Here is a 56,659-nt window from a genome sequence, read left to right as displayed (position 1 = left end):
ACGACGGTGCTCGTCAACGGCGCCGCGGGCGGCGTGGGGCACCTCGCACTGCAGCTGGCGAAGGGGAAGGGCGCGCGGGTCATCGCGGTGGCATCGGGCGCGCACGAGGCGTTCCTGCGCGACCTCGGCGCCGACGAGTTCATCGACTACACCAAGAGCCGTCCCGAGGACCTCGTACACGACATCGACCTCGTCCTCGACACCGTCGGCGGCCCCCACAGCAGCCGTTTCCTACGCACGCTCAAGCGCGGCGGCGCCCAGTTCCCCGTGCTTCCGGGGGACTTCGACGCGGAGGAGGTCGCGAAGCTGGGCGTGACGGTCTCCAGCGCCCAAGTCCGGTCGAGCGGCGCACAACTCGCCGAACTGGCGGGCCTGCTCGACGCGGGCACGATCCGCGTCGCGATCGACAGCACCTTCGCCCTCGCCGACGCCCGGGCCGCGCACGAGCGCGCCGCCCGGGGCCATATCCGGGGCAAGATCGTCCTCACGGTCGCCTGAAAGCCCGGGGGACGGGGGCGAGGCGGTGGCGGCCGGCGGGTCTCACGGCGGGGTGCGGCGGGCCGGCGCGGGGTGGTCGGCACGGCGGTGGAACAGCGCGCGGTACTCCCGCGGCCGGCGGTCCGTGTGCCGGGCGAAGATGTCGCTGAACGCGCCCGCGTCGCGGTACCCGACGTCGGCGGCGATGCTCGCGACGGTCCTGTCGGTCGTCTCCAGCAGGTGCCTGGCCCGCCGCACCCGGGCGGACTGCAGGTAGGCCAGCGGGCTCTCACCGGCTTCGTCGCCGAAGCGCCGCAGCAGGGTCCGCGTGCTGACGTGGAACTCCTGGGCGAGCGCGGGCAGGTCGTAGCGGGCACCGAGGTGCTGGTCGAGCCACCGCTTGACGCCGAGTGAGAAGGCCCGGCCCACCGTGGGGATCAGCGCGGAGTCGACGTAGGGGGCCTGCGTGGAGCGGGCGTCGTCCACCAGCGCGATGCGGGCGGTGCTGCGGGCGATGCGGGGGCCGTGGTGCTCGCGGACGAACCGCAGCGCGAAGTCGTACATGGCGCTGAAGGCCGCCGTGGTGGTCACCCCCCGGTCGGTCACGACCAGCCGCTCCGCGCGCAGGCGCACATCGGGGTACCGGCGGGCGAACCGGTCGGCGAACAGCCAGGACGTCGTCGCCTCCCGCCCGTCGAGCAGCCCGGCCTCGGCGAGGAGGAAGGCGCCCACGCAGATCGAGACGACCGCGGTCCCCGAGGCCGCCTGCGATCGGATCGACGCCACTTCCGGCCCCAGGGCCGCCAGGGTCGCGTCGAGATCGAGTGCCGGCGAGAGCTCGAAGCCCGGCACGATCAGGACGTCCACCGGGCGGACCGCCGAGACGTCGAGGACCGAGCCGCCGGACGCGCGCACCCGCCGCCGGGGCGAGAGGACCGTCGTCGCGTAGGCCGGCTGCGGCGACCCGTGGCCGGCGGCGACGTGCGCGGCCATGGTCAGCAGGTCGGGCACCCCGAAGACCTCCGAAGCGAAGCAGCCGGGATAGGCCAGGACGCCGATGGTCAGCGGACTCATACGACCCCTCCGGTGCCTGCGAGCGGATGGCGATATTACCGGGATACCTGGCGATGCCGCCGCTTCTGCGGTGGGCCGCCGCTCCTCATCATGGCGGTCATGACCATCACACGAGGGCAGCACGACCCCCTGGACGACTTCGCGCGGAGGACCGTCCGCGTCGATGACGTGGACAAGACCGTGTACGTGACCGGGTCGGGGCCGGCCGTCGTCCTGATGCCCGAGATGCCGGGCATCAGCCCCGACGTCGCACGGTTCGCGCGCTGGGTGCGCGACGCCGGCTTCTCCGTCTACCTGCCCTCGCTGTTCGGTATCGACGGGGCCTACCCACTCGCCGAGGCGCGCGAGACCGTCGTCCGACGCGCGTGCGTCAGCGCCGAGTTCCGGGCGTTCGCCGGCGGCGGCACCAGCCCCGTCGTCGGCTGGCTGCGCGGCCTGGCGCGCCTGGCGCACGCCGAGCGGGGCGGGCCGGGAGTCGGCGCCGTCGGCCTGTGCTTCACCGGCAACTTCGCCCTGACCATGGCGCTCGAACCCGCCGTCATCGCCCCGGTGGTCAACCATCCGTCGCTGCCGCTCGACGACCCCGGCGGCCTGGAGATCAGCGACGAGGACGCGGCCGCCGTGGCCGAACGGGTGGCGCGCGACGGCCTGAAGGTGCTCGCCTACCGCTTCGACAAGGACACCTGGTGCACCGGACAGCGGTTCGCGGCCTACCGGGCGCTGCTCGGGGACGCGTTCGACGGGCGCGTACTCGCGGCCGGCACGGCCAACACCGACCCCCCGCCGTTCTTCCGCGAGGTCGTCGGCTGCGCCCACAGCGTCGTCACGGCGCACCTCGTCGACCAGGAGGGCCACCCCACCGTGCGGGCCCGCGACGAGATCATCGCCTTTCTGGCCGAGCGGTTGGGGGTGCGACCGTCGGTCCGCCCGGCGGCCCGCCCATCGAGAGGGCCAGGCCCTCGGTGAGCCACTGGTGCGCCACCGTCATGTTCAGCACGCGTCCGCCGGTGACGGTGCCGACCAGGGACCAGTAGCGTTCCAGGCGGGGGTCGAAGCCGGACGACCGCGACACCAGGGCGTGCAGCTGGGTGCGGAACGCGGGGGAGTCGGACTCCCGGCGAGCGCGTGCGTGGGCGGCCACGAAGGCGTTCACCGCGGCCCCGGGCTGGGGCGGCAGCCCGCGCGCCACGGCGGCGGCCGTCAGGGCGGCGGCCTCGTCGATCGCCCCGTAGAAGGCCGGGGCGTCCCGCATCTCCTGGCCGTGGTCCTGCGTCCAGCGGTTGAAACTCGGGGTGGAGACGAGCAGGTGCAACTGGGCGTAGGCCAGCGCCGTGGTGGCATCGGGATCCCGCGGCGGGTCGGGGGACAGCATGGCGATCATGATGTCGAGCCGGTGCCGCGGCATGGAGGCGGACAGCTCGCGGTACCAGTGGTCGGTGAGGGCGCGCCGCGCCTGCGGCAGCCGCGGCACGCGCGCGAGGATCTCCAGACGCCGGAGCCGTTCCTCGCCCGGACAGTCGTCGAGGGACTGCAGGGTGGCCTGGCGCCACCGCAGTTCGGTCAGCCGTTCCTGCACCGCGTCGAGCTCGGTCGCCACCAGCTCGCCCAGCGAGCACTCACCGGTGACCACCCGCGTGATGGTCGCGATCGGGGTGTCCAGCGCGCGCAACCGCCGGATGAGACGGATCCGCTCCCACGCGTCGGGACCGTAGCGCCGGTGACCACCGGTGCTCCGGGCGGCCACGGGCAGCAGGCCGCTGTCGGAGTAGTAGCGGAGCGTCTTCACCGGGACCCCGGTCCCGGCGGCGAGCTCCCCGATGCTCCACGTGTCCTGCGTCACAGTGCCTTGAACCTCCAGTGCGGGGGAGCTCCTAGCGTAGGGACCACAGACCGACACCCCCTCCGACCACGAACGGTGGGTACGCATGTCCCCGACCCCGGCAGCCCCACGCCCCGGCCACAGAGCCGGACTCCGTGCGGTGCTCCTTCCCCTCCTGAGCGCGGCGGCCCTGCTGGCGGCCACCGCCGTACCGGCGACCGGCGCAGCCGCCTCCCCGCACTCCGCGCGGCAGGGCGACCCCGTCGTGCGGACCGACCGCGGCCTGATTCGCGGCGTGGACCACGGCTCGTACAGCACCTTCGACGGCGTTCCCTACGCCGCGCCGCCGACCGGCCCGCTGCGCTGGCGCGCCCCGCGGCCCGCCACCGCGTGGCGGGGAGTGCGGGACGCGACGACGGCGGCGCAGCGGTGCGTGCAGATGCCGGCACCCGGCGCCGGGGCCGTGGTCGGGTCGGAGGACTGCCTCTATCTCAACGTCACCCGGCCGGCGGCCGAGCCGGCCGGGCACCGGCGGCCCGTGCTGGTGTGGATGCACGGCGGCGCCTTCCTGGGCGGCGCCGGCAGCGACTACCGCCCCGAACAGCTGGCGGTCCGCGGCGACACGGTCGTCGTCACGGTCAACTACCGGCTGGGGATCTTCGGCTACTTCGGCCACCCCGGGCTGGGCGCCGCCCCGCCGTTCGGCCTGGCGGACCAGCAGGCCGCCCTGCGCTGGGTGCGGGCGAACGCGGAGCGCTTCGGCGGTGATCCGGGCAGCGTCACGCTGTTCGGCGAGTCCGCGGGCGCCCTCAGCATCTGCGCGCACCTCACCTCGCCGCCGGCCGCCGGACTCTTCCAGCGGGCGGTGCTCCAGAGCGGCTCGTGCCGCATGTCCTTCCCCCGCGGCGCCCTGGGACCCGGCACCCCGGCGTACCAGCCGTTCGCCTCGCAGCGCGAGGTCCAGGCCGTCGGCACGGAGGCCGCCCGGCAGCTGGGCTGCGCGGCGGGCGGCGCGGACGCGGTGCCGGCGTGCCTGCGCGGGCTGAGCACGGACCGCCTGGCCACCGCGCAGCTGATGCAGTCCTTCAACCGGCCCGCCTACGGCAACGCGCTGCTGCCCATGGCGCCGGACCGGGCGCTGGCGTCGGGACGCTTCCACCGCGTGCCGCTCGTGCAGGGCACCAACCACGACGAGATGCGGATGTTCGTCGGCCTGTCCCTCGCCGCGTTCCCGATCCGCACCGAGGACGACTACCGCGCCCGGCTGGCCGACGCCTTCGGCTCCGCGGCCCCGGCCGTCGAGGCGCGGTACCCGGCGGCGGCGTACCCCACGCCCGCTCTGGCCTGGGCCGCGGTGCTCACCGACCGGTCGCTGGCGTGCACCACGCCGGCCGCCGGCCGGACCATCGCCGCCCACGCCCCGGGCCTTGCCCTCTACGGATACGAGTTCGGCGACCCGGACGCCCCGGTCCTCGCCGGCCTGCCGGCCGACCCGGACTTCCCCTACGGCGCGGCGCACGGCTTCGAGATGCCGTACCTGTTCTCCTCGTTCCCCACCGAGCGGCCGCTGACCGACGCCCAGCGCGCGCTGTCCGACCGGATGGTCGACTACTGGGCGGCCTTCGCGCACACCGGCGACCCGAACACCCCCGGTGCCCCGTTCTGGCCCGCCCTGGGCTCCCCGTCACCCCTCGCCCGGCCGGTCCAGTCGCTGGCTCCCGGACCCGGCGGCATCCACCCCGTCGACGCGGGGTCCGTGCACCACTGCGCGTTCTGGGACGCGATGGGTGGGTGAGGCGGCGGCCGGGAACGCAGGTGCGCCCCTTGCCGGACCCGCCGTGTGCGGGTCCGGCCGGGGGCGCGGGGCGCGGGGCCCTGCGCGGGGCTCGGGTCCGTTAGCCCTCGCCGATGACGTTGCTCTGCGAGGCGGGGAAGCAGGTGGGCTCGCCCTTGGCCAGCAGGACCTCCATGGAGCCCATGAGGTTCGGGTGCTGGGTGCCCTTGAGGTCGGCCTGCACCAGGAGCAGGCTGTCGCCGTGCGGGATGGCGCTGGGCCGGATCACCATCAGGCGTCCGTTCTGCGGGTCCTGGGTGGAGACCGTTTCGAGGTGGGCGTTGTCGGTGCGGACCTTGGCGGGGCAGGTGTCCGAGACCCGCAGCACCACGGCCGGCACGCCCAGGCTGCGCAGCGCCGCCTGCAGTCCGGACACCTCCGCGCCCGTCACCTGGATGGTGACGGTTCCGTCCTTGCGCGGAGTCACCGTGTAGGAGGCGTTGCTCAGAACCGCCGTTCCGCCGCCGTGCACCTGGGCGCCGGGGTCGGCGCCCGCCTGCGGGGCGGCGGTGGGGGCGTCGTGCGGGATGAGCAGCACGGCGGTGGCCGCCGCCGCCAGTCCCAGCGCGGTGACCGCGATGCGCCGGGTGTGGCGTGCCCGCACCGGCACCGCGGGCGCGGGCGGCAGGGACTGGGCGTGGGCGGTGAGCTCCTCGGCGAGCCGGTCCTTGAAGTGCACGGGGGTGGTCATGAGTGGGCCTCCGAGATCGCGTGCAGGGATGTCGTGCTCTGCTGGTCGGCGCGCTGCAGGGCCATGCGGGCACGGTGCAGGCGCACCCGGGCCGTCGCCGAGCTGATGTCCAGGGCCTGTGCGGCCTCGCGGGTGGTCAGGGCGTCGACGACCACCAGGTCCAGCACCGCGCGCAGCGGCTCGGACAGGGCGGCGTGCCGCTCGGCCAGCTGCCGGGCGTCGCGGGCCGCGTCGATGCGGGCCTCGATCGCGCTGACGTCCTGCTCGTCCAGCAGCCGCCGCCCGGCGAGCTGGGCGGTGGCCCGCTGCTCGCGGGCGCTGCCCCGGAAGTGCGCGGCCAGGACGTTGCGGGAGATGCCGTAGAGCCAGGCGACCGGTGCGCCGCGCTTCGCGTCGTAGGTGTGGGCCTGCTCCAGCGCGGCCAGGAAGATGTCGGCGGTCAGATCCGCCGCCAGGTGCGGGCTGTCGGTGCGCCGGGTCACGAAGCCGAGCACCGTGTCGAACTGCTGCTGGTAGAACACGGCGAACCCGACCGGATCACGTACGGGTGGCGCTGGTGAATGCTCCGCTTGCACGGACGACTCCTTGAACGGACGAGCACTGCCTTACATCTCTACTTGGCTCGGGCCGTGGAAAGCGTTACACGCCACCTCCGCCGCCAGGCGCCCGACCACCGCGCCCGGAGCGGCACCCCCGTGCGGCGCCCGGTGGCGGGCGGCCCGGTGTGAGCGAGATCTCGGCCGCGCGCATGCCACGTCCGCGTCCCCGGGCCGGCCGTGCGCCACTCGAAAGAGGGCCGATCGGGTCGAACCCCGCGCCGCGGGGGCCGCGGTGTGCAAGGCTCCGCGTGCGCCGCACCGGGGGCGGCATTGCAGGGCGGGGGAGCGCGGCAGGCCCAGGCGCCGGCGGTGCCCGTACGCGTGCGCGTCAGGGGAATCGCGGACCGGAGGGGTGTTTCATCATGCTCGCTGACCTCAGGCAGCTGGAACGGATCGTGGGACGGCGGGCGGCGCTCAAGTACGCGGGGATCGGGCTGGTGACGGCCGCCGTGGCCGCCTGCGGCGGGAAGAAGGACGACGGCCGCCCGGGCGACAAGCTCTCCGTCGGGGCGGTCGCCCTGGACGCGTTCGCGCGCGGCACCTGGAAGCTGACGATGACCCCGGCGGGCACGACCCACGACACGTACGCGACCATCACCATCGCGGCCGGGGCCTGGCACATGGATGACGCCGCACGGTCGGGGACGTACAGCTTCTCGGCGGGGACGCTGTCCGTCGTCGACCCGGGGAACGACAACGGCAGTGAGGCGACCGGGTGGACCGGGACCGGGGTGCCGGCCCAGGTCGCGGGGCGGGAGTCCGTCACTCTCGGCTGGTCGCCGGCCCTTTCGACCGACCCGGCGAAGGAGCTTCCCGTCACCTGGGACGGCACCACACTCACGCTCCGGCTGATGCCCGGTGCCCGGAGCCGGTCGGCTCCCGTGGTCATCACGGCCGTCCGGGCGTGACGACCACGGGCCCTGGGCCTGCCGCGGACGTCAGCCGGTGGCCAGGGAGCGGTCCAGGAGGGGCAGCAGGCGGTCCCAGTGGTGCCGCAGGGCGGTGGGGTCGAAGGCGTCGGTGTCGGACATCGTGAAGCCGTGGACGGTGCCGGGATAGATCTCGGAGGTGTAGTCGACACCCGCGGCGTCCAGCGCCCGGTTGAGCTCGCCGAGCTCCTCGGGCGTCAGGTCCGTCTCGGCGTGGCCGAAGTGGACCGCCGCGGTGAGGCGGCGCAGGCTGTCGGGCCCGTCGGCGTGCACCGGGCCGTGGAACGCGGCGACGGCGGCCACCCGGTCGGGGTGGGCGGCGGCGGTGCGGACCGCCAGCAGGCCGCCGATGCAGTAGCCGGTCACCGCGACCGGCCCTGCGGCGACTTCGGGCCGGGCGGCGAGGAAGCCGAGGTAGGCGTCGGCGTCGCGCCCGACCCGTTCGGGGGTGTGTGTCTCGATCAGGGGCATCACCTGCGCGATGAGCGCGGACCGGGCCTCACCGCCGATATGCGCGGGCAGCGCGGTGACCGGTGCCGGGCCGTGGCGGTAGAAGACGTTGGGGACGAGGACGTAGTAGCCGTGACGGGCCAGATCACAGGCCATCGTCCGGAGCGCGGGCCGGATGCCGAAGGCGTCCGCGTACATCAGCACCGCCGGGTGCCGCCCGCCGCCGTCGGGGAAGGCGGCGAAGGCGTCGGCCCGGCCGTCGGCGGTGGGAATGTGCAGCGTTGTGGTGCGCATGGGGTCTCCTGTTGTGGTCGACGTGTTGAACTGCGGTCGGCACGACAGGAGGCGGGGCGCGGGCGGCCGCGCCGGATCCCCGACGCGGCAGCGGGCCGGAACCGGCCCGTACGGCGCTCAGCGGAGCGCCGGGTAACCGAATCGTGAGTGGCGCGAGGCCGTCCCGGTAGTCATCGCCGCACAACGTAGCCCATTGGGCGCGATCGGTGCCGGCCTTCCCCTTCCCGGCCCGGGGGCGGAACGGCGCTGGTCCGAGGGATCCTTGTGCGACGTCCCCGCGGAACGCAGACTGCTGTTGGCCACATGGCGAGGCGTAAGGGGCGCTCGGTGAAACGCATCCACTTCACGGCGGAGGACCTGGCACGGACCCGGGTGGGCGCGACGATCGGCGTGGCGGCGGAGACGCTGGACAGCATCAAGCTGCTGCGGGACCGCGACGCGGGCCTGGCCTTCCGCCGCTGGCAGACGTCGGTCCGCGGACGGCTGGGCGAACAGGTCGGCCCCCTCGCCGCGCTGCTGCCCGCACACGGGCCGCCGGTCGACATGGCGAGCCTGACGGGGCACACCCCGTGCATCGACGAAGCGGTGGAGCACTTCCTGGGGGCTTCCCGTACCCTGCTGCGCCTGGAGTTGCAGGACATCGAGTTCCGGCCCGCGCACCGCTCCTGGGCCCGGAACCTGGCGGACGGCGACCGGGAGGCCCGCCTGCAGGTGGCCGCCGCACTCAAGGCCTGCCACAGCACGGCCCTCGCCCCCTACTGGAGCGGGGTGCGCTCGCATCTGAGTCAGGTTCGGGCCGGGTACGCGGGCGCGATGGCCGACGGCGGGGTCGAGCAGCTCCTCACCGAACTGGGCGGCCCGCTGGTCCGCTGGCAGCCGCCCGTGCTCCACGTGGCCCACCCCCGCGACGGGGACGTCCACCTGGACGGGCGAGGGCTCGTCATCGTGCCCACGATGTTCTCCACCCGGTACGTCGAAGTGCTGCACGCCCCGCTGGATCCGGGCCGCGCGCCGATCCTGGCGGTGCCCAGCGTCCATGGCGCCGAACTCGGCAGCGCGCTGTGGGAGAGCGTCGACGAGCCCGCCACCCCGCCCCTCGACGACCTGCTGGGACGTACCCGGGCCGCCGTGCTGGGGGCGGCCGTCGGCGGATGCGGCACCACGGAGCTGGCCCGCCGCCTGAACATCTCGCCCGCGGCCGCGAGTTACCACGCGACGGTGCTGCGCAACGCCCACCTGATCAGCACCGTGCGCGAGGGCAAGGCCGTTCTGCACACGGTCACGTCCCTGGGCCTGGCCGTGCTGGAGCAGCAGCGCCCCCTCGCCTGACGGCGGTCCGCCGGGCACGGCCGCGCGGGGGAGCGCGGCCGTGCCCGGCGGACCGGGAGCGGGACGGATCAGCCCTTGGGCAGGGTGTAGGTCCGCACGGCGGGCACCTCGTGGGCCGGTTCGACGGTCACCAGGCCGCCCGGGGCCTGCTTGGACGGCTTCTGGATGAAGGACCGGTAGGTGGACGGCTTGGCGCGGTCGGAGAAGTCGAGGGACACGCCGAGGATGCTGAGGCCGGTCTGCTTGCGGTGCGCTTCGACGATCCCTTCCCGGGTGAGGTTCTTGGCCTTGCACGCCGCCTTGAGGTCCTCACCGAGGACGCTGATGGTGTCCCAGCCGCTGATGACACCCGTGTCCAGCGTGTCCTTGGGGTACTTGGCCTTGTAGTCGTCGGCGAGCTTCTTGATGCCGGGCTCGTCGGATCCGAAGGCCGGAGCGGGGCTGACCAGGAAGAGCTGCTTCTCCAGGGCGGGCCCGACCGGCGTGGCCAGCAACTGCGGTGCGAATCCTGGCGCGTTGCTGATGACCGGGACGGCGAAGCCCTGCGCGGCGGCGGTGCCGACCAGCGCGGCGGTCTGCTTGGGCCCCGCGCTCAGCAGGATGGCCTTGACGCCGGCCTGCTTCAGGGCGGTGACCTGCGCCGTCAGGTCCTGGTCGGTCGGCTTGATCTTCTGCCCGACGATGCTGAGCTTGTGCTGCTGCGCGGCGTAGGTGGCTCCGGCCAGGGCGTTCTCACCGTACTCGCCCTCGAAGTAGACATGGCCGATCTTGTCGCCGGGCTGCAGCTTCGCGGTCCGGGCGATGAAGTCGACGCCGTTGATCATGTCGATGTCGTAGGTGGAGCCGACGACCTGGACGTACTCGTTGCCCAGCAGGCTGGAGGCCCACGCCAGCGGGAGCGTCAGCAGGTGCTTGGCTTCGATGTCCTGCCGCAGCGAGGCCACGATGGGGGAGCCGATCACCTGGGACAGGGCGGCCACGTTCGGCTCGGTCTCGGTGAACGCGGACACCGCCTTCTGCACGTCGTAGCCGTGGTCCTTGACGGTGATCCGCACCTGGCGGCCGCACACCCCGCCGGCGGCGTTGATCTGGTCGACGTAGAGCTGCTGGGCGTTGACGATGCTCTTGCCGAGCGAGGCGTAGGGGCCGGTGAGGTCGGTCAGGGCGCCCAGGGTGATGGTCGTGTCCGTCACGCCCGGCCCGGTCTTCAGGCCGTCGCTGCCCGGTGCGTCGGTTGCGGTGTCGCCCTTGGTGCTGCAGGCGGAGGCGCCGAGGACGAGGACGACCAGGGCGGCTGCGGCGGGGACGAGGCGAGGGTGTCTCACGGTGTGTGCTCCTTCGAGGAAAGTGCTTCGGCGCCCTGGGGCTCGGAAGTGGTGCGGTGCAGGAGAGGAAGGCGCCCGTTGCGGCGCGCGGTGTCGTTGCGGGAGCGGGGGCGCCGGTGGGCCAGTGCGGCCAGGCCGCCCGGTGCGAAGACCAGGATCAGGACGATCGCGGCGCCGTAGAGGTAGCGCGCCGCGTCGCCCGGGGTCAGGCCGGATCCGGCCGTCCCGGGGGCGGTGAGCAGCGGCAGGTGGTCGGCGTACTTGGTGAGGAGCTGCGGCATCAGGGAGACGAAGACCGCGCCGGCGACGGCGCCGCCGACCGAACCGAGGCCGCCGATGACGATCATCGCCAGGTAGTCGATGGACAGCAGCAGCCCGAAGTGGTCGGGGACGACGCGCTTGAACACCAGGGCCAGCAGGGCGCCGGCGGTGCCGGCGTACATGGAGGAGACGATGAAGGCGCCGGAGCGGTAGCGGGCGATCGGGACCCCCATGACCGCCGCGGCGATCTCGCTGTCGCGGATGGCGGCCAGGGCCCGGCCGGGGCGTCCGCGCAGCAGGTTGCGCGCGGTGAGGTAGGCCACGGCCACCAGGGCCAGGCCGAGGTACCACAGGCGCTCCAGTCCGCCGAAGGGGACGCCGAGGACGGCGAGCCCCGCGGGCGAGGTGTCGGTGAAGGAGAACCCGAACAGCTCCATCGCCGGTACGGAGCGGCCGTTGAACCCGCCGGTGATCTCCCGGGCGTTGAGCATCACGTGGTGCCCGAGGAAGACCAGGGCGAGCGTGGCGATGCCCAGGTACATCCCGCGCAGCCGGCCGGCGATGGGACTGAACAGGCCGCCCGCGGCGCCGGTGAGGGCGACGGCGAGCACCAGGGCGACCAGGGGCGGCAGGCCGAGCCCGGACAGGTGGGAGGTGCCGGTGCCGGACGGATCCCCGGCCAGCCACACGTAGCCGTAGGCGCCGACGGCGAGGAAGAAGGCGTGGCCCAGGGAGAGTTGGCCGGTGGTCCCGGAGAGCAGGTTCAGGCCGATGGCGCCGATGACGGCGGCCATGGCGAACAGCCCGGTCTGCAGCCAGAACGAGGAGACGTAGAAGGGCAGGGCGAGCAGCAGCAGGACGGCGGTGGCGATGGCCACGCGGGGCGCGCGGCCGGTGCGGCGGGCGCCGCCCGGCCCGGCGGGCGCGGCCGGCGCGGGGGCCGGGGAGAGGTCGGGTGACAGGGTTTCAGACACGGGTCAGCTCCTTGGATCCCAGGAGACCGGTCGGCCGGACCAGGAGCACGAGGACCATCACGAGGTAGGGCGCCACATCGGAGATGCCGCTGCCCAGGGCGCTCAGCTCGCTCTGGTAGCCGGCGGCCAGCGCCGAGGTGAGGCCGACGATGAAGCTTCCGACGAGGGCGCCGGCGGCCGAGTCCATCCCGCCGAGGATCGCGGCGGGGAAGGCGCTCAGTGCCACCTGGCTGGTCGTGCGGTCCAGGCCCGGGGCGGGGAAGGCGGCGAGGAACACCGCGGCGACCGCCGCCAGGGCGCCGGCGACACCCCAGGCGATGAGCCGTACGCGGTCCAGCCGGATGCCCATCAGGCACGCGGCTTCCGGATCGGCCGCCGCCGCCCGCATCGACAGGCCCCAGCGGGACCAGCGGAAGACCGCGAAGAAGACGCTGATGAGGACGACGGCCACCACGATGGCGGCGATCCGGGCCTCGGCGACGGTGACGCCGCCCAGCTGTACGACCTCCGAGCCCCAGGGATCGCCCATGCTGAGGAAGTCCGCGCCGACCCGGCGGTTGAGTTCGGTGCCGATCAGGACGTCCACGCCGATCGTCAGGATGGTCAGGGTGTGGATCTCCGCCCCGCGCAGCCCCCGCGCGGCCAGCACCTGCACCAGCCCTGCCAGCGCCGCCGCCAGCGCGGCCCCGATGACGACGGCCGCGAGGAAGCCGACCGTGTCGTGCAGGCGCGCCACGACGTAGCCGCCGAACAGCAGCAGCGAGCCGTGGGCGAAGTTCATGACGCCCGACGCCTTGAAGATCACGACGAAGCCCAGGGCTATCAGGGCGTAGATGGCGCCCAGCGCCAGCCCGTTCAGCATGATTTCGGCCAGCTTGGTCACAGGTGGGTCCCTTCGTCGTGCGCGCCGCCGTCCGGGGCGGCGGCGGTCGCGGCCGGCGGGCCCTCGCCCGTCCTGGCCGGCTCCGTCCCGGCCGGGTCCGGCGGGTCCTCGTCCGTCCGGCCGAGGTAGGCGTTGATGACGGCCGGGTCGCGCTGGATGCTCTCGGGCGGGCCGTCGGCGATGAGCCGGCCGAAGTCCAGCACGGTCACCGCGTCGGCGATCCGCATGATCAGCCCCATGTCGTGCTCGACGATGAGGATCGAGATGCCCAGGGCGTCGCGGACCGAGGCGATGGTCTCGGCCATGGCCGCCCGCTCGGTGGGGTGCATGCCGGCCACCGGCTCGTCCAGCAGCAGCAGTTGCGGTTCCATGCACAGCGCGCGCGCCATCTCCACGCGCTTGCGGTCGCCGTAGGCCAGCGAGCCGACCGGCTGGTCGAAGACGGGCCCCAGGCCGAGGAAGTCCGCGATCTCGGCCGCGCGCTCCCGGTGGCGGCGCTGCTCGCGCACCGCCGCGGGCAGGCGCAGCGCGGTGGTCGCGAAGCCCGCCCGGGTCAGGCTGTGCCGGCCGAGCATGAGGTTCTCGGCCACGCTTCCGTTGGTGAGCACGATGTTCTGGAAGGTGCGGGCCACGCCCAGCCGGGCGATGCGGTGCGGTGACAGGCGGGTGAGGTCCTGGTCCGCGTACCGGACCGAGCCGGCCGTGGCGCGGTACACCCCGGACACGACGTTGAAGCAGGTCGACTTGCCCGCGCCGTTGGGTCCGATCAGGGCGTGGATCGCACCGGGCGCCACCGTGAACGAGACGTTGTCCAGGGCGACGAGGCCGGAGAAGCGGACGGTCAGCGCGTCGACCGTCAGGACGGGCACCGGCTGGGGCAGGCCCTGCGGGTCCGGCTCCGGGGCGCTCGCGCGCGCCGTGCCGACGGCGTCGCGGCTCATCCGTTCCACCGGCCCAGCTCGGTGAGCTTGGGTCCGGTCGCGGACAGCGCGGGGGCGGAGCCGGCGGCGGGCACGACCTGCTCCTTCTCTGTGTCGGGGTCGCTGACCTCGCCCAGGTACAGCCGGCGTACCTCATCGGTGCCGGCCAGCTCGGCCGACGGTCCCTCCAGCCGCACCTGGCCCACGTCCAGCACCGAGGCGCGGTCGGACAGCTCCAGTGCCATGGCGGCGTTCTGCTCCACGAGCAGCACCGACGTGCCCTGGGCATTGATCTCGCGGATGATCCCGGCGATGCGCTGGACCATCAGCGGTGCCAGTCCCAGGGAGGGCTCGTCGAGCAGCAGGAGCCGCGGGCCGGCCATCAGCGCGCGGCCCATCGCGAGCATCTGCTGCTCGCCGCCGGACATCAGCCCCGCGGCCTGCCGCCGCCGTTCTGCCAGCACGGGGAAGAGGGCGAAGACGCGTTCGCGGGCCGCCCGCCGCTCGGCGGCGCCGCGGCGGCGGGCCCCGAGGAAGCCGGCCCGCAGGTTCTCCTCCACCGACAGGGCGCCGAAGACCCGGCGGCCCTCGGGCACCTGCACCACACCGGCGGCCACGGACTGCGCGGAGTCGCCCGTCAGGCGGGTGTCGCCGAAGTGCACCGTGCCGCGGTCCACCGTGCCCCGGTGGAGTGCGAGCGTGCCGGAGACGGCCCGCAGGAGCGTGGTCTTGCCCGCGCCGTTGGACCCCAGGACAGCGACGATGCGCCCGTGCGGGACGGTCAACGACACCCCGTGCAGGGCGCGCACGGACCGTCCGTACGTGACGTGGAGATCACTGACTGACAGGGATCCGGCCTGACCCGGTGGAAGGCTCATCAAGGTCTCCTCGTGGACCAGTGGCGCACGAGCGGGGTCGGCGCCAACTGGCCGTTACGAGAGCACGGGCGGCCGGAGCAGGTCCATGGCCGTCCGCAGAGCCGCTGTCCGCTCCCATCCGGAGGCCTTCCGGCTTGTGACCGGACACAACCGTCCGCCCGTGGTGCGGCTTCATCACGGTTTGGTTGAGCCCTCGCCCTCGGGTAAGCAACTGCTTAGCATGTGGTCCGCGGTGTCTCACACGCCCTGTCCATCTGGAGGGTCCATGCAGCACACCAGTTCCATCCCCCGCACCGCCCGCACCCCTGCGGGCATCCGCCCCGTCGTCGGCCCGACCGGTGACGTCACCATCCAGGGGGTGACCTTGGCCGCGCCGGCTGTCGAGCTGCTCGAGCACGTCTGCCGGCACCTGTTGCGGCAGGGCACGGCCCTCGCCGACACCGTGGCGGCGCGGATCCGCGCCGAGGTGCCGTACTACACCGACCCCGTCCTCGCCCCGCCGGACATGCGGCGGACCGTGGGCATCGGCGTACGGTACGCACTCGAGGCCACGCTGGACCCGGACGCGATCGTCGACGTCGAGCGGTACACCAGGGAACTCGGCACCCGGCGCGCGGAGCAGGGCCGTCCGCTCGACGAGGTGCTGCACGCCTACCGCGTCGCCGGATCCAGCGTGTGGAACGGGATCGTCCACGCGGTGGAGCGGAACCAGCTCGGCGACGCCCACCAGCTGGTCCACGTCGCCGAGCTGGTGTGGAGGAACAACGACCGCGACGCCGTCCTGGTCGCCGACGCCTACCGGCAGGCAGCCAAGGGCGTCGCCAGCCGGCACGGCGAACGCGTCCGCCTGATCCTCGCCGCGCTCCTGGAGAGCCGCAACGATCCGGAGTTCACCCGGGACGCGGCGGCCATCCTCGATCTGCCCGTCGACGGGCGCTACGCGGTCGCGGTGGCCACCGCCACCCCGCCGCACGGTCGCACGCCCTCCACACTCCCGGAGGTCGCCGGCATCCGGATCCTGCGCCACGCCTACGGCGCCCGGGACGTCTTCGTCGCCCACCTGGGCGCCCACAGCCTGGACGAGCTCGTCGCCGGCCTGTCCGCCGGGCCCGGGGTCCGCATCGGGATCAGCCCCGTCATCCAGGGGCTGCAGCACCTGGCCCGCGCCCGTGACCTGGCCGAACTCGCCCTGCGCACCTGCCGGAGCGACGGCGAGGTCGCCCGGCTCGACGCCCGACTGCCCGACGGGCTGATCATCTCGCGGCCCGACCTGTCCGCCGAGATCGCCCACCGCGTGCTGCGGCCCCTGTACGACCTGGAGCCCGCCGACCGCGAGACGCTCTTCGACACCCTCACGATCTGGATCGAGAACGGCGGCTCCGCCGTCCAGGCGGCCCGGCACATGTTCTGCCACCGCAACACCGTGCTCAACCGGCTGCGCCGTTTCGAGCAGCTCACCGGACTGGCGCTGTCCCGCCCCCGCGACCTGGTGCACCTCACCCTCGCCCTGGACGCCCACCGCCTGCTGGGGCCGGCCGCCGTGCTGGGCACCGCCGGCTACGAATCGGAGGCCGTGCTCCGGCTGCCTGGCTGAATGTGCATCAGCACACTGGCGCACGGGGGGTTTGGGACGCGGCAACGGTCTGCGCACCGCGCATGGACCCGGTCGGCGGCGCGTGTTCGGGTGATCCCCGCACACCGAGTGCCCCACCCGCACCCACGCCCGCCAGGAGAACCGCCATGTCCGAGCAGTACGCGCCCCGGCTCCACCACCGACCACGACCACACCGTCCGGGCCTGGTGTTCGCCCTGGTCAACGGGGGCGTGTTCGGTGTCCACCTGCTGTTCGCGAGCTTTGGCGCCGACCTGATGGCCACCCGGGTCTGGGGGCAGACCACGGTGGGAGTGCTGGCGCTGCTCGCGCAGGGCGCCCTGCTGCTGTGGACGGCGGCGCGCTACGACGTGCGTGCCGGCGCCCAGGGCGACGTCCGGAAGGGGCGCGGCGATGAGAACTGAGGTGCTGCTCGCCACGCCCGGCGTCCTGGACCGGGACACCCGCTCCATGGTCCTCATGGCCTTCCTGGCGTTCATCGTCGCCATGCTCTTCGTCTGCGTCCTCGTCGGCCCCGAGACCGACCGGGTCGGCGACTTCTACACAGCGGGCCGCACGATGCCGCCGCTGCGCGGGGCCCTCGTCCTGTCGGGCGTCTACCTGTCCGCGGCCACGGTGCTCGGCACGCCGGGAAGCGTCGCCGTCTACGGCTACGACGGGCTGTTCATCGCCCTGTGCACCGTGCTGTCCCTGGGCGTGCTGCTGCTCCTGGCGGCCCCTCTGCGCCGCACCGGCAACTACACCCTGGGCGACACCTTCGCGCTGCGCGCTCCCGGGCCCGCGGTACGGATCGCGGTCGCCGTGGTGACCTTGAGCGCGTGCGTGCCCTATCTGGTCGTCCAGCTCTCCGGCGCGGGAGTCACCACCACCGTGCTGCTGGGGCTGTCCGGGCCGGGCGCCGTGCAGGTGGCCATCATCATGATCGGCGTCCTGGTCGTGTCCGCGACCGTGTTCGGCGGGATGCGCGGCACGGCCGTCCTCCAGGTGATCAAGACGATCCTGCTGCTCTGCACGGCCCTGGTCATCACCGTGGTGCTCTTCCACCGCTTCGGCTGGAGCACCGACTCCCTGATCGACGCCGGGCGCACCGGCAGCGGCCGCCCCGCCGCCTATCTGCGGCCCGGACTGCGCTTCGCCGACTCCAGCGCTCCCGGCAGCACCGTGGACTTCATCGGCCTGATGGTCACCATCGTGCTGGGGGTGGCCTGCATGCCCCATGTCGCCATGCAGCTCAACACGGCCCCCGACGCGGCCACCGCCCGCCGCACCGTGCGCCACACCATCGCCATCGTCGGCGGATTCTGCCTCGCGACCGCCGTCATGGGCTTCGGGGCGGCGGCGCTGATCGGCGCTCCGGTGATCCTGGCGGCGGATCCGGGGGCCAACAGCTCCCTGCTGATGCTCACCGGCGAGCTGGCGGGCGGGTCGTCCACCCATCCGATCGGGGCACTGCTCGTCGTCCTGGTCGCGTCGGCGACCTTCCTCACCACCCTGGCCGTCGTGGCGAGCATCACCCTGGCGGCCGCCGGCGCGGTCGCCCACGACCTGTACACCCATGTCTTCGGCCGGGGGCGCACGACCGAGGGCCGGGAGGTGGCGGCCGCCCGCTGGGCGTCCGCGGCGGTCGGGGCGCTGAGCATCGCGCTGGCGGTCTGGGCGCAGGGCTGGAACGTGCTGATCCTGTCCGCCCTCGCCCTCGCCGTCGCGGCCTCCTGCGTCCTGCCGGCCCTGGTGTACTCCCTGTTCTGGAAGGGCTACACCCGCACGGGGCTGCTGTGGACGCTGTACGGAGGCCTCGGCTCCGCCGTCGGACTGCAGATCTGCGGACCGACCTTCTCCGGATCGCCCGTGGCGCTGTTCCCCGACTGGCACCTCAACTGGTTCCCGCTGCAGACCGTCGTCCTGCTGTCGATGCCCACCGCGTTCCTGCTCGGCTTCCTGGGCAGCGCCCGGGGCAGAGCGACGCGGAGCGGCGAGCGGGCGGTGCGCCGGCGGCTGCCCGTCGCCAGGGAGTGAGGGACCGGGGGCGGCCCGGCGGCCCGGCGCCCGCACGGCACGGCGGGCGCGCCCCCGTGGGCTGAACCTCGACCGGATCGGCACACCGTACTGTCGGCGCCATGACGCACTCCTCAGCTGCACCGACGCCCTCCCGCGGGGAGGACACGAGCGTGGCACGCCTGGTCGCCCTGGCCGACGGGATCTACGCCATCGCGATGACGCTGCTCGTCATCGACGTGGCGATCCCCGAGAACCTGGGCGACGCCGCGTTCCACCAGGCGCTGCACGACGCGCTCCCCAAGGTCGGTGCGTTCGCGCTGAGCTTTGCCCTCATCTCCGGATTCTGGCGCGACCACCGCCGCATCCTGACCGGCCTGCCCACCGGCAGCACCCTGGTGACCCGGGTGACCCTCGCCGGCCTCGGCCTGGTCGCCCTGCTGCCCTTCCCGACGTCGCTGCTCGCGGAGTACGCCTCGCAGCCCGACGCGGTCGCCCTGTACGCGGCGGCCATGGCCGCGATCCACGCCGTGCACGTCGTCCTGCTGCTGCTCACCCAGCACCGGATACACCCCTCGGCCGCCGCGCCCGCCGCAGCGGAACGCCGTCGCTTCACCATCCGGCTCGCCGCCAGTGTGCTGGTCTTCGTCCTGTCCATTCCGCTGGCCTACGTCGACACGGCCGCCGCCATGTGGTTCTGGCTGGCACTGATCCCCGCCCACTACGGCGCCCGCTTTCTCGGACCACGGACCGGCGGGCCGGCCTGACCCGCGCACCTTTTTGGTTATATGAACAGTTTGCGCATCCTGATGACGGGAAGCCGGAAAAGGTCGGAACATCACGTTCCGCTTGCTCCCGCCCCCGTCGTTCTGGAGATCGCATGTCAGACCAGCGCAAGAGCTCGTTCGCGACCGTGAACCCCTGCACCGGCGAGACTCTCGCGGAGTTCCCGGCCATCGAGGGCGCGCAGGTCGACACGGCGGTGGAAACCGCCGACCACGCGTTCCGCGCCTGGCGGCGGCGCCCGATCGCGGAGCGTGCCGCCGTGGTGGGACGCGCGGGCGCGCTGATGAGGGAACGCAAGGAACAGCTGGCCCAGCTCATCACGCTGGAGATGGGCAAGCGGATCTCCGAGGCGCGGGGCGAGGTGGATCTCGCCGCGTCGATCCTGGAGTACTACGCGCAGCACGGGCCGGATTTCGCCGCCGCCGAGCCGCTCGACGTGGAGGAGGGGGAGGCGTACCTCGTCAGCGAGCCCCTCGGCGTCCTGCTGGGCGTCATGCCGTGGAACTTCCCGCTCTACCAGGTGGTCCGCTTCGCGGGCCCCAACCTGGTGCTGGGCAACACCGTGCTGGTCAAGCACGCCGGGATCTGCCCGCAGTCGGCGCTCGCGCTGGAGTCGCTGTTCCGTGACGCCGAGGCCCCCGAGGGCGTCTACACGAACCTGTTCGTGAGCCACGACGAGATCTCGCGCATCATCGACCACCCGCACGTGCGCGGAGCCTCCCTGACCGGCAGCGAGAAGGCGGGCGCCCAGGTCGCCGAGCGCGCCGGGCGGAACGTGAAGCCCAGCCTGCTGGAGCTCGGCGGCAGCGACGTCTTCATCGTCCTCGACGGAGAGGGGCTGGAGCGCACCGTCGGGGCCGCGGTGGCGGGCCGGATGGCCAACACCGGTCAGAGCTGCGTCGCCGCGAAGCGCTTCATCGTGCTGGCGGACGTCTACGACGACTTCCTCGACGGCATGCGCCGCGCCTTCGAGGCACTGCGGCCGGGCGACCCCGCCGACGAGGCCACCACCGTGGGCCCGCTCTCTTCGGAGCGGGCGGCCGCGGAGCTGGCCGACCAGATCCGCGAGACGGTCGAGCAGGGCGCGGAACTGGTCACCGGCGGCCACCGGATCGACCGGCCGGGCGCGTTCGTCGAGCCCACGATCCTCACCGGGGTCAAGCCGGGCATGCGCGCCTACGCCGAGGAGCTCTTCGGCCCGGCCGCGGTCGTCCACCGGGTCGCCGACGAGGACGAGGCCGTTGCCCTCGCCAACGACAGCCGGTACGGACTCGGCGGATCCGTCTTCTGCGCCGACGTGGAGCGCGCCCGCCGGGTTGCCGAGCGCGTGGAGACCGGCATGGTCTGGGTGAACCACCCGACCTCGACCCAGCCGGACCTGCCGTTCGGCGGCATCAAGCGCTCCGGCTACGGGCGGGAGCTGTCGAAGCTCGGCATGCAGGAGTTCGTCAACCGCAAGCTGGTGCGGATCCTGCCGCCCGACGCCGAGCTGCGCGGAATCGCCGGCTGAGCGATCCGGCGCGCTCCGGCCACCTCCCGCGCGACTGTCCTCCGCACTTCCCCCGCACCACGACACCAGGAGCTTTCATGCCCTCGGTACCCTCCATCACCCTCAACAACGCCGTCCAGATCCCGCAGCTCGGCTTCGGCACCTTCCAGATCCCGCCGGAGGACACCCGCGAGACGACGCTGGCGGCGCTGAACACCGGCTACCGGCACATCGACACGGCGCAGATGTATGGCAACGAGAAGGGGGTCGGCCAGGCGGTCCGCGACTCCGGTCTCGATCGTGCCGACGTCTTCGTGACCAGCAAGCTCAACAACGACGCCCACGGGCACGACAACGCCCTACGGGCCTTCGACCGCAGCCTGGAGGCACTGGGCCTGGACTACCTGGACCTCTTCCTCATCCACTGGCCGCTGCCCGCCAAGGGCGACTTCGTGGACACCTGGAAGGGGATGGAGGAGATCTACCGCTCCGGCCGGGCCAAGGCCATCGGTGTCTCCAACTTCCAGCCCCGCCACCTGCGCCGCCTGATGGAGGACAGCGACGTGGTGCCCGCGGTCAACCAGATCGAGGTGCACCCCTACCTCTCCCAGGACGACGTCCGGGCCTTCGGCGCCGAACACCAGATCGCCACCGAGGCCTGGTCGCCCATCGCCCAGGGCAAGGTGCTCGACGACCCGACCATCAACCGCATCGCCCAGCGGGTCGGCAAGACGCCCGCCCAGGTGACGCTGCGCTGGCACCTCCAGCGCGGAGACATCGTGTTTCCCAAGTCGGTGACCCAGAAGCGCATCGAGGAGAACTTCGACCTGTTCGACTTCGAGCTCACCACGGCCGACCTCGGGGAGATCTCCGCACTCGACCGTGACGAGCGCACCGGCCCCGACCCGGACACCTTCAACGGCTGAGCGCGCCGCCCGCCGCTGCGGCGCGGCCCCCGCCCCCCTCACGACGCGGGGACGGGGGCCGCGCCGACCCAGCGGCGATAGGCGTCCGCGTCGACGTTGCTGCCGCACACGATGGTGACGACGTGCCGGCCGGCCCAGCGGTCCCGGTCCTCCAGGATCGCGGCGACGCCCAGCGCGGCCGAGGGTTCGACGACGAGGCCGGCGTGCTCCAGCAGCAGGCGCATACCGGTCACGATCGACGCCTCGCGCACCAGGACCGCGTCGTCGGCGACCACCAGGAGGTCGTCCAGGACGGCCTGGATGGGACGGCGGCCGGCGACGCCGTCGGCGATGGTGTCGGTCGAGTCGGTGGTGACCACCCGCCGCTGGTGCCATGAGCGGGTCAACGCCGGTGCGCCCAGCGGCTGGACGCAGACCACCTCGATGGCGGGTGCGAGCTCCTTCACCACATGACCCACGCCGGTGGCCAGTGCTCCGCCGCCGAGAGCGATCAGCACGGTGTCGAACGAGGGCCCACCGGCCACCAGTTCCAGGCCGATGGTCGCCGCACCCTCGCAGCTCTCGAGGTCCAAGCTGTCCTCGAGCAGCCTGATGCCCTCGTACCGTGCGATGTCCGCGGCGCGCTCACGCGCCAGTTCGTGGTCACCGTCCACCAGCTCCAGCCGGGCGCCCAGCGCGCGGATGCGGTCGAGCTTGGCCACCGTCGCGAAGCGCGAGGCCACCACGGTGACGTCGAGCCCCCGGCCGCGCCCGGACCAGGCGAGGGCCTGGCCGAGGTTGCCCGCGCTGGCGCACACCACGGCCCGCGAGCCGCCGTCGGCGAGCCGGCTCGCGACGATCTCGGTGCCGCGCCCCTTGAAGCTGCGGACCGGGTTCGCCGTTTCGAGCTTGATGCTCACCGCGCACCCGACAACCGGCTCCAGCGCCTCGCAGCGGTACAGCGGCGTGTCGAGGAAGACCGGGTCGACGACCTGGCGGGCTGCCCTGATCCGAGCGGTGTCGAGCCGTGTCTGCCGCACGGCACAGCAGCGTAGCGCCACGGCACGCAGCGTCGCAGGATTAGCGTGTGTTCGAAATGATTGCCCGGACACCCCGCCCGGCACATGCTGTCCCCTCACCGGCAAGGTGACGACGCATCGACAGCGAGCTGCGTGGTGATGCTCCCGCGGTCCTCCGGTCGGTGCCACGACCGTGCAGGAAGGGCTCTCGTACAGTGAACGTGACTACCAGGTCGAGGCTGCCACGGTGGCTTCTGCTCCTTTGTGTCCTGCTGGCGATGGCGGCGGGCACGACGCTCGGCGCCGCTCCGGACGCCCGCGCCGACTACCCCGATCCTGATCCGGGCGACCCGGTCTGCGGACCCAGCTGGGTGGTGATCTCGGCGTACGGCACCGAGGAGGACACCACCCACCAGGGCGACGGGATGCAGTGGGGTTCCAGCGGTGTCAACAGCTGGTTCATCGCGGGGATCGTGCAGGCGCTGCACAGCAAGGGCGTCCAGGACCCGTCCATCACGATCCGCAACCTCAAGTATCCGGCGTCCTTGATCTCCCGCCCCTGGCCCGGCGGGCTGCCCGACTACTGGACCGGGCTGAACATCGGCCGCGACCGGCTGGCCAGCGAGGTCAACTTCTATGCCGGGTGCGTCAACCACCCCCACCTGATCCTGCTCGGCTACTCGATGGGCGCGCACGTCGTGAAATCGGCGTTGCAGCTGCCGGTGGTGCAGGCGCACGCGGACACCATCGGCGCGGTGCTCACGGTCGCCGACCCCAGCCGCAACAACGGCCAGATCGGCATGGCGCAGGCCGGGGCGATGCTCACCATCAATCCGTACTTCACCACAGGCTCGCCCAACGTCTCCGACGGCGGCCTGCTGGGCCGGCTGACGGTCCCGGGCACGTTCGCCGGGTTCATCGGCGACGGCCGGTACTTCGACGTGTGCCGCACCGACGACCACGTCTGCAACCGTCCGGGGCCGCCCAGCACGGACGACCTGGCGCAGCAGTTCGCGTACAGCATTCCCGCGCACACCCAGTACGGCGCGGGCGACCGCGGCGTGACGGCGAACCGGATGGCGGCCAAGGCCGTCGCCGCCGCGGTCGATTTCGCCGGGCCGCCGCAGGGCGGTTCCGACCCCAACCCCGGCACCCCGTGCGCGGCCCACACCGACACCGACCCCCTGGGCGCGGCCGCCATCGCGGCAGCCTGCTCCGTCATCGCCGCGGACACCTGGTACACCTGGGGCGGCGGGCACAGCGTCTCCCCGCCGCAGGCGACGTTCGGCTCCGTCGACCAGTCCGACCCCGTCCGCAGCGCCAACGACCCGTACCGCAAGGGCTTCGACTGCTCCGGCTACGTCCGCTACGCCTACTACAAGGCCGCCGGCTACGACCTCATCGGCGACCGCACCGCGGACTCGGCCTACCGGGCCCCGTGGTCGGTGCGGTTCGGTCCGCCGATGGGCGAGAGCGTGCTGCGGGCCGGTGACATCGTCTACTTCGGCACCTCCGCGCACATCCACCACACCGCGATCTATCTGGGCACCGGGCTGATCGCCGAGGCCCCGCAGTCCGACGAGAAGATCCGCGTGTCGCCCATGTCCAACCACCACGACTACATGGGCGCGGTCCGGCCCTCGGGCTCCGGCAGCGGCGGCGGGGGAGGCGTCGGCGGTCCCAACTCCACCTGGGGCACGAACGTGCGGACCCACACCACGCCGGCGACGTCGGGGCCGGTCTACACCACGCTCAGCGGTCCGACGGCGATCCGGATCGACTGCCAGAAGCGCGCCCAGTCGGTGACGGCCGAGGGCTACACCAACGACGTCTGGTCGCACCTGCCGGACATCGGCGGAAGCTGGATCTCCAACATCTACGTGCGCGGACCGGCATGGCTTCCCGGCATTCCCGCCTGCGACGGCTCGGCGCCGGCAGGCGGCGCCCACTCCACGTGGGGAACCAATGTCAACATCCGGGCCATCCCGTCGGTCTCCGGCCGTCTGGTGACCACGCTGGCCGGCCCGACGGACATCGGCATCTCGTGCCAGAAGCACGCGGAGTCGGTGACGGCGTCCGGCATCACCAACGACGCGTGGAGCTTCCTGCCCAACTACAACGGCTGGGTGTCGAACATCTTCGTCAAGGGTGCCGCGTGGCTGGTCGACGTCCCCACCTGCGGTGGCGGCAACGGCGGTGCCGTGGGCGGCGATCACATGACGTGGGGAACCAACGTGTATCTGCACACGGCGCCGACGGTCACGAGCGAGCGCGCGGACCTGCTCCCCGGACCGACGGCGGTGACGATCGACTGCCAGGTGCACGGCCAGTCGGTGACGGCCGAGGGCATCACCAACGACGCCTGGAGCCACCTGGCGGACCGCCAGGCGTGGATCTCCAACATCTACGTCAAGGGCGCCGCCTGGCTCGCCGACGTACCCGCCTGCGACGCCGTTCCCGGCAGTCCCGGCGGCGAGACCCACGCGAACACCCGCACGACCTGGGGCACCAACGTGCGCGTCCACCAGGACGCCACGTCCGGGTCGGGTGTGGTCGCCACGCTGGCGGGACCGACGCAGGTGAGCGTGGTGTGCCAGAAGCACAGTGAGAGCGTCACCGCCGACGGCTACACCAACGACGGATGGAGCAGGCTGGCGGACCAGCAGGGCTGGATCAGCAACATCTACATCAAGGGACCGGCCTGGGACGACTCGCTGCCCACCTGCTGACGGCCGTCGACCGACGGCCGGCACCCGGTCGACGGGTCGAGGTGTGAACGGGTCGACAGGGCGACGGCCCACGGAGGCGGCAGTGCGCTCGCCGCCTCCGTGGGCCGTTTCCGGCCGTCAGCCGCGGAACTCCGCCGGGCGCTCGGGGGAGGCCGCCGCCAGCGCGGCGACGATCTCGTCGGTGCCGGCCGCGAGCCCGTACACCGGGGTGCCGGGCTGCTGGCGCCAGGACTCGTCGAGGCCGCCCGCGTCGACGGTGTCGAAGCCGAGCTCGTCGAGCAGGGAGCGGACGGCCTTCTTCGCCCCTTCGTCGTCCCCGGCGATCGGCAGCGCGACCCGGTCGGCGGCGCCCGCCGGGCGCGGCTTGTCCAGGATGTCCTGCGCGTAGGTGCCGTTGAAGACCTTCACCACCGGGTGGCCCAGCTGGCGCTCCGTCCAGCGGCTCTCGGTCAGGCCCTCGTCCTCGATCGCGGCGATCCGCCCGTCGCGCTGCTGCGGGTAGTAGTTGCCGGTGTCGATGACGGTGAAGCCCTCGGCCGCCCCGTCGAAGAGGCCGTCGGGCAGCTCGGGCACGTTCTTCAGCGGGATGGTGACCACGACGACCTCGGCGCCGCGCGCCGCCTGCGAGACGGGCACCGCGGTGGCCCCGGTCTCCTCGACCAGCGCGGACAGCGTCTCGGGACCCCGCGAATTGGCCACGGACACGTCGTGCCCGAGTGCCGTCAGACGACGCGTGAGGTTGCCACCGATGTTCCCCGCGCCGATGATGCCGATCTTCATGACTCTCCAGGTGTGTGAAACGTGGATGATCAGATGCCGTACCGACCACAACCACCCCGGGCACCGTCGTGTTCCAGGCGCACCGGACGTTCCCCCGGACGGCGTCGTGCCGGACCGGGATCCGGTCCGCCGCAGGGGCGTGAGAGTATCCGCGGGTGACGGACGCTGCTGCGGGAACGACGACGGGCCGGCCGGACGACCGTGCCGCGTCGGTGGTGCGCTTCGCGGTGGAACTGGTCGCCTGGGTGGCGACCCCCTGGGCGCTGGCCGGCCACTCGTGGCTGCTGGCCGTCCTCGCGGTGGTGATGCTGATCGGGCTGCCCACGTGTCTGTCCACTCCGGGCGACAAGACGAGCGTGATCGTCGCGGTGCCGGGCTGGGTCACGGTCCTTCTCGTGCTGCTCCAGGTCGCCGCCGCGGTGGTCTCGTCATGGCTGGCCTGGCCCGGCTGGGCGGCGAGCCTGGTGACGCTGCTGGCCGCCACCACGGTCCTCACCGAACGCCGCCGCTGGCAGTGGCTCCTCGCGGGTGCGGCGGTCGGTCCGCCGGCCGGCTCCACGGCTCCCTGAGGCTGCCGCGGGGGGTGGCTGCGCCCGGGTCACAGCCGGCGGCTGGGCCGGGCGCGGGCCGTGCCGCCGGGCAGACCGGCCAGCAAGGTCACCGCCTCCCGACGGTAGGCCTCGGCCTTCGCCGTCTCGCCCGCGCACGCGTACTCGTCCGCCAGGGCGCGGAGGGTGTGGGCCTGCCACTGCAGGTCACCGAGTTGCCGGAACGCGGTGAGGCTGTGTTCGTAGTGCTCCAGGGCGTCCTGGGTCCGGCCCGCGCGCTGGTGGAGCGCGCCGATGGCACCCAGGATGCGGGCGATACCCCGCCGGTCGTCGAAGGTCGGCATCATCTCCAAGGCGGCCTGGTACTGCGCGAGGGCCCGGTCGTACTGCCCGCGCTCCCGGTAGGCGTCGCCCGTGATGCGCAGGGTCCACCCCAGCCCGCGGCGCTCGCCGATCTGCTCGAAGACCTCCCGCGACCGGCGCAGCAGGGCCAGGGCCGACTCCGGGTCGCCGGCGTCGATGTCCAGGTCGGCCGTCATCTGCAGGACCCAGCCCCGGGTGCGCTGCAGGCGGCACTCCTCGGCGACCGTCAGGGCCCGTGCCAGGTAACCGCGGGCCTGGACGTGCTCGCCCCGCACCCGGCACAGCCAGCCGAGGTTGGACAGGCAGTCCGCGGTGCCCGCCCGCTCGCCCGAGCGGGCGAACAGCGCCAGGGCGTCGAGCCCGTACTCCTCCGCCTCGGAGAAGCGGCCCTGAAGCCTGCGCAGCACCGCCAGGTCGCGGAGGGTGATCGCCTCCCCGAGTTCGTCGCCGCCGGCCCGGCACGCCTCCAGCACCGGCAGTTGGGTCTGTTCCCAGTCGCTCCACAGCGCGCGGGTGTCCTGGTAGGCCACGAGCAGGCTCGCGAGTTCGGCTGCCGCCGCCGCAAGGCCGGCGTCCCGTGCTTCGCGCACCACGCACAGGACGAACTCGTACTCCGCGGCCAGTTGCCGCAAGGCATCCGGGTCCGTGCCCGGGTCGCCGTCGCCGGGCGGCGCGGACCAGCGGGGGAAGCGGGCGGCGGGGCGGTAGCTGCCCGGCGTCAGCCTTCGCTCGGCCCGCTCCGCCAAGGACAGGCACCGGCCGATGATGCGCTCCAGGACCGCGCGGCGTTCGTCCTCGCCGAGCCCCCCTGCCGCGAGCAACTCGACGGCGTAGTCCCGTACCAGGTCGTGGTAGCGGTACACGGACTCCCCGGCGGCGTCGTGCCCCAGCCACTCCAGCATCTGCGCCTCGCCGAGGTCGTCCATGCACCGCTCGGCCTCGGCGCGCGGGCAGTCCATGGCCGCCTGCAGGGGGAGGACGGAGAACGTCGGCGCGTTGCACAGGGCCAGCAGCAGGAACGCCCGCTGGTTGACGGCGGGCTGGGCGTGGTAGCCGTCCGCGATGCTGGCCCGCACGTCGAGACTCCCGGCCCGCAACTCCCCGAGTCGGCGGTGCTGGTTGGCCAGCCGGCGGGCGAAGTCGTCCAGGGACCAGCCGGGGCGCGCCGCCAGCCGGGCGCCCGCGATGCGTACCGCCAGCGGGAGCAGTCCGCAGGCGCGCACGATGCGCGAGGCGGCCTCCGGCTCCGCGGCGACCCGGGAGGGTCCCGCGAGCTTGCCCAGCAGTTCGACGGCCCGGTCGTGGGCGAGCACGCCCAGTTCGAAGAAGGTGCCGCCGCCCAGTCCTGACAGGCGGAGCCTGCTGGTCACGATGGTCAGCGACGCCGATGCCGCTCCGGGGAGCAGCGGCGCCACCTGGGCCTCGTCGCGCGCGTTGTCGAGCACGATCAGCAGCCGCAGGCCCGCCGCGCGCGAACGGAACAGCGCCGTGCGGTCGTCGAGTTCCTCCGGTACCGCGCTGGGGTCGACGCCCAGATCCCGCAGCAACCCGGCGAGAACGTCGCCCGGCGCCCGCGGTGTCGTCCCCGGCGCGCCGCGCAGGTCCACGTACAGCTGCCCGTCGGGAAAGTCGCGGGCCACGTCCTGGCCGAGCTGCACGGCCAGCGCGGTCTTCCCCACGCCGCCCCGGCCCCAGAGCACCGCCAGCCTCAGCGGCTCCGGCCGCTCCGGGCCGCGACGCCGGGTGCCATGGCCGGCGCGGCGGCCCCACGGGCGCCGCGGCCCCGGACGCAGGGCCAGCGTCCGGATGTGCCGGACCAGGTCGTCGCGGCCGGTGAAGTGCGTGGTCGCCGCGGGGAGTTGCCGGATGGCGGTCGCCGCGACGGGACGGAGCGGCCCGCCGGGGGTGCCGTCACCCTGCAGCACGGTGGTCGCCCGCAGGCTGACCGCGGAGCCCAGCGCACCCACCGCCGCGCCCGCCCCGATCACCCATGACGGCGGCGAGTGCACCGCGTTGAGCACGGCCGAGCACGCTGCCGCGCCCATCCAGGCGCCGACGAGCCCGATCGTACGTGCCTGCCGTGCCGCCCCGCGTGCGGTCACCGGCGCCTCCCGCTCATCGCCTCGCCACGAACACCGTCCAGCCCTTCGTGTCCCGCCACGGGCCGGCGCCGTCGGCGAAGGCCCGCGCTGCCGCCCGGCGCAGGTCGGCCGCCACCCGGTGGTGCCGGGCCGTTCCGCGCTCCACACCGTAGAAGACCAGCAGTGAGACGGCGAGGGCTGCCAGCGGTTCGGGGTCGCGGAACACCAACTCGCCCCGGTACTGGCTCTCCTCGACCTCGCCGAAAACGCCGCGCAGCAGCGGCCGCAGGTTCTCGGAGTCGACGCGCGGCAGGGGCGGCACGGGTGCGCCGTCGCCGGCGGCTTCGACGGAGTCCCGCAGCAGCCGGGCCAGGCGGGGCGTCGTTCCCATCATGTTGATGACCGTGACGAAGGCGCCGCCCGGACGCAGCACGCGCCGCGCCTCGGCCAGCGCCAGCTCCACGTCGGGCACGTGGTAGAGCATGTGCCGTTCCAGCAGGCAGTCGACCGAGGTGTCGCGGAACGGCAAGGCGCACGCGTCCCCCAGCATCGCGGTGACGCCGTGACCGCGTGTCCTGCCCACCGCCGCCGGCGACCGGTCCACCCCGACCAGCTGCCCGAAGTGCCCCTCCCCGGCCCAGCGCCGCAGCAGGTCTCCGGTACCGCAGCCGACGTCCACCACGGTCCCGCGCGCCCCGACCGACCGGCGGGCCGCCGCCAGCGCGCCGCCCTCCACGTCGTCGGCGGGTTCGCTGTACGTCCCGTGGATCGCGCGCCGCACTCGCAGGGAGCCCAGGTCGGCGTACTCGTGCTCGACAAGATTCAAGGACTTCTCCCGGACGGTCCGTGCCCTCGGTGCCCCGACCCCGCGTCGGCGCACGACACAGAACGCCATGATGCCCATCTCGGCTGCTGTGCAAGCGCGTTGCCGCAGGATCGTGACAGCCGGTGCCGGGTGCGCCGGCCGGGTCGGGTCGGGCATACGCGATCATGAGCCGAATGGACTCCCGTTTCGTTGGTATCTCCGAACTGACCGAGGCCCCCTCCGTGGCGGTCGTGGTCGACGTCATGCGGGCTTTCACCGTGGCCGCCTGGGTCTTCGCCCGGGGGGCGGAGAAGATCGTTCTGGCGGAGTCGCTGGACGACGCCCTGGCCCTCACCGTCCGCCACCCGGACTGGGTGGCGCTCAAGGACGGACCGCCCGCACCGGGGTTCGACCTGGTCAACTCGCCGGGCCTGCTGCGCTCCGCCGACCTCGGCGGGCGCACCGTCGTGCAGAAGACCACGGCGGGGACGGTCGGCGTCCTCGCGGTCCGCGACGCGTCGCTGGTGCTCTGCGCGAGCTTCGTCGTGGCCGAGGCGACGGCGGAGCTGCTGCGGACGCGCCGGAGCGACCGGGTCACCTTCGTGGTCACCGGCGAGGAGGGGCAGGCCGACGAGGACCTGGCCTGCGCGCAGTACATCGCCCGCAGGGCGACCGGGGACGCGACGGACGCCGCCGGGTTCCTGCGCCGTGCCGCCGTGTCACGGGCCGCCGCCGAGCTGACCGGCGGGGTACGCCAAGGAGCCCATCCGGACGACGTCGCGCTCTGCCTGGAGCTCGACCGCTTCCCGTTCGCCATGGTGGCGGCCGTGGAGGACGCACGGATGGTCCTGCGGCCGTGCGCCGTTCCGCCGCCGGCCGGCGACGCCTCGGTCCGGTAGGCGAGGGGTGCGGGTTCACGACCGCGAACACCGCCCTTATGGTGGTCCGATGACGTCGATCAAGCAGTTCCAGATCACCTTCGACTGCGCGGAGCCCGAGCGGGTCGCCCGCTTCTGGCGTCAGGTGCTGGGCCACGACGTACCTCCGCCGCCGGAGGGGTTCGGCACGTGGGGCGAGTACGAGCAGACCCTGCCACCCGGGCAGCAGGGGCCGGCACACGCGGTCATCGAGCCGGTGGACGGCGGACCGCGCTTCTACTTCCAGCGCGTTCCCGAGGGCAAGGTCGTCAAGAACCGGCTCCACCTCGACGTGCGGGTGGGCACCGGGCTCGTGGGTGCGGAGCGCGAGGCCGCCCTCGAGGCCGAATGCGCGCGACTGATCCCGCTCGGCGCGACCCGCGTGCGCCTGCTGCGTGCCGACGCGGAGAACGAATCGTGCCTCGTGATGCAGGACGTCGAGGGCAACGAGTTCTGCCTCGACTGACCGGCCTCCGGGACAGGGCACCGGCGGGGTACGCCATGGCGCGGGTGCCGGCGCCGGACCGGCCCGGCGCCGGCGGTCCGAGCCGGCGCATGCGGCACAGTGACGGGGTGACCCGAGACTCGCAGCCGCCGCACACGCCGGACGGGCATCACGTCGTCATCGACGGCCGGCGGTGGCGCGCCACCGACCCGCTGATCCCGGAAGACGACTCCGCCCGCCTGCGCGTCCACCTGATGGCGGCCCGGCGGGCGATCGCCGCCGCCCGGCGGGCAGGCGACGAGGACGCGGAGCGCGCGGCACGCGCCCGCGTGCAGACGGCCAAGGTCGCCCTGGGCGAGCGCGGAACGGCCTGGTGGGAGCAGAGCGACGCGGAGCGCCGGGCGCGCTGGACCGAAGGCCTGGCCGAGCTCGACCAGCCGTGAAGGTGCAGGTCGGTGCGACACTGGGGGAGTGACGGCCACCGATCGACAGCTGGACCAGCGCCTGGAGCGGGAGATCCTCCAGCTGCTGGAGCGCCGCGGCCCGACCGCGACCATCTGCCCCTCCGACGCCGCCCGCGCGGTGTACGCAGGTGACGACGACGGTTGGCGCGCGCTGATGGACCCGGCCCGCCGCGCCGCCGGACGGCTGGTGGCCGCGGGCCAGGTGGAGATCACCCAGGCCGGGCGCCCCGTCGACCTGACAACAGCCCGCGGCCCGATCCGCATCCGCCGCGTCCACTGAGACCGCCGGACCGAACGACCGTCCCCTTCCGCCCCCTTGCTGTTCAACGACGGGCCGGTCAGGCGGCCGCCGCGTCGCGCTGGGCGGCGGTCAGTGCCGCGTCGGTGTCAGCGCTCGCCAGGTCGGCGTTGATGTGGGCCCCGGCCAGGGCGCCGGCTGCCGCGGAGGCTCCGACCTGGGCCATCGGGTCGGTGGCGTTGCCCGCCACCCAGACACCCCGTACGTCCGTGCTGCCCGCCATGCCGGTCGCGAAGTGGCGGCCCATGGCGTTCGGCAGGTCCCGCGTCGGCAGGCGCAGCCCGGCGAGGCCGTCGGTGCGGGCCTGCAGTGTGGTCGCGACCGCCAGGACCCGGCGGGCCTCGAACCGGCCGTCGGTCAGCCGCAGGCCGGCGATGCCGTCGTCGTCCGCGGACTCCACCGCGGCCACCGGGGTGTCCACGACGCGGATGCCGCGGGCGGCGAAGCGCGCGCGGGTGTCCTGGTCCAGATCGGTGCCGTGGGCGAAGTAGACCAGGTCGTCGGTCAGCTGCCGGAACAGCAGCGCGTGGTGGAGCGAGGCCGGGCCCACGGCCAGGACACCGATGGGCTCGTCGCGCACCTCCCAGCCGTGGCAGTACGGGCAGTGCACCACGCCGTGTCCCCAGTGCGGAGCCAGCCCCGGGAGGTCGGGCAGCACGTCGCGCAACCCGGTGGCGACCAGCAGCCGGCGCGCCCGCAGGACCCGGCCGTCGGCCAGGGTCACGGCGAAGCGCGGATCGCCGTCGGGGGTCGGATCGGACGGCGCGGCGGCGACCACCTCGCCGGCCACGATCCGCCCGCCGTAGCCGCGCACCTCCTCCCGACCCCGGCGCAGCAGTTCCGCCGGCGCGATCCCTTCGAGTCCGAGCAGACCGTGTACGCCCTCGGCGGGCGCGTTGCGGGGTGTGCCGCCGTCGATCACGACGACCGAGCGGCGGGAGCGGGCGAGCATCAGCGCGCCGTTGAGCCCTGCGGCGCCGCCGCCGATCACCACGGCGTCGACGGTCCGCTCGGGAAGGGTGTCGGTCGCGTACTCGTCAATGGTCTCGGACATGGCGATTGCCCTTCGTGAGATGAGCGGGTCCTGGGCGGACCCTGCGTGCCCCACGCTAGGCATGGTCTGCGCACAAGGCATATGATCTTGCCTATGACGCAAGACGATGGCGAGCTGGACAGCCTGGTACGCAAGCGGATCCGCGCCCTGCGGGTGGCCCAGGGCTGGTCGCTCGACGAGCTGGCCGGCCGTGCCCGCCTCAGTCCCTCCACCCTCAGCAGGATCGAGACGGGTCACCGGCGCCTCGCACTGGACCAGCTCGTCACCCTGGCCCGCGCCCTGGACACCTCACTCGACCAGCTGGTCGAGACGGCCGCGGACGACGTCATCTCCAGCCCGATCATCGATGCGGCCCACCAGCAGATGCGCTGGCCCGTGCGGGCCGACCCGGGCATGACGGTCATCCGGCAGCGGATCACGGGACCGCCGCCCGACAACCCCGCGCGGATGCGGGCCCACCCGGGCCACGAATGGCTCGTCGTCCTGTCCGGGACCGCCATCCTGCTGCTGGGCAACCGGCGCTTTCGCGTCGAGACCAATCAGGCCGCGGAGTTCCCCACCATGCTGCCGCACGCCATCGGCGCGGAGGGCGGCCCGTGCGAGATCCTGGGCATCTTCGACCGGGACGCCCGCCGCGGCCACCAGGGCGCGGACAAGGCGGGTGCGGGAAAGGCCGGTACGGAGAAGCCGGGAGGGGCCGACCGCCCGTCGCCGTGAGCCGACCGCCCGTCGCCGTGGGCCGGCACCCGTCACTCCTGCGGCGCCTGCTGGATCCTGGCAAGCGTCAGGACGCCGCCGCCGATGCCCCACCCGGCGTCGGCGACCTCCTCGACCAGGACGAGGGTGGTGGCCCGGGCACGGTCGCCGAAGATCTCGGCGTACAGGTCGGTGGTGCGCGTGATGATCTGCTCCTTCTGCTCCGCGGTGAGGGCGCCGGCGGGGACCTTGAAATTCGCGAACGGCATGGTGCTCTCTTTCCTTGCGGGGGGCGCCGGCACAGCTCACGACGAGCAGCCGGTCGACCCCGAGGGGCCCCACCATCCGTCCACCCCACCTGCTCCGGCCAGGGCTGAACCCACCCTGGGGTTGCCGGCCCCTGGCTCCGACCCCGCCCGACAGGCGACGATGGGCGGGTGAACCTCCCCGAACTTGCGGCCTTTCTCAGGTCCCGGCGTGATCGCATCCGGCCGGCCGACGTCGGCCTGCCCGTCGGACCCCGGCGCCGGGTGCCCGGCCTGCGCCGCGAGGAGGTGGCGCAACTGGCGGGCCTGTCGGCCGACTACTACACCGAACTGGAGCGCGGACGCGGCGCCCAGCCCTCGTCCCAGACGCTGCTCGCCCTCGCCCGGGCACTGCGACTGGGCGGCGACCAGCGCGACCACCTGTTCCATCTCGCCGACCGCCCGCTGCCCGAGTCGGTGCTCGGCGCGAGCGCACGGCACGTCCAGCCCGCCCTGCTCGGGTTGCTGGACCGGCTGGCGACCACCCCGGCCCAGGTCATCACCGACCTGCACGAGACGCTCGTGCAGAACGAGCTGGCCGCGGCCCTGGTCGGCCGGGCCCCGGAGCCGCGCGGCCCCGCCACCGGGTTCGCGTTCCGCTGGTTCACCGATCCGGCCGCCCGCGCGGTCTATCCGTCCGAGGACCATCCGCACCACTCCCGGGCCTTCGTCGCGGACCTGCAAGCAGTCGCGGCCCGCCGGGGCCGCGACAGCGAGGTCGCGAAGATGACGGCCGCGCTGCGGCGGCGCAGCGCGGAGTTCGCCGACCTGTGGGACGCCCACGACGTCGGGCTGCGCCGCACCGATCACAAGCGCATCGTGCACCGGGCGCTGGGCGTCATCGAGTTGGACTGCCACACCCTGTTCAGCGAGGACGGCCGCCAGCGACTCCTGTGGTTCACGTCCCCGCCCGGCACCGAGGGCGCGGCACAACTCGAACTGCTCGGCGTCATCGGCACGCAGGACATGGCCGCCCCCGCCACTTCGACGGGGCGCACCCCGGCACCGGCGCCCCGAGGACGCTGACGCTCGGCGGATGCCAGTCGGCAGATGTCGGTCCGCCCGGTCGGCACCGTGGACGGAGCGAAGTCGGCTCCCACGTACCCTGGTTCCGTGCCGGCTTCCCCTCTCCACCGCGTTGCTGTCCTGGTGCTTTCGGGTGCGAAGCCGCTGGATGTCGGGATTCCCGCGCAGGTCTTCACCACCCGCGGGAGCATGCCGTACGAGGTGCGGGTGTGCGGGGCGGCCCCCGGGCTGGTGACCGGCGGCGACGGCCTGTCCTACCACGTCGCCCACGGCCTCGACGCGCTGGCGTGGGCCGATATCGTCTTCGTCCCCGGCTACCGCTTCCCGGACGGCGACGACCCGCCGCGAGCGGTCGTCGCCGCGCTGATCGCCGCTCACGATCGCGGTGCGCGACTCGCCGCGATCTCGACGGGCGCCTTCGCGCTCGCCGCCACGGGACTGCTCGACGGCAAGCGCGCCACGACGCACTGGCACTACACGCGGGCCTTGGCGGCGAAGCACCCCGGCGTCCAGGTCGACGAGAACGTGCTGTTCGTCGACGAGGGCAGCGTCCTGACGTCGGCCGGCGCGGCCTCGGGCATCGACCTGTGCCTGCACATCCTGCGCGGCGACCTGGGCGTGGCCGCGTCGAACCATGCGGCCCGGCGGCTGGTCGCGGCGCCCTACCGCAGCGGCGGTCAGGCGCAGTACGTGCCGCGCAGCGTGCCGGAACCGCTCGGCGAGCGGTTCGCGGCCACCCGCGCGTGGGCACTGCACCGGCTTGGCGAGCCCCTGACCCTCGAGGTCCTCGCCCGGCACGCGGCGGTGTCCCCCCGCACGTTCTCCCGGCGCTTCGCGGAGGACACGGGATACACGCCGATGCAGTGGGTCATGCGGGCCCGCATCGACGTGGCCCGCGAGCTGCTCGAGCGCTCGCAGCGGGGCGTCGAGCAGATCGCCGCCGACGTGGGCCTGGGCACCGGCGCCAACCTGCGACGGCACTTCCAGCGCATCCTGGGCACGACGCCCAGCGAGTACCGGCACACGTTCACCCGGGGCGAGTAGCCCGCGGCCACGCGGCGCGATCCCTGGCGCGATCCTTGCGAACCGTGGCGATCACGCCGCTGCCGCGCGAGGGCGCCGCGCGAGAGTCTGGTGGGGAACCGAAGGGACACCACTCATGACTCGCATCGCCATCAACGGATTCGGCCGCATCGGACGCAACGCGCTGCGCGTGCTGCTCGAGCGCGACAGCACCCTCGAGGTCGTCGCCGTCAACGACCTCACGGAGCCCGCCACCCTCGCGCGGCTGCTCGCCTACGACACGACGGCCGGCCGGCTCGGCCGCCCGGTGACCGTCGACGGGGACGCCCTCGTCGTCGACGGCCGCCGCATCACCGTGCTCGCCGAGCGCGAGCCGGCGCAGCTGCCCTGGGCCGCACTCGGCGTGGACATCGTGCTCGAAGCGACCGGCCGCTTCACGTCGGCCAAGGCCGCTCGGGCCCACCTCGACGCCGGCGCGCAGAAGGTGCTCGTCAGCGCGCCGTCGGACGGCGCCGACGTCACGCTCGCGTTCGGGGTCAACACCGACGCGTACGACCCGGCCGTGCACACGATCATCTCGAACGCCTCGTGCACGACCAACGCGCTCGCGCCGCTGGCCGCGGTGCTGGACGAGCTCGCCGGCATCGAGCACGGCTTCATGACGACTGTGCACGCCTACACGCAGGAGCAGAACCTGCAGGACGGCCCGCACCGCGACGCCCGTCGGGCCCGCGCCGCCGCCGTCAACATCGTGCCGACCACGACGGGCGCCGCCAAGGCGATCGGCCTGGTGCTGCCGAACCTCGAGGGCAAGCTGTCGGGGGACTCGATCCGGGTGCCCGTTCCGGTGGGCTCGATCGTCGAGCTGAACACGACCGTCGCCCGCGACGTGACGCGCGACGACGTACTCGCGGCGTACCGCGCCGCAGCCGACGGGCCGCTGGCCGGCATCCTCGAGTACTCGGACGACGCGCTCGTGTCGTCCGACATCACGGGCAACCCCGCCTCGTCGATCTTCGACTCGGCCCTCACCCGTGTCGACGGCCGGCACATCAAGGTCTGCGCGTGGTACGACAACGAATGGGGCTTCTCGAACCGTGTGATCGACACGCTCGAGCTCCTCGCCGCCCGCTGACCGCACACCGGAACAGCCCCCGCCCCGCGGTCCCTTCGAGCGCTCTGGTCGGCCGGTCGGCCGACCGGGGCGCTCAGTGCGTGTGCTCCGGTAGGCGCTCGGTGGATCGAATGGGTTTCTCATTCGGCGACGGTCCGTCAGTGAAAATGCGGCACGCGCTCTGCAAGCGGAATGAGCATCTTGCCGCCTGTTCCCGCCCCCTTGCCTGAATTGCTCCGGCAATGCTGGCCGGTCAGGGGAGTCGCTCAGGGGGCCGCATCGTATACGGAATCCCAGGCACTGGATTCTCGGCCTGCTGGAGGGCCATCCCTTGGCGGGGCGGTCCTCCAGCAGGCCGAGTCCCGTCAGCGGCCATGGGTGGACGTCGGCCGTAGTGCCGGGCGGCGGCGCCGTGTTGGGGCGGGAGTCCGCACGCGGCCCGGCACGGAGTGCGGCGCTCAGGGGTCGGAGGGAGCAGGCTGAGGGGGATCGCCGCGGCTGTATTACCGGCCGGTTCGATTCTGGGTGGTATTCGGAACGAATGGCGATGGATGGTCGGTGCAAGGAGAGAGCGCGGGGATTCCCTTGGGCGCTCCGGCGCGACCATCACCCTTCCCGCGTGTTTCGGTCAGGCCAGACTCGAAAGGGTCGGGCGGATTCCCCGGGCGTCCCCGCTCGCGCCGCAATGGAAAGCCCTTGCTCTGCGATCCGATGGGAAACCGACACCGACACGGGACGTGGAGGAGGCCGTGCGCCGCGCTGACCGGCCGCGCACCCGTGCGCGGCCTCCGTCCGCTCTCGCCGGGACGGCGCCCGTGCCCGGTGGCGCTCCGGTCCGGCGTGACGTGGTGATCGGCGCCCCGATTGCATGCGGTAGGTTCAGGGCTCGGCTCGGGGAGCCGACTACTCCGCACTGTCATTTTCTGTCCGCCGTCGCGCACCCTGGGGAGGGGCCGGCGGTGGGTTTGACGACGTGTGCCCCGGCTCTGGGCGAAGGTGTCCCGTTGTCGGACCGTGCATTGGTTCAGACAATTAACGGCCGTGCCGTTTCCATCTCGTTAACTGTTTACTTATTGACGATATGGCAACGGCGGAGTTGACTCGCGTGAACCTCGGCCGCACTCGTGCGGCCTCGTCAGGGAGGCAACCCGAATGAACGCGGTAATGCGTCGTGCCGTCATATGCTCGCTTGCGGTATCGATGTCCGTGTCCGCGGCCGCTTGCGGCGAGACGGGTGGCGACAGCGGAGTCAGCCGCAAGGACAAGTCGATCGGCCTGCTGCTTCCGGACTACGCCACGAAGCGGTACGAGAAGTTCGACCGTCCGCTGATCGGCGGCAAGATCACGTCGCTCTGCCCCGACTGCAAGATCGCGTACGCGAACGCCGACGGCAACCCGGACCGGCAGGCGCAGCAGGTCCGCGACATGATCGCCCAAGGCGTCAAGGTCCTGATCCTGGGCGCGCAGGACGCGGTCGGCATCAAGGCGTCGGTCCAGGAGGCCGTGGACAAGGGCGTCAAGGTCATCGCGTACGACCGCTTCGCCCAGGGCCCGGTCTCGGCCTACGTCTCCTACGACAACGAGAAGGTCGGCGAGCTGCAGGGGCAGGCGCTGCTCGAGGCCATGGGCAGCAAGGCGACCCCGGCGGCCAAGATCGTGATGATCAACGGTGACGACGCCGACCCGAACGCCGCGCAGTTCAAGGCCGGTGCCCACAAGGCGCTCGACGGCAAGGTCACGATCGCCTACGAGCAGAGCGGCCTGTGGAAGGATACCGTCGCGAGCCAGAAGGTCAAGGCGGCCATCGCCCAGCTCGGCGCGAAGAACATCGACGGGGTCTACTCCGCGAACGACGGCATGGCCGGCGGTATCGCCACCGCTCTCAAGAACGCGGACATCGACGTCCCCCTGACCGGCCAGGACGCCGACCTCGCCGGTGTGCAGCGCATCCTGTCCGGCCAGCAGACCAGCACCGTCTACAAGGCGTTCAAGCCCGAGGCCGAGGCGACCGCCGAGATCGCGGTCAAGCTGCTCAACGGCGAGGACATCAGCGCCGTCGCGGACACCGTCGCGACCAGCGGCTCCGGCACCACCGTGCCCGCCAAGCTGCTCACCGCGGTGTCGGTGACCAAGGACAACCTCAAGGACACGGTCGTCAAGGACGCCGTGTACCTCGTGGTGCAGATCTGCACCCCCAGCTACGCCTCCGCCTGCGAGGCCGCCGGCATCAGCTAGACCCCCGCGTCCGGAGTGCCCGCTCGGCCGGACGAGCGGGTCCGGCGGTCGGGGCGGACGCCCGGGGACGGCTTCGGGTAGTGCCGGCGCAGGTTCGCGGTGAGCACCCGGTCGAGGGTGCGGTCGGACAGCACCCGGCCCAGGCGGATGATCAGGGCGGCGTCCCGGCCCGCGGTGTAGCGGGTGCGCGGCTTGCGCGCCGTCACGGCCTTGGCGATGACGCGAGCGGCGGCATCGGCGGTCAGACCGGCGGCCGTGCCCGAGGTCATCAGCGCGTTGTTCGCCCGCACCAGGCCGCCGTAGCGCGCGTCCTGCTCCGGCGTCATCGCGGCAGCCAGGTGATTGGCCGTCGCGACCCCGCGGGCGGCCATCTCCGTACGGACGCCGCCGGGTTCGACCACGACCACCTGGACGCCCAGCGGAGCGACCTCGCGGCGGAGCGAGTCGCTGACCGCCTCCAGGGCGAACTTCGATCCGGCGTACGCGCCGTACGTGGCCATGGCGAACTTGCCGCCGACCGAGCTGATGTTGACCACGCGGCCCTTGCTGCGCAGCAGCGCGGGCAGCAGCGCCTGGGTGACGGCGATGTGGCCGAACAGGTTGACCTCGAACACCCGCCGCCACTCGGCCAGCGGCAGGGCTTCCACGGGCCCGTTCACCTGGATGCCGGCGTTGTTGACGAGCGCGTGCAGCGCGCGCGGGTCGTCGGCGACCCGCGCGGCGAGCGCCTCCACCTGCTCGGACCGGGTGATGTCGAGGATGACCGGCTCGATGCCGGTCGCGCGGACGGCATCGGCGTCGCCGGCGCGCCGCACGCCCGCCAGGACGTGGAATCCCTGGCGCGCCAGTGCGCGGGCGGCCGACGCGCCCATGCCCGTGGAGGCTCCGGTCACGACGATGAGCTTCTGAGTTTCGGATGACGTTGTCACCTTAAGCACGCTACCAGCTCAGCTGACACCGTCAACCGGATGTATGATCGGCGCCATGCCCACCCGCGCGGAATCCGCCGCCCTCACCCGCCGCGCCCTGCTCGACGCGGCCGCCGACCTGCTGGACCTCGGCGGCCCCGAAGCGGTCACCCTGCGCGAGGTGGGTGCTCGGGCAGGTGTGAGCAGGGGAGCGCCGTACCGGCACTTCACCGGCAAGGACAGCCTGCTGACCGCCATCGCGACCGAGAGCTGGCAGCGGATCGGCGATCAGGTCCACGCCCTGCGCACCGAGCAGGGGGTGCCGGCCGCCGACAAGCTGCGCGGCGCCCTCCGCACCCTCATCGGCGTCGGCCGGAAGCAGCCGCACCTCTACCAGATCCTGTTCCGGCGCCCCGGCCACCGCCCGGAGGAGCTGCGGGAGGGACTGGACCGCGTCCGGCGCCAGCTGTGCGGCCCGGGGGACGACCCCGTCGCGGACCGCCTCCGCGCGGCCGGACGCTTCCAGAGCGAGTTCCTGGCCGTCGTCGCCGAACTCGTCGGGGAGCGCGACGCACGCCACTACACAGCCCTGCTGCTCACCAGCGCCCACGGCATCGCGGACATGGAGCTCAGCGGCCATCTCGGCGCGGACAGCTTGGGCACCACCGCCGAGGAACTCGTCGACACCCTCGTGCGCCTGGTCACGGACGCCGGCGCAACGGCATAACCGCGCTCCCTCGGCGGCGGTCGTCACGCGACCGGGCGCGATGGGGAGGGACCGCGGGAGGACCGGGGCCACGCCCCAACGGCCGCGGTGATGCGCACGGCCGGCGGAACGCCCTCACCCCTGGGCGCGGCGAACCGGTGACTCACCTGGTCCGCGCGGCGCGCCGGGCGGGGTTCCCGGGAGGGGCGCATAGCGTGGCCGGCATGCCGACGGACGAACTTCCCGCGGACCTGATCGCCTGCCAAGCCGCGTTCCAGGACGCGCACGCGGCCGTGGCCGCCTACGTCGACGCCATCGACAACGCCCCCGCGGACGAGCCCGCCGACGGCGCGGATCCCGCTCCCCACCGCAGAGTCTGGAGCCAGGAGCAGGCGCAGGAACTGGAGCGGCTGCGCGCGGTGCGGATGACAGCGCTCAGGGCGCTGTGGCGTCATCCGGTGGTGGTGGAGTCGATGGCCGGCGGCAGCTGGATGAGCCTGCACACCCGCCTGAAGAAGGAGGTCGGCGCACCCGGCTGGTCCTGACGCGCCCGCGCCCCGCAGTCGCCGTCGGCGGTGCGGACGCCCTGCTCCGGGACGGCGAGTGTCCGGATGGGGGTGACGGGGCTCCGGGTCGGTCGGAGCCCCGTCGATTGCAGGCGGTCAGCTGGTGGGGAAGTCGTCCGCCGTGCTGATGCGGCTCTTGACCAGCGCCCCCGACTCGGTCAGCACACCACTGCTGCTGTAGTCGCTGCCGGTGCAGGTCCCCGGGCGGAGCGCCGCACTGCTCTCGGACGCGTCCGAGAAGGTCCAGTTGGCGTAGCTGATGTCCAACTGGTCGAGCAGGTCCAGCCAGGCTGTGCTGCTCGCCCGGTCCATCGCACCGGCGCCACTGGCACTGACCGTGCCGAACTCCGTCACGAACAGGGGGAGCTGCGCTGCCGCGCGGCTGACGGTGGCGCGGTAGTTGTCCTTGTGGCTGGCAGCGTAGAAGTGGAACGCGTACATGATGTTCGCGGCGTTCACGGGAGCGTTGACGATCTCACTCTCGCTGGCACCGTCCGAGACGCCGAGCGAGGACCAGCCGCGGGTGCCGACGATGACGACCGCATCCGGGTCCGCCGCCCGGATCACCGGAATGACCTGCTCGGCGTAGCTCTTGATGCCGGCCCAGCTCACTCCGTTGGGCTCGTTGGCGATCTCGTAGATCACGTTCTTCTTGCCGGCGTTGCGGGCGGCGACGGAGGCGAAGAACGTCTTCGCGCGGGCCAGGTTGTAGTTCGGGTCACCCGGGGTGAGCGTGTGGAAGTCGATCAGGGCGTACATGCCCCGGGCCTCGGCCAGGTCGACGAGGTTGTTCACCCGGGCGGTGAATCCCGCCGGGTCCGTCTCGTAGCCGTTCTCCTGCACGTACATGGCGATGCGCAGCAGATCCGCCTTCCAGTCCTTGGCCAGCGCGTCGAGTGACGTTGCGCTGTTGCACTGGCTGAACCACTGGAGGCCGTGCGTACTCATGCCGCGCAGTTGGATGGGGCGGTTGTACTGGTTGCAGAGGTGGACGCCGCAGACGTGGAGCTGTCCGTTGATGCCTACGGGGGTGCCGCTGCCGCCCGGGTTCGTGGACGTCGGCGTCGGGGTGGGGGTCGGTGTCGGGGTGGGCGTCGGAGTGGGCGTCGGCGTCGGTGTCGGCTCGCCGACGGAGCCCGTGCAGGCGACCCCGTTGACGGTGAACGCCGTGGGTTTCGGGTTGGCGCCGGTGAGGGAGCCGGTGAAACCGATGTCGGCGGACGCGCCGGTGGCCAGCGTGCGGTTCCAGTCGGCGGCGGCGACGGTGACCGTCGGCCCCGACTGCGACCAGGTGGCGCTCCAGCCCTGAACGACCTTCTGGCCCGCGTCCGGCAGAGCGAACCGCAACGTCCATCCGTTCATGGGGTCACCGAGGTTGGTGACCTTCACACCGGCCTGGAACCCTCCTGACCACTGGTTGGTGACCGTGTAGTCGACCCGGCAGCCCGGGGCGGCGGACGCCTCCGGGCTGAGCAGTGCCGTAAGTCCGAGGGCCGCCGTCGCGCAAGTGGCCAGCAAAGCTATAAGACGTCTCAACGTCTTCCTCCCGTGCCGGTGCGAAGTGGAGCAAGTGGGGGTCGAATGAAAGTGGGAGCGCTCCCAGTCCTTCGGGCGGAGACGGTACACCGCGCCCGGCCGACCCGTACAGAGATCGGACGCCGCGAACCGCCGACAGCGGGAAACCGCATATGCCCCTGCCCGTTCGGATGCGACGACCGTCAATGAGAGGATCGCTGCCTGCCCTGATCAGGGCGTTGTCGTAGTCGGACAGGGGAGGCACGCAGTGGCCCTGGGAACAGTGGCCGTCACCGGGGCGGCTGGACAGATCGGCTCGGTCGTGCGCCGGGCGCTGCGCGGCGAGGTCGAGCGCATGGTCCTGCTCGACCGCGTCGCGCTGGACGTCGAAGCCGCGAACGAGGTCGTCCACACCGTCGACCTTCGCGACGCGGCCGCCGTCGAGGCCGCGCTCGCGGGCGCCGACGCCGTGCTGCATCTGGGCGGGCTGGCGGACGAGGCACCGCTCGAACAACTCCTGGACGCCAACGTGCTGGGCACCCACAACGTCCTGGAAGCCGCTCGCCGTGCGCCGATCCCTCGGGTCGTGCTGGCCAGCAGCAACCGCGTGGCCGGCTTCTATCCCACGGCCCACCGCACCCGCCCGCAGGAGCCCGTGCGCCCCGACGGCCTGTACGGGGTGAGCAAGGCGGCCGTCGAGGCGCTGGGGCGTTTGTACGCGGACAAGTTCGACGTGTCCGTGATCTGCCTGCGCATCGGGAGCTTCGAGGACGCGCCCGCCGACGTGCGCCAACTGGCGACGTGGCTCAGCCCGCGCGATGCCGTCGGCTTCTGCCGTGCCGCGCTCCGCGCCCCGCTCGCCACGCGTTTCGCCACGGCGTACGCGGTCTCCGCCAACACCCGGCGCTTCTGGGAGCTGCCCACGGAAGCCGAACTGGCCTACACGCCCGTCGACAACGCGGAAGCGCACGCGTCGCACATTGCCGACGCCGACGTCCCCGCCGATCCCGGGGCTCCGCAAGCCGGCCCGTACGCACTGCCCGCCTTCACGTTGCGGCACATCCGGCCCTGACCTGCGGTGTTCGCCCACTGCCTCCCGCGCGGCCGTTCCGGCCGCTCCGCGCGGGAGGCGGGCGCTGTCAGCAGCCGATGGGTGAGGAGGCGACGGCCACGTCGTCGAACCACAGGGTGTCGTCGCCGGTGCCGTAGCTCTCCCAGCCCAGCCGCAGGGTGGTGGGCCGCGGCGGCGTGGTGCGGGCGAGCCACTGCTGGTCGATGTCCTGGGTGGGGACGCCGTCGGCGTGCAGCCCCGGGATCTGCCGGTCGCCGAGCCAGGTGTCGAGCTTCGGCGCGGAGGTGTCCACGGCGAAGCGCAGGCACTGCCAGGTCAGCGTCGGCAGGGGGCTGCTGAGGGCCACCCCGGCGGGGCTCTGGGCGGGGAGGGTGGCGTCGTCGCTCTCCCGGTTCCACTGCAGGGCGCCGTTCCGGCCGCCGACCCGCAGAGCCCGCCCGCCCTGGGAGGAGTCCGGCATCGACACGAACGTCACGTGGGCGGCCGGGAGCGCGGTGGTGTGCCGTACCCACAGGCGGACGTACAGCACCGGGCCGACCGACGACAGGTCGGCGGTGGAGGCGACGAACGCGTGGTTGCAGTAACCGGCCCGCCCGTCCACCCGCACCGACTTCGCACCGCTGTGCGCGACCGCCGTGTCGACGGCGGCGCTGCCCGTGCCCTGGCAGTCGGGCGCGGCGGCCTGCCAGTTCCCGGACGGGGTGGGGCCGCCCTGGTCCTCGAAGCCCGTGCAGATCGTCGCGCTGCCGCAGTCCGCCGGCGGTGGCGTGGTGGGCGGCGTCGTCGGGGATGTGGTGGGCGGGGTGTCCGGCGGTGTGCCCTGCGGGGTCGTGCCGCCGCCGCAGGGCACGCCGTTGAGGGCGAAGGCGAAGGGTTGTGGGCCGCCCGCCCGCGCCGTCCCCTGCAGGCCGAAGTCGACCGTGCCGCCGCTGGGCAGGCCGCCGTTCCAGGCCGTGTTGGCAGCGGTCACCGAGCGGCCGCTCTGCGCGACGGTCGCGTTCCAGGCGGAGGTGACCTGCTGGTCTCCGGAGTACGTCCAGGTCAGCTGCCAACTGCCGACGGAGGCGCCGAGGTTGGTGACGTGCAGTTGTGCGGTGTAGCCGCCGGTCCACTCGTTCGCGGTGTAGTCGACCCGGCATCCGGCCGCGGCCGCCCCGAAGCTATGGGCGGGCAGGGAAGCCAGCAGCGACACGGCCAGCGCGGCGGTGGCCGCCGCCACCGCCCAGGGCCTGCGCAGTAATCGAAGAGTGCGAGCGGGCATGGGTGCCTCTTTCGGGTGTGGGGGAGTACAGCACAGTGGGAGCGCTCCCAGGTATGACAACTGCTGTGCCTGCGCACTGTCAACGGAGCGGCGCCGGTGGAGTTTCGGCGGAGTCGGACCGGAGTCGTCCAGAGGTGTTTACAGTCCGTTGATCCGCTGTTAGCTTCCCTGGTGGGAGCGCTCCCACAAGCGCGCTCGTTTCCCCCCACGCCGTCCCCGGCGGCCCGGCTTCGGCGGGCAGTGGCCCCGGGGACGTTTCCGGAAAGGGCACACCTTTGAAGAACACACGGAAACTCCCCTTAGTCGCCGCTCTCGCCCTGCTGCTCTCGGCCGTCGGCCTCGTCATCCTGGGCCAGAGTTCCGCGCAGGCCCACGGAGTGGCGATGATGCCCGGCTCCCGCACGTACCTGTGTCACGAGGACGCCCTGAGCGCCAATGGCGCGCTCACCCCCACCAACCCGGCCTGCACCGCGGCGATGGCCCAGAGCGGCTCGACGTCGCTGTACAACTGGTTCGCGGTCCTCGACTCCAACGCGGCCGGCCGCGGGCAGGGGTACGTCCCCGACGGGACGCTCTGCAGCGCGGGCAACAAGTCGCCGTACGACTTCACCGGCTACAACGCGGCGCGCGACGACTGGCCCCGGACGCACCTGACGTCGGGTTCCACGATCCAGGTGCAGTACAGCAACTGGGCCGCGCACCCGGGCACCTTCCGGGTGTACGTGACCAAGCAGGGCTGGTCGCCGACCAGCCCGCTGGCCTGGGCCGACCTGGAACAGGTCGCCAGCAGCACCAATCCGCCCGCGGTGGGCTCGCCGGGTACCGACGGCGGCCACTACTACTGGGATCTGGCGCTGCCCTCGAACCGCACGGGCAACGCGCTGGTCTTCATGCAGTGGGTCCGCTCGGACAGCAACGAGAACTTCTTCTCGTGCTCCGACATCGCCTTCGACGGCGGCCACGGCGAGGTGACCGGCATCCATGTCCCCAGCACCCCGCCACCGACGAGCACGCCGCCCACCACACCGGGGGATCCGGGCTCCTGCATGGCCATGTACGCGGTCTCCAACGCCTGGACCGGCGGTTTCCAGGCGCAGGTCACGGTGATGAACCACGGCACCGCGCCCTCGGGCCGCTACTGGAAGGTGACCTGGACACCCGGTACCGGAACGCAGATCACCAGCCTGTGGAACGGCACGCAGTCCAACAGCGGGAGCAGCGTCAACGTGAGCAACGCCGCCTGGAACGGGACGATCCCACCGGACGGCAGTACGACCTTCGGCTTCACGGCCAACTCGACCGGCAACAACTTCCCCGTCGGTTCGATCAGCTGCGCGTTCTCGTGACGTGCGCACGCTGTCTCCCGCACCGCGCCCACCCGCGCGTGTGAGAACAGCGATGACGGCCCCGAGGACGGCGGTTGCGCCGTCCTCGGGGCCTGAGCGGCTATCGGCGGCGGGCTTCGACCTTCAGATCGCCGAAGGTCGCCGCGCGCATCCTGTCGCTCGCGAGCATGTCGTGCGGGAAGCCGGGTTCGATGGCGCCGGCCGCGTCGAGTCGGGCCAGTTGGGAGGCCGTGAAGGACACTTCCAGGGCGTCGAGGTTGTCGTCCAGTTGGGCGAGGGTGCGGGCGCCGACGAGTGAGGCCGTCACCGCCGGGTGCTGCAGGGTCCAGGCGAGCGCGACCTGGGCGGCCGTGCGGCCCAGCTCCGTGGCGACCTCCCGTACGACGTCGGCGATGCGAAGGGTGCGCTCGGTGACCCCGCCGCCCGCGATGTTGAAGTTCCTGCGGGTGCCGTCATCGGCCACGTCGCTCGCCGCCCGCAGGTCGTCGCGGCTGTACTTGCCGGTGAGCACCCCGCCGGCCAGTGGTGAGTACGGCACCACGCCCAACCCCATCTCGCGGGCCATGGGGATCAGGTCACGCTCCCCGGTGCGCTCGTTCAGGTTGTACTCGATCTGCAACGCCACCAGCGGCGACCAGCCGCGCAGGTCGGCGATCGCCTGCATGCGCGACACCTGCCAGGCCGGGGCGTTGGAGATCGCCACGTACAGGACCTTGCCCTGCCGTACCAGATCGTCCAGGCCGCGCAGGACCTCCTCGACGGGTGTTGTGAAATCCCAGACGTGCAGGTAGAGAAGATCGATGTAGTCCGTGTCCAGCTGTCGCAGGCTGGCTTCGACCGACGCGAACAGGCTCTTGCGGTGGGCACCGCCGGAATTCGGGTCGCCGGGCCGGCGCAGCGTCGTGTACTTCGTGGCCAGCACGAGGCTGTCCCGGCGGTCGCGGGCGAACTCGCCCAGCAGACGCTCGGAGCTGCCGTCGGTGTAGGTGTTGGCGGTGTCGATGAAGTTGCCGCCGCCCTCGACGTAGCGGTCGAAGAGTTTGCGCGCCTCGTCCGGCTCGGCGCCCCAGCCCCACTCGGTGCCGAAGGTCGCCGCGCCCAGCGCCAGCGGCGAGACCCGCAATCCGGAACGGCCCAGCAGTCGGTAGGTGTCGAGGGTGAGCGGCATCGTGTCCTCCTGTGGTGGTGATCCGTGGTCGAGAACAAGACTGCGACCACCGCCGACCGGGGGTAAGGGAGAGAAGTTCCTGGGAACAGCACTCCTACCCCGACGGTTGCACCCGCTATGACCCGCACCGTGGACCCGATCCAGGAGCTGGCCGCATTCCTGCGGACCCGGCGTGAACGGCTGGACCCGCACGACTTCGGCCTGCCGTCGCGTCGGCGGTCCCGGCGCACTCCGGGACTGCGCCGCGAAGAGGTCGCCGAGCTGGCCGGGATCAGCGTCGACTACGTCGTGCGGCTGGAACAGGCCCGCGGGCTGCGGCCCTCGGCGGACGTGGTCGAGGCGCTGGCCCGGGCGCTGCGGCTGGCCCCCGACGAGCGCACCTACCTCTTCGACCTGGCCCGGCAGCGCCGCCGTCCCGCCGACAAGCCCGCCACCTCCGCGGCGCCGCCGCTGGCCCGGCTGGTCGACGACCTGGCGCCGTTGCCGGCCATGCTGATGAACCACCGCTTCGACATCCTGGCCTGGAACAGCGAGATGGCCGGGCTGCTCCTGGACTTCGACACCCTGCCGCCGGCGCAGCGCAACGCGATGTGGCTGTGTCTGATCCACCCGGAGATCCGCGAGTTCTACGTCGACCGCGAACGCATCGTGCGGGAGGGAGTCGCCCACCTGCGTGCCGCGTGGGCCGCGCATCCGGAGGATCAGGCGCTGAGCGAGCTGATCGCCGAGTTCCTCGCGCGCGACGAGGACTTCGCGCACCGGTGGGCCGAGGGGGACGTCAAGGTGGGCGGCCGCGGGGCGAAGGCGCTGCGGCATCCTGACGTCGGCACGATCGCCGTGCACTTCGAAGTGCTGATGCCGCTGGAGGATCCGGACCAACGGCTGATGATCTGCCGCGCCGCGGACGAGCGGAGCCGGTCGGCGCTGGACCGGCTGCGCGCCCGGTGACAACGGAGCGCCCGCCCCGGTGAACGAGCGCCGCTTCAACGACATGTGCGGGAAAGCCCGTTGGTGATGCCGTCCCGCAATGGCCGCTCGACGTCTGTCGTGTCTTCGACAGGGGTGCGCCTCCTTCTGGTCACCTCGCTGCCATCCACTGATCACCTGGCCCGCGTGAACTGCCCTGAGTGATGACGGACATCCGCACGCCGGGGGTGCCGTCGAGGTTGTGCGAGAGCGTGAGAGGCTCGGCTCGGTGGGAGATTCCGACATACGGGGGACCGCGGACGACCCGCTGCTCCGGGAGCACGACGGGGCGGAAGCCGTGCCTGCGCCCGTGGACAGACTGCTCGCGGCCTCGGTCGCGCGGCGCTTCTACCTGGAGAACCGGTCGAAGGTCGACATCGCCCGGGAGTTCGACATCAGCCGCTTCAAGGTGGCGCGCCTCCTCGACGCCGCCGTGGCCCACGAGATCGTGCGGATCGACATCACCGTCCCCGCCGAGATCGACGTGCCGCTCTCGCGGGCCCTGGCGGAGCGCTTCCGGCTGCGGCACGCCGTCGTGGTCGACCTGACCCGGAGCGAGGGCAACGCGGCGGCCGCCGCGGACCCGCGGCAGGTCAGCCGTTGGATCGGAACGGCGGCGGCGCAGCTGCTTGCGGACATCACCCAGGAGGGCGATGTCCTGGGCCTCGACGGCAGCCGCCCGGTGGAGGCGCTCGGTGAGGCGGTCACCCGGCTGCCCTCCTGCGAGGTGGTCCAGCTGAGCGGAGTGCACGGGCCGGACCTGGCCCATGACGCCGCGGTCGCCGCGGTGCGCCGCACCGCGGCGGCGGGGGGCGGCCGGGCCTTCCCGCTCTACGCCCCCTTCCTCCTGCCGGACGCGTCGACGGCCGCTCTGCTCAGAAGCCAGCCGGCCATCGCCGAGACGCTGGGCCGGTTCGGCCGGATCACCAAGGCCTGCGTCGGCATCAGCGCGTGGGAGGCGTCGCTCTCGGCGGTCCACGACGCCCTGACGGAGCCGGAACGCACGGCCTACCGGGCGTTAGGCGCCTGCGCCGAAGTGGCCGGTCACGTCTTCGACGGAGCCGGCAGCGTGGTGCCCGGCGCACTGGATGCCCGAACGATCGCCATGAGCGCCGCCCAACTGCGCGGTGTTCCCGAGCTGATCGGTCTCGCGGGCGGTGCGCGGAGCGCCGAGGCGACGCGCGCCGTCCTGAAGTCCGGCCTTCTCACCGGCCTGGTCACGGACGCGACCACGGCCCGTCGCCTGCTCCGGGCTGACCGGCCGGACCACGCGACGCCGCCCGCGGCGGTCGCACGCGTGGCGGAAACGCTTCCGTGACATCCCCTCGCGGCGCACCGCACCGCACCGCAGCGTCTCGTCCCGGCCGTTGTCGCGCTGCCGGCCCCCGATGCACCCAGTGAGGACAGCATGACCCAGCAGGGCACCGAGAAGTCCGGTGCGGGCGCGGACACTCCGCCCGTGCCGGACGACATCCGCGAAGCGGGCCGGCGCGCGCCGGACCACTGGCTGGGGATGGTCGACCCGCTGTGGTCGGGCCAGGGGAAGCCCCCGGAGTGGGCGCTGGTCGGCCGGTGGCGGTCCGGGCCGGACGGCGAGATCGAGGAGTGGCAGGACAACCCCGCGTACCGGCGCTCGCCCCGCGCCCTGGGCTGGCCCGAGCCGGAGGACGAGGTCGACCGGGCCGTGCAGCTCGCGGCGACCGGCTACGGTCCCGGCGAGGCGGTGACCCAGGCGCTGCTCGGTCGTGAGGTGGCCGTGCTGACCGCCCCCGGGGGCGGCCCGCTGAGTGCCACGACCCCGGAGGGCGCCCCCGTCGTCCCGCTGTACACCTCACCGGTGTTCCTGCACGCCGCCGGACGGCTCGCCTATGAGCTGATCGCCGTCGACGACCTCCTGCCGCAGGTCCCCGACGGCCACGCGCTGTACCTGAACCCCTCGGGTCCGGTCAGCATGACACTGGAACCCGACACCCTGCGCGACGCGCGGGGCGACGCCGCACGGGCCGCCCCGGCGGGCCTCCGTTGGTCAGGGGGGACGGACGCGTGAGCCGTTGGTCAGCTGCCGTGTCCCGGCGCGGTGGACGCAGGCCGGCCGTCGGTCAGGTTGAGGCCGAACGTCGGGAAGCCGTCGGCGCCCCACCGGTCGAGGAGATCGACGGCCTCCTGCTGCTGCGTGCGGTCGAGGACGACTCCTTTCCGCTGGGGGCCCTTGCCGAGGTCGCCCGCGCTCTGCGCGGGGACGAGGACCTCGTCACGGTGGTGGTCGGATCCGCCGACGCGCAGGGAACGGCCGCGGCCGACCACTGGTCCCGGCTGGGCGCGCTCCTGGACTCCCTCCGCTCGAAGGGCACCCGCCGGGTCCGGCTCGTGATGTCCGGCGCCGGTGACGACCGGCCGGACCGGCCCTGCGTGGCCCGCAGGATCGCCGACGCCTGGGAGCTGGAGGTGACCGCACCGGACGGGCCCGTGCTGATCGCGCCCGGCGGCGCGCTCTTCGTGCAGGGGAACGCGGGGCCCGGCCGCGGCTGGTGGCGCTTCGCGCCCGGGGAGGCACCCCGCAACCTGGGCCCGCGCGCTCCCGTACCCGTCTGGCAGGAGGCATTGGGCCGAGTGCCCGCGCGCACGGCGGGGGGCTGTGTCGTGGAGCAGATACCGGCCGGCGTGCTGATGCGTCCGGCCGAGGCCCCCGAAGCGGGTCCCGGGGACCTGTGCTTCGCGGTCCCCGTCGACCTCGAGCGCCCCACCGTGCTCGTCGGGGCTCCCCGGGCGGAGGACGTGGCGGCCGACGAGGTCGCCGCCGTGCTCGCGGCGCTGCCCGCCGCGCAGCGGTCCCATGTCCGCCTCGCCCCCGGGGGCCGGCGTGATCTGCTGCGGCTCGGCCAGTCGGTCGCGGACCTGCTGGGCGGCGAGGTGGAAGTACTCACGGGTCTGCCGCTGCTCGCCGACCACGCGCCGCCCGGCGCCGCCCCCCGGCCGACCTTGGTGGGCGCCGACGGGAGGCCGAACTGGCAGCCGTTCGTGTCCTCCGTGGCCTGCCGGCCGGCAGACGGGGAGGGAAGGACCCCCGCTCCCCGACTGGTGAGCAGCCATCCGCCGGACTGGATCCCCGACGGCACCGAACCGGGGACCGTGCGGTTGACCGACCGCTGGCAGGCGACGGTCACCCGGGCCGGACTCGCCCTGTGGGAGCAGGGCGGGCCGCGACCGGCGCTGTGGGCGCTCGCCGTGGACCCGGACATCTGCGCCATCGAACTGGGCCTGCCCGGGGTGCCGTTGGACGAATCGGTGCTGCCCGCGCTGTCGCGGCTGCTGGTCGGTCTCGGAGCCGATGCGCGGGCCAGGGCCGTGCTCCTGGTGCGCGGCAGGCTCACCAGGGGCGAGGGCGAGCTGCGCCGCCTGGCCGCCGAGCGCGGCGTGGCGGCCATCCGCTACGTCACCGCCGGGCCCGCCCCCCGCCCGGGACCCGCACCCCGCCGGCCCGGTACGGTGCCGGTCCCGCCCGCGGGTGTCGCTGCGGCGCACGGCGCGCCGTTGGTGCGCAGGGTGCCGCCTTCCGCGGCGACGCTCCGCCGGCTGCCCCCCGGGGCGGTCCCCGCGCCGGGGCCGCGCCGGCCCGTTCCGGGACCGACGGCGCCTCCTGTGCGGCTCGCCGTGACGTCGGGGGAGACGACCGGGACCGGTACCTCCACCCCGGACGGGACGGCACCCGTACCGGCGTCGGTGCCGGTGGCAACTGGTGGTCCCCGGGAGGGGGAGAGCACCTCCGAGGAGAGCACGGCGCCGAGCGGTTCCGCTCCCGCGGCGGCTGCGACCGCGGTCGGGGGCGTGCAGCCGCAGACCGAGCCCCGCGGTGCGGCGCCGGTCGCCGCGCCGCACCCCGCCCCCAGGGGTCCGGAGGCCGGTGCCGCCGGCGAGGAGCCCGCTGGCGGTGACGGCGGTGAAGGGTGGCAGCCCGCCCCGGTGCCGGGCGGTCACGGTGACGGTGGTGCGGCCGAAGGGCGCGTCCCGGTGCCGGGCTCCGGGGGGCGGGCCCTGCCCCTTCCGGTCGTCCCGGGTCATGTCAGCGGTGCCGCCGAGCGGGCGGCGTTCCGGGACTTCGCCGCGGCCTCCTGGGAGGGGCACGCCGCCGCCGTCTCCCGGGTGCTCACGCGGATGCCCGCGCTGCGGGGCCGGGAACTCGACGCGGCGAGGACCGATCTCATCGCCGCGCGCGCCTACCTCACCACCGAGGAGGGACCGCTGCACCAACGCGAGGTCGTCCGGGACCTGCGCGCCGGCGAGGGCCGCCTGCTGCCCTACGCCGGCTGCCTGGCGTCCGCGCTGCGCCGGCTGCCCTCCTACCGCGGTGTGGCGCTGCGCGGCGGCGACGCGGCCGGGTCCGAGCCCGGCACCGGGACGCAACTGCGGGATCCGGCGCCGGTCAGTGCCCTGACGGGGGCTTCGGCGCTGCCCTCCGGAGCCCCCGTGCGCTACGCGATCTGGTCCGTCACCGGGCGCAAGGTGCGGTCCCTGCTCGACCGGCCGACCGGATCGGCCGAGGCGGGCGAAGAGATCGTCTTCGTGCCGGGGACCGGCTTTCGCGTGCTGGGGGTACGGACCGGGCCCGGCGACTGCTCCGTGGTGCTGCTGCGCGAGCTCCCCGGACTGGCGAGCGTCTACATGGACGGCGCGGAGGAACTGAGCGCACTGGACCTCAAGGCCCTGGCGCACCTCGAAGCAGCGCTCGCCCAGGGCTTCCCGGTCGGCGACAGCCCGGGCTGGCCCGAGCGGTGCACCGGGCCCGTGGGCCAGGACGCGTAGCGAGCGTCCACGTCACATCACCGATCACGATCCCGGCCCGATGACGCACCACCTCGTGAGGAGACAGGGGAACACCTATGACCAGTCGACAGAATCGGCCCTCACCCGGGGGATCGACGCAAGGCTCCGCCGCCGGGACCGGCGGGCCGTCCGTCCGCAGGGCGGTCGCGCTGGGGTCCGGTGGAACGGACCCGGGTGCCATGCTCGCCCCCGCCGCGCCCCGGCCCGCCCCCGCGGCGCGCGCTGAGGGCGGAGCAACGCCACCACCCCGCCCCGAGGCGTCATCGGGTGCGGCCGCTCCCGCGGCGCGGCCCGAGGCGTCGGGAGCGGGCGCGGTCACCTCGCCCCGGCAGGCGCCGGAACCGGAGGCCGCGCCGGCGAGTGCCCCGGCGAGCGGCCGCGCCCGGACGGCGTCGGCTGCTGCCGCGGCCGACCCGGACGCCGAGGGCGCGGCGGTGGGCGCTGGGGTACACGGTGGCGGTACCGCGCGCGGGGACGGCGAACCGCTCTCCGGGAACCCGAAGAAGCCGCTGCTCGCCGCCGCCGGCCTCGCGGGCGTGGTGCTCCTCGCCGTGCCGTTGCTGATCTGGGCCACGGACGACTCCGAGCAGAAGAAGGACACCGTGTCGGTGGCCGCGAACTCCGACACCCTCCTGGACAACGAGTCCGCGGAGGCGCCGCAGCGCGAGTACGCCCCGTCCAAGCCCCTGCCGGCGCCGACGAGCGCGAAGCCCTCCGTCGCGGCGAAGCCCTCGCCCACCACGCCGAGTCCGGTGGCCGCGCCACCGAGTTCGGCGCCGGGGGCGCCGGCGGCCCCGCAGCGCAAGGCAGCGCCCGGCCAGTCCGCGCCGGTCCGGCAGCAGGCGCCCAAGCCCACTCCGAACACCGCCGCGCTGGCCGTGCAGCGGCTGGCCGCGGCGAGCCCGGGCCGGCACATCTGCTATCGGGCCCTGGTGACGGGCATCGGGTGGCAGACCCCGGTGTGCGACGGGGCCACCGCGGGCACGGAGGGGCAGAGCCGTCCCATCAAGGCCCTCAACATCGCGGTGTCCGGCACCCGGGGCACGTCCGCCAACGAGTTCATCCAGAAGGACGGCTGGACGACCAAGTGGGAGGGAGTGGTCGACGGCATCGACCTCTCCATCGGCAGCGCCGCGAAGAACGCGCCGAACCTGTCCGGCTTCGCCATCGCCGTGGGCGACGGAGTCGTCTGCCAGACCGCGAGCGTCCGCAACGGAGGATGGCTGGGCCTGGGGTGCGACAAGCCCGGCGGCTACATCTTCGGCGGGAGCCTGGACAAGGACCGCTGGCTCGAAGCCGTCAGGTTCACCGTCTGACGCACCGCGCAGGAGACGCCCGCCGGTTGGTCCTCCCGGCGGGCGTCGCCGTCACAGCGCGGCCCGGTTCCGCTGCGCCGGCCGGTTCCCGGACGGCAGGTCCTGCGGCAGCAGGGCGGTGAGCTCGGCCAGGCTCGGGGACTGCAGCCCGCCCAGCCGCCGGGCCTGGCTCGTCATCATGGCCTCCAGCACCTGGCGGGCGAGCCGGGCGTTGCCGAAGGAGCGGTCGCGGGGGATGGCGTCCACGTGCTCGCGGAGCGCCGCGAGGGTGTCGGCACCGCACTCGTAGCCGGCCGCGGCGGCATGGCGGCCCACGATGGTGACCAGCTCCTCCGTGCTGTAGTCCTCGAACGGCACGTACTTGGAGAACCGCGAGGACAGCCCGGGGTTGGAGGCCAGGAAGTGCTCCATCTCCCGCGTGTAGCCGGCGACGATGACCACGACTTCGTCGCGGTGGTCCTCCATCAGCTTCAGCAGGGTGTCGACGGCTTCGCGGCCGAAGTCGTTGGAGGAGCCCTGGGGGGTGAGGGTGTAGGCCTCGTCGATGAACAGCACGCCGCCCAGGGCGCTGGTGAAGACCTCCTTGGTGCGCTGGGCCGTGTGCCCGACGTACTGGCCCACCAGGTCGGGGCGGGCCACTTCCACCAGGGCGGGGCGGGGGAGTACCCCGAGCGAGTGCAGGAGCTTGGCGTAGAGCCGGGCCACCGTGGTCTTGCCGGTGCCGGGCGGCCCGGTGAAGACCAGATGGTTGCTGATCGTGGGCGACGGCAGGCCGGCCGCGACCCGCTGCCGGGCGTTGGACAGCAGGCTGACCAGATCGGTGACTTCCCGTTTCACGGCCCCGAGCCCGACCATGGCCTCGAGCTCGGCCATCGGATCGACCGTGTCGTCCGTGCCGTCCGCGGTGTGCGGGGTTCCGCCGACGGCCGCCGCCTCCGCGTCCCCGACGTCCAGCGGGAGCAGCAGCGTCAGGTCACTCTCCCCGGGGTTGGGCAGGGACGCGAGGCGGAACGCCTGGCGGTCGACCATCTCCTCGAAGACCGCGCGGGCCGCTCGGCCGTTGCCGAAGGACGCGTCGCGCGTCATCTGCTCGAAGCGGATCGCCAGCGCCTCGCGGGTCAGCGGACCGAGCTCGAACCGGTGCTGATGGCACATGCTCTCGGTGATGGTCACCAGCTCGTCCACGGCGTAGTTGCCGAACTCGATGGTGCGGGTGAAGCGGGAGGACAGGCCCGGGTTGGCGGACAGGAACGACTCCATCTCGCCGGTGTAGCCGGCGACGATGACCACGACTTCGTCGCGGTGGTCCTCCATCAGCTTCAGCAGGGTGTCGACGGCTTCGCGGCCGAAGTCGTTGGAGGAGCCTTGCGGGGTGAGGGTGTAGGCCTCGTCGATGAACAGCACGCCGCCCAGGGCGCTGGTGAAGGCCTCGGTGGTCTTGATGGCCGTGCCGCCGATGATCTGGGCCACCAGATCGGCGCGGGCGACCTCGACCAGGTGCCCGGTGCGCAGGATGCCGAGGTCGGCCAGGATGCTGCCGTACAACCGGGCGACGGTGGTCTTGCCGGTGCCGGGCGGCCCGGCGAAG

52 protein-coding genes (2 of these 52 cut by a window edge) are annotated in these 56,659 nt (G+C 73.2%); 31 read left to right on the top strand and 21 right to left on the bottom strand.

Annotated features, from left to right (window positions below; genetic code table 11):
* Positions 1-498, top strand: partial view of an NADP-dependent oxidoreductase gene (locus tag ABZ721_RS05945; RefSeq protein ID WP_358787356.1) — the 3' end only. 513 nt of this gene lie to the left of the window's left edge; 498 of the gene's 1,011 nt are visible here — the last part of the coding sequence; its start codon lies off the left edge, out of view; the stop codon is at positions 496-498.
* Between the two features lie 42 nt (positions 499-540).
* On the opposite strand, the gene ABZ721_RS05940 is transcribed toward ABZ721_RS05945, so the two are convergent.
* Positions 541-1,551, bottom strand: coding sequence for a helix-turn-helix domain-containing protein (locus ABZ721_RS05940; RefSeq protein WP_358787355.1), 1,011 nt, complete (start codon positions 1,549-1,551; stop codon positions 541-543).
* Between the two features lie 99 nt (positions 1,552-1,650).
* On the opposite strand from ABZ721_RS05940, the gene ABZ721_RS05935 reads away from it, so the two are divergent.
* Complete coding sequence (locus tag ABZ721_RS05935; RefSeq protein ID WP_358787354.1) at positions 1,651-2,517, top strand: dienelactone hydrolase family protein; 867 nt, start codon at positions 1,651-1,653, stop codon at positions 2,515-2,517.
* On the opposite strand, the gene ABZ721_RS05930 is transcribed toward ABZ721_RS05935, so the two are convergent.
* Positions 2,432-3,391 (bottom strand): MerR family transcriptional regulator, encoded by a 960-nt coding sequence (locus ABZ721_RS05930; RefSeq protein ID WP_358787353.1) that lies wholly within the window; start codon positions 3,389-3,391, stop codon positions 2,432-2,434. The two genes, ABZ721_RS05935 and ABZ721_RS05930, sit on opposite strands and share 86 nt — an antisense overlap.
* Before the next feature lie 139 nt (positions 3,392-3,530).
* Between ABZ721_RS05930 and ABZ721_RS05925 the strand changes: the two genes are divergently transcribed.
* Complete coding sequence (locus tag ABZ721_RS05925; RefSeq protein ID WP_358787352.1) at positions 3,531-5,165, top strand: carboxylesterase family protein; 1,635 nt, start codon at positions 3,531-3,533, stop codon at positions 5,163-5,165.
* A 100-nt stretch (positions 5,166-5,265) separates the two neighbouring features.
* Here ABZ721_RS05925 and ABZ721_RS05920 read toward each other — a convergent pair whose 3' ends face one another.
* Positions 5,266-5,895: a hypothetical protein gene (locus ABZ721_RS05920; RefSeq protein WP_358787351.1), complete on the bottom strand. Its 630-nt coding sequence runs from the start codon at positions 5,893-5,895 to the stop codon at positions 5,266-5,268.
* Complete coding sequence (locus ABZ721_RS05915; RefSeq protein ID WP_358787350.1) at positions 5,892-6,470, bottom strand: RNA polymerase sigma factor; 579 nt, start codon at positions 6,468-6,470, stop codon at positions 5,892-5,894. Before ABZ721_RS05915 ends, ABZ721_RS05920 begins: the two co-directional genes overlap by 4 nt.
* A gap of 386 nt (positions 6,471-6,856) precedes the next feature.
* Here ABZ721_RS05915 and ABZ721_RS05910 point away from each other — a divergent pair, with 386 nt between their 5' ends.
* Positions 6,857-7,402 carry a hypothetical protein gene (locus ABZ721_RS05910; RefSeq protein ID WP_358787349.1) on the top strand — a complete coding sequence of 182 codons (546 nt, stop codon included), beginning with the start codon at positions 6,857-6,859 and terminating at the stop codon, positions 7,400-7,402.
* 30 nt (positions 7,403-7,432) lie between these two features.
* On the opposite strand, the gene ABZ721_RS05905 is transcribed toward ABZ721_RS05910, so the two are convergent.
* Positions 7,433-8,167 (bottom strand): dienelactone hydrolase family protein, encoded by a 735-nt coding sequence (locus ABZ721_RS05905; RefSeq protein WP_358787348.1) that lies wholly within the window; start codon positions 8,165-8,167, stop codon positions 7,433-7,435.
* A gap of 327 nt (positions 8,168-8,494) precedes the next feature.
* Here ABZ721_RS05905 and ABZ721_RS05900 point away from each other — a divergent pair, with 327 nt between their 5' ends.
* On the top strand, positions 8,495-9,496 hold the full coding sequence (locus ABZ721_RS05900; RefSeq protein ID WP_358787347.1) for a winged helix-turn-helix domain-containing protein: 1,002 nt from the start codon (positions 8,495-8,497) through the stop codon (positions 9,494-9,496).
* A 68-nt stretch (positions 9,497-9,564) separates the two neighbouring features.
* Here the strand turns inward: ABZ721_RS05900 and ABZ721_RS05895 are convergent, their stop codons facing one another.
* From ABZ721_RS05895 to ABZ721_RS05875, 5 genes are all read right to left on the bottom strand, one after another.
* Positions 9,565-10,821: an ABC transporter substrate-binding protein gene (locus tag ABZ721_RS05895; protein WP_358787346.1), complete on the bottom strand. Its 1,257-nt coding sequence runs from the start codon at positions 10,819-10,821 to the stop codon at positions 9,565-9,567.
* Positions 10,818-11,960: a branched-chain amino acid ABC transporter permease gene (locus tag ABZ721_RS05890; protein WP_358787465.1), complete on the bottom strand. Its 1,143-nt coding sequence runs from the start codon at positions 11,958-11,960 to the stop codon at positions 10,818-10,820. Before ABZ721_RS05890 ends, ABZ721_RS05895 begins: the two co-directional genes overlap by 4 nt.
* An 88-nt stretch (positions 11,961-12,048) precedes the next feature.
* Positions 12,049-12,939: a branched-chain amino acid ABC transporter permease gene (locus ABZ721_RS05885; protein ID WP_358787345.1), complete on the bottom strand. Its 891-nt coding sequence runs from the start codon at positions 12,937-12,939 to the stop codon at positions 12,049-12,051.
* Entirely contained in the window at positions 12,936-13,880 is a 945-nt protein-coding gene (locus ABZ721_RS05880) for an ABC transporter ATP-binding protein (protein WP_358787344.1), read from the bottom strand. The genes ABZ721_RS05885 and ABZ721_RS05880 overlap by 4 nt, the downstream gene beginning before the upstream one ends.
* Positions 13,877-14,737 carry an ABC transporter ATP-binding protein gene (locus ABZ721_RS05875; RefSeq protein ID WP_358787343.1) on the bottom strand — a complete coding sequence of 287 codons (861 nt, stop codon included), beginning with the start codon at positions 14,735-14,737 and terminating at the stop codon, positions 13,877-13,879. The genes ABZ721_RS05880 and ABZ721_RS05875 overlap by 4 nt, the downstream gene beginning before the upstream one ends.
* Before the next feature lie 265 nt (positions 14,738-15,002).
* Here ABZ721_RS05875 and ABZ721_RS05870 point away from each other — a divergent pair, with 265 nt between their 5' ends.
* The 6 genes from ABZ721_RS05870 to ABZ721_RS05845 all read left to right on the top strand — a co-directional run bounded on the left by ABZ721_RS05870 (position 15,003) and on the right by ABZ721_RS05845 (position 21,545).
* Positions 15,003-16,331, top strand: a complete 1,329-nt coding sequence (locus tag ABZ721_RS05870; protein WP_358787342.1) for a helix-turn-helix domain-containing protein — start codon at positions 15,003-15,005, stop codon at positions 16,329-16,331.
* 146 nt (positions 16,332-16,477) lie between these two features.
* Positions 16,478-16,753 (top strand): hypothetical protein, encoded by a 276-nt coding sequence (locus tag ABZ721_RS05865; protein WP_358787341.1) that lies wholly within the window; start codon positions 16,478-16,480, stop codon positions 16,751-16,753.
* On the top strand, positions 16,743-18,365 hold the full coding sequence (locus ABZ721_RS05860) for a cation acetate symporter (RefSeq protein WP_358787340.1): 1,623 nt from the start codon (positions 16,743-16,745) through the stop codon (positions 18,363-18,365). Before ABZ721_RS05865 ends, ABZ721_RS05860 begins: the two co-directional genes overlap by 11 nt.
* Before the next feature lie 152 nt (positions 18,366-18,517).
* Positions 18,518-19,111, top strand: coding sequence for a TMEM175 family protein (locus ABZ721_RS05855; RefSeq protein ID WP_358787339.1), 594 nt, complete (start codon positions 18,518-18,520; stop codon positions 19,109-19,111).
* A 113-nt stretch (positions 19,112-19,224) separates the two neighbouring features.
* The gene (locus tag ABZ721_RS05850) at positions 19,225-20,640 is read left to right on the top strand and encodes an NAD-dependent succinate-semialdehyde dehydrogenase (protein WP_358787338.1); all 1,416 of its coding nucleotides are present in this window, start codon (positions 19,225-19,227) and stop codon (positions 20,638-20,640) included.
* A gap of 77 nt (positions 20,641-20,717) precedes the next feature.
* Entirely contained in the window at positions 20,718-21,545 is an 828-nt protein-coding gene (locus ABZ721_RS05845) for an aldo/keto reductase (RefSeq protein WP_358787337.1), read from the top strand.
* Between the two features lie 38 nt (positions 21,546-21,583).
* On the opposite strand, the gene ABZ721_RS05840 is transcribed toward ABZ721_RS05845, so the two are convergent.
* Entirely contained in the window at positions 21,584-22,564 is a 981-nt protein-coding gene (locus tag ABZ721_RS05840; protein ID WP_358787336.1) for a pyridoxal-phosphate dependent enzyme, read from the bottom strand.
* A 257-nt stretch (positions 22,565-22,821) separates the two neighbouring features.
* On the opposite strand from ABZ721_RS05840, the gene ABZ721_RS05835 reads away from it, so the two are divergent.
* Positions 22,822-25,272, top strand: coding sequence for an NlpC/P60 family protein (locus tag ABZ721_RS05835; protein ID WP_358787335.1), 2,451 nt, complete (start codon positions 22,822-22,824; stop codon positions 25,270-25,272).
* Positions 25,273-25,389: 117 nt separating this feature from the next.
* Here ABZ721_RS05835 and ABZ721_RS05830 read toward each other — a convergent pair whose 3' ends face one another.
* Complete coding sequence (locus ABZ721_RS05830) at positions 25,390-26,052, bottom strand: NAD(P)-binding domain-containing protein (RefSeq protein ID WP_358787334.1); 663 nt, start codon at positions 26,050-26,052, stop codon at positions 25,390-25,392.
* A 155-nt stretch (positions 26,053-26,207) separates the two neighbouring features.
* On the opposite strand from ABZ721_RS05830, the gene ABZ721_RS05825 reads away from it, so the two are divergent.
* Positions 26,208-26,621 (top strand): hypothetical protein, encoded by a 414-nt coding sequence (locus ABZ721_RS05825; RefSeq protein WP_358787333.1) that lies wholly within the window; start codon positions 26,208-26,210, stop codon positions 26,619-26,621.
* 29 nt (positions 26,622-26,650) lie between these two features.
* On the opposite strand, the gene ABZ721_RS05820 is transcribed toward ABZ721_RS05825, so the two are convergent.
* Both ABZ721_RS05820 and ABZ721_RS05815 read right to left on the bottom strand, forming a co-directional pair.
* A complete protein-coding gene (locus ABZ721_RS05820) occupies positions 26,651-29,065 on the bottom strand; it encodes a tetratricopeptide repeat protein (protein ID WP_358787332.1) in 2,415 nt (804 codons plus the stop codon).
* Positions 29,066-29,078: 13 nt separating this feature from the next.
* A complete protein-coding gene (locus tag ABZ721_RS05815) occupies positions 29,079-29,870 on the bottom strand; it encodes a class I SAM-dependent methyltransferase (RefSeq protein WP_358787331.1) in 792 nt (263 codons plus the stop codon).
* A 173-nt stretch (positions 29,871-30,043) separates the two neighbouring features.
* Here ABZ721_RS05815 and ABZ721_RS05810 point away from each other — a divergent pair, with 173 nt between their 5' ends.
* The 4 genes from ABZ721_RS05810 (at position 30,044) to ABZ721_RS05795 (ending at position 31,955) form a co-directional block, all read left to right on the top strand.
* Positions 30,044-30,748, top strand: a complete 705-nt coding sequence (locus ABZ721_RS05810) for a 2-phosphosulfolactate phosphatase (protein ID WP_358787330.1) — start codon at positions 30,044-30,046, stop codon at positions 30,746-30,748.
* Between the two features lie 49 nt (positions 30,749-30,797).
* Positions 30,798-31,232, top strand: coding sequence for a VOC family protein (locus ABZ721_RS05805; protein WP_358787329.1), 435 nt, complete (start codon positions 30,798-30,800; stop codon positions 31,230-31,232).
* A gap of 89 nt (positions 31,233-31,321) precedes the next feature.
* Complete coding sequence (locus tag ABZ721_RS05800; protein WP_358787328.1) at positions 31,322-31,654, top strand: hypothetical protein; 333 nt, start codon at positions 31,322-31,324, stop codon at positions 31,652-31,654.
* 28 nt (positions 31,655-31,682) lie between these two features.
* Positions 31,683-31,955 carry a DUF3253 domain-containing protein gene (locus ABZ721_RS05795; RefSeq protein ID WP_358787327.1) on the top strand — a complete coding sequence of 91 codons (273 nt, stop codon included), beginning with the start codon at positions 31,683-31,685 and terminating at the stop codon, positions 31,953-31,955.
* A 58-nt stretch (positions 31,956-32,013) separates the two neighbouring features.
* On the opposite strand, the gene ABZ721_RS05790 is transcribed toward ABZ721_RS05795, so the two are convergent.
* A complete protein-coding gene (locus ABZ721_RS05790; protein WP_358787326.1) occupies positions 32,014-33,027 on the bottom strand; it encodes an NAD(P)/FAD-dependent oxidoreductase in 1,014 nt (337 codons plus the stop codon).
* Between the two features lie 93 nt (positions 33,028-33,120).
* On the opposite strand from ABZ721_RS05790, the gene ABZ721_RS05785 reads away from it, so the two are divergent.
* Positions 33,121-33,744 carry an XRE family transcriptional regulator gene (locus ABZ721_RS05785; protein ID WP_358787325.1) on the top strand — a complete coding sequence of 208 codons (624 nt, stop codon included), beginning with the start codon at positions 33,121-33,123 and terminating at the stop codon, positions 33,742-33,744.
* A 32-nt stretch (positions 33,745-33,776) separates the two neighbouring features.
* Here ABZ721_RS05785 and ABZ721_RS05780 read toward each other — a convergent pair whose 3' ends face one another.
* Positions 33,777-33,992: a 4-oxalocrotonate tautomerase family protein gene (locus tag ABZ721_RS05780; protein ID WP_358787324.1), complete on the bottom strand. Its 216-nt coding sequence runs from the start codon at positions 33,990-33,992 to the stop codon at positions 33,777-33,779.
* 168 nt (positions 33,993-34,160) lie between these two features.
* Here ABZ721_RS05780 and ABZ721_RS05775 point away from each other — a divergent pair, with 168 nt between their 5' ends.
* The 4 genes from ABZ721_RS05775 (at position 34,161) to ABZ721_RS05760 (ending at position 39,426) form a co-directional block, all read left to right on the top strand.
* Positions 34,161-35,054 carry a helix-turn-helix transcriptional regulator gene (locus ABZ721_RS05775; protein ID WP_358787323.1) on the top strand — a complete coding sequence of 298 codons (894 nt, stop codon included), beginning with the start codon at positions 34,161-34,163 and terminating at the stop codon, positions 35,052-35,054.
* A gap of 87 nt (positions 35,055-35,141) precedes the next feature.
* Positions 35,142-36,098, top strand: coding sequence for a helix-turn-helix domain-containing protein (locus ABZ721_RS05770; protein WP_358787322.1), 957 nt, complete (start codon positions 35,142-35,144; stop codon positions 36,096-36,098).
* A 115-nt stretch (positions 36,099-36,213) separates the two neighbouring features.
* The gene (gene gap, locus ABZ721_RS05765; protein WP_358787321.1) at positions 36,214-37,212 is read left to right on the top strand and encodes a type I glyceraldehyde-3-phosphate dehydrogenase; all 999 of its coding nucleotides are present in this window, start codon (positions 36,214-36,216) and stop codon (positions 37,210-37,212) included.
* A 1,143-nt stretch (positions 37,213-38,355) separates the two neighbouring features.
* The gene (locus tag ABZ721_RS05760; protein ID WP_358787464.1) at positions 38,356-39,426 is read left to right on the top strand and encodes a substrate-binding domain-containing protein; all 1,071 of its coding nucleotides are present in this window, start codon (positions 38,356-38,358) and stop codon (positions 39,424-39,426) included.
* Here the strand turns inward: ABZ721_RS05760 and ABZ721_RS05755 are convergent.
* The gene (locus ABZ721_RS05755; RefSeq protein ID WP_358787320.1) at positions 39,423-40,355 is read right to left on the bottom strand and encodes an SDR family oxidoreductase; all 933 of its coding nucleotides are present in this window, start codon (positions 40,353-40,355) and stop codon (positions 39,423-39,425) included. The two genes, ABZ721_RS05760 and ABZ721_RS05755, sit on opposite strands and share 4 nt — an antisense overlap.
* A 55-nt stretch (positions 40,356-40,410) precedes the next feature.
* On the opposite strand from ABZ721_RS05755, the gene ABZ721_RS05750 reads away from it, so the two are divergent.
* Both ABZ721_RS05750 and ABZ721_RS05745 read left to right on the top strand, forming a co-directional pair.
* Complete coding sequence (locus tag ABZ721_RS05750) at positions 40,411-41,061, top strand: TetR/AcrR family transcriptional regulator (protein ID WP_358787319.1); 651 nt, start codon at positions 40,411-40,413, stop codon at positions 41,059-41,061.
* 203 nt (positions 41,062-41,264) lie between these two features.
* A complete protein-coding gene (locus ABZ721_RS05745) occupies positions 41,265-41,585 on the top strand; it encodes a hypothetical protein (protein ID WP_358787318.1) in 321 nt (106 codons plus the stop codon).
* A 117-nt stretch (positions 41,586-41,702) separates the two neighbouring features.
* Here ABZ721_RS05745 and ABZ721_RS05740 read toward each other — a convergent pair whose 3' ends face one another.
* Complete coding sequence (locus ABZ721_RS05740) at positions 41,703-43,142, bottom strand: cellulase family glycosylhydrolase (RefSeq protein WP_358787317.1); 1,440 nt, start codon at positions 43,140-43,142, stop codon at positions 41,703-41,705.
* Positions 43,143-43,389: 247 nt separating this feature from the next.
* On the opposite strand from ABZ721_RS05740, the gene ABZ721_RS05735 reads away from it, so the two are divergent.
* The gene (locus tag ABZ721_RS05735) at positions 43,390-44,193 is read left to right on the top strand and encodes an NAD(P)-dependent oxidoreductase (protein ID WP_358787316.1); all 804 of its coding nucleotides are present in this window, start codon (positions 43,390-43,392) and stop codon (positions 44,191-44,193) included.
* A 67-nt stretch (positions 44,194-44,260) separates the two neighbouring features.
* On the opposite strand, the gene ABZ721_RS05730 is transcribed toward ABZ721_RS05735, so the two are convergent.
* Complete coding sequence (locus tag ABZ721_RS05730; protein WP_358787315.1) at positions 44,261-45,454, bottom strand: cellulose binding domain-containing protein; 1,194 nt, start codon at positions 45,452-45,454, stop codon at positions 44,261-44,263.
* Positions 45,455-45,729: 275 nt separating this feature from the next.
* Here ABZ721_RS05730 and ABZ721_RS05725 point away from each other — a divergent pair, with 275 nt between their 5' ends.
* Positions 45,730-46,800 (top strand): lytic polysaccharide monooxygenase, encoded by a 1,071-nt coding sequence (locus ABZ721_RS05725; RefSeq protein WP_358787314.1) that lies wholly within the window; start codon positions 45,730-45,732, stop codon positions 46,798-46,800.
* 100 nt (positions 46,801-46,900) lie between these two features.
* Here the strand turns inward: ABZ721_RS05725 and ABZ721_RS05720 are convergent, their stop codons facing one another.
* Positions 46,901-47,968 carry an aldo/keto reductase gene (locus ABZ721_RS05720; protein ID WP_358787313.1) on the bottom strand — a complete coding sequence of 356 codons (1,068 nt, stop codon included), beginning with the start codon at positions 47,966-47,968 and terminating at the stop codon, positions 46,901-46,903.
* A gap of 117 nt (positions 47,969-48,085) precedes the next feature.
* On the opposite strand from ABZ721_RS05720, the gene ABZ721_RS05715 reads away from it, so the two are divergent.
* The 5 genes from ABZ721_RS05715 (at position 48,086) to ABZ721_RS05695 (ending at position 55,071) form a co-directional block, all read left to right on the top strand.
* A complete protein-coding gene (locus ABZ721_RS05715) occupies positions 48,086-48,916 on the top strand; it encodes a helix-turn-helix transcriptional regulator (RefSeq protein ID WP_358787312.1) in 831 nt (276 codons plus the stop codon).
* 328 nt (positions 48,917-49,244) lie between these two features.
* Entirely contained in the window at positions 49,245-50,252 is a 1,008-nt protein-coding gene (locus tag ABZ721_RS05710) for a sugar-binding domain-containing protein (RefSeq protein ID WP_358787311.1), read from the top strand.
* A gap of 90 nt (positions 50,253-50,342) precedes the next feature.
* Positions 50,343-50,981, top strand: coding sequence for a type VII secretion system-associated protein (locus tag ABZ721_RS05705; protein WP_358787310.1), 639 nt, complete (start codon positions 50,343-50,345; stop codon positions 50,979-50,981).
* Positions 50,978-53,734 (top strand): hypothetical protein, encoded by a 2,757-nt coding sequence (locus tag ABZ721_RS05700; protein WP_358787309.1) that lies wholly within the window; start codon positions 50,978-50,980, stop codon positions 53,732-53,734. The genes ABZ721_RS05705 and ABZ721_RS05700 overlap by 4 nt, the downstream gene beginning before the upstream one ends.
* A gap of 455 nt (positions 53,735-54,189) precedes the next feature.
* Positions 54,190-55,071: a hypothetical protein gene (locus ABZ721_RS05695; RefSeq protein ID WP_358787308.1), complete on the top strand. Its 882-nt coding sequence runs from the start codon at positions 54,190-54,192 to the stop codon at positions 55,069-55,071.
* Between the two features lie 51 nt (positions 55,072-55,122).
* Here the strand turns inward: ABZ721_RS05695 and ABZ721_RS05690 are convergent, their stop codons facing one another.
* Positions 55,123-56,659, bottom strand: the final stretch of a protein-coding gene (locus ABZ721_RS05690; RefSeq protein ID WP_358787307.1) for a right-handed parallel beta-helix repeat-containing protein. It continues 1,808 nt past the right edge of the window; 1,537 of the gene's 3,345 nt are visible here — the last part of the coding sequence; its start codon lies off the right edge, out of view; it ends in the stop codon at positions 55,123-55,125.

It is taken from the genome of Streptomyces sp. NPDC006733 (assembly GCF_040636125.1).
GTDB lineage: Bacteria > Actinomycetota > Actinomycetes > Streptomycetales > Streptomycetaceae > Actinacidiphila.
The sequence above is the reverse complement of the archived record's forward strand: the minus strand, read 5'-3'. Positions and strand labels throughout refer to the sequence as shown.

Coding starts and splice junctions, on each gene's coding strand:
- ABZ721_RS05940 (WP_358787355.1), bottom strand. CDS start 1,551: ATGAGTCCGCTGACCATCGGCGTCCTGGCCTATCCCGGCTGCTTCGCT.
- ABZ721_RS05935 (WP_358787354.1), top strand. CDS start 1,651: ATGACCATCACACGAGGGCAGCACGACCCCCTGGACGACTTCGCGCGG.
- ABZ721_RS05920 (WP_358787351.1), bottom strand. CDS start 5,895: ATGACCACCCCCGTGCACTTCAAGGACCGGCTCGCCGAGGAGCTCACC.
- ABZ721_RS05910 (WP_358787349.1), top strand. CDS start 6,857: ATGCTCGCTGACCTCAGGCAGCTGGAACGGATCGTGGGACGGCGGGCG.
- ABZ721_RS05905 (WP_358787348.1), bottom strand. CDS start 8,167: ATGCGCACCACAACGCTGCACATTCCCACCGCCGACGGCCGGGCCGAC.
- ABZ721_RS05880 (WP_358787344.1), bottom strand. CDS start 13,880: ATGAGCCGCGACGCCGTCGGCACGGCGCGCGCGAGCGCCCCGGAGCCG.
- ABZ721_RS05875 (WP_358787343.1), bottom strand. CDS start 14,737: ATGAGCCTTCCACCGGGTCAGGCCGGATCCCTGTCAGTCAGTGATCTC.
- ABZ721_RS05870 (WP_358787342.1), top strand. CDS start 15,003: ATGCAGCACACCAGTTCCATCCCCCGCACCGCCCGCACCCCTGCGGGC.
- ABZ721_RS05865 (WP_358787341.1), top strand. CDS start 16,478: ATGTCCGAGCAGTACGCGCCCCGGCTCCACCACCGACCACGACCACAC.
- ABZ721_RS05860 (WP_358787340.1), top strand. CDS start 16,743: ATGAGAACTGAGGTGCTGCTCGCCACGCCCGGCGTCCTGGACCGGGAC.
- ABZ721_RS05850 (WP_358787338.1), top strand. CDS start 19,225: ATGTCAGACCAGCGCAAGAGCTCGTTCGCGACCGTGAACCCCTGCACC.
- ABZ721_RS05845 (WP_358787337.1), top strand. CDS start 20,718: ATGCCCTCGGTACCCTCCATCACCCTCAACAACGCCGTCCAGATCCCG.
- ABZ721_RS05835 (WP_358787335.1), top strand. CDS start 22,822: ATGGCGGCGGGCACGACGCTCGGCGCCGCTCCGGACGCCCGCGCCGAC.
- ABZ721_RS05830 (WP_358787334.1), bottom strand. CDS start 26,052: ATGAAGATCGGCATCATCGGCGCGGGGAACATCGGTGGCAACCTCACG.
- ABZ721_RS05810 (WP_358787330.1), top strand. CDS start 30,044: ATGGACTCCCGTTTCGTTGGTATCTCCGAACTGACCGAGGCCCCCTCC.
- ABZ721_RS05805 (WP_358787329.1), top strand. CDS start 30,798: ATGACGTCGATCAAGCAGTTCCAGATCACCTTCGACTGCGCGGAGCCC.
- ABZ721_RS05800 (WP_358787328.1), top strand. CDS start 31,322: ATGCGGCACAGTGACGGGGTGACCCGAGACTCGCAGCCGCCGCACACG.
- ABZ721_RS05790 (WP_358787326.1), bottom strand. CDS start 33,027: ATGTCCGAGACCATTGACGAGTACGCGACCGACACCCTTCCCGAGCGG.
- ABZ721_RS05785 (WP_358787325.1), top strand. CDS start 33,121: ATGACGCAAGACGATGGCGAGCTGGACAGCCTGGTACGCAAGCGGATC.
- ABZ721_RS05780 (WP_358787324.1), bottom strand. CDS start 33,992: ATGCCGTTCGCGAATTTCAAGGTCCCCGCCGGCGCCCTCACCGCGGAG.
- gap (WP_358787321.1), top strand. CDS start 36,214: ATGACTCGCATCGCCATCAACGGATTCGGCCGCATCGGACGCAACGCG.
- ABZ721_RS05760 (WP_358787464.1), top strand. CDS start 38,356: ATGCGTCGTGCCGTCATATGCTCGCTTGCGGTATCGATGTCCGTGTCC.
- ABZ721_RS05750 (WP_358787319.1), top strand. CDS start 40,411: ATGCCCACCCGCGCGGAATCCGCCGCCCTCACCCGCCGCGCCCTGCTC.
- ABZ721_RS05745 (WP_358787318.1), top strand. CDS start 41,265: ATGCCGACGGACGAACTTCCCGCGGACCTGATCGCCTGCCAAGCCGCG.
- ABZ721_RS05730 (WP_358787315.1), bottom strand. CDS start 45,454: ATGCCCGCTCGCACTCTTCGATTACTGCGCAGGCCCTGGGCGGTGGCG.
- ABZ721_RS05720 (WP_358787313.1), bottom strand. CDS start 47,968: ATGCCGCTCACCCTCGACACCTACCGACTGCTGGGCCGTTCCGGATTG.
- ABZ721_RS05715 (WP_358787312.1), top strand. CDS start 48,086: ATGACCCGCACCGTGGACCCGATCCAGGAGCTGGCCGCATTCCTGCGG.
- ABZ721_RS05705 (WP_358787310.1), top strand. CDS start 50,343: ATGACCCAGCAGGGCACCGAGAAGTCCGGTGCGGGCGCGGACACTCCG.